The sequence below is a fragment of the Arcanobacterium bovis genome (genome assembly GCF_004331995.1).
GTDB classification, from domain to species: Bacteria; Actinomycetota; Actinomycetes; order Actinomycetales; family Actinomycetaceae; genus Arcanobacterium_A; species Arcanobacterium_A bovis.
This window is the reverse complement of sequence record NZ_SJDT01000005.1, coordinates 115,344-164,393: the sequence shown is the minus strand read 5'-3', so window position 1 is coordinate 164,393 and position 49,050 is coordinate 115,344. Positions and strand designations below refer to the sequence as shown.

44 protein-coding genes (1 of these 44 cut by a window edge) are annotated in these 49,050 nt (G+C 52.6%); 24 read left to right on the top strand and 20 right to left on the bottom strand.

From position 1 onward, the window contains the following. Nucleotides 1-126: 126 nt before the first annotated feature. From ykgO to rpmB, 5 genes are all read right to left on the bottom strand, one after another. Nucleotides 127-249, bottom strand: a complete 123-nt coding sequence (gene ykgO, locus EZJ44_RS07355; RefSeq protein WP_124054563.1) for a type B 50S ribosomal protein L36 — start codon at nt 247-249, stop codon at nt 127-129. Beyond that, nucleotides 249-500, bottom strand: a complete 252-nt coding sequence (locus tag EZJ44_RS07350; RefSeq protein WP_131281855.1) for a type B 50S ribosomal protein L31 — start codon at nt 498-500, stop codon at nt 249-251. The genes ykgO and EZJ44_RS07350 overlap by 1 nt, the downstream gene beginning before the upstream one ends. Nucleotides 501-647: 147 nt before the next feature. After that, complete coding sequence (gene rpsN / locus EZJ44_RS07345; RefSeq protein WP_131281852.1) at nt 648-953, bottom strand: 30S ribosomal protein S14; 306 nt, start codon at nt 951-953, stop codon at nt 648-650. Then, the gene (rpmG, locus tag EZJ44_RS07340) at nt 953-1,123 is read right to left on the bottom strand and encodes a 50S ribosomal protein L33 (protein ID WP_131281850.1); all 171 of its coding nucleotides are present in this window, start codon (nt 1,121-1,123) and stop codon (nt 953-955) included. Before rpmG ends, rpsN begins: the two co-directional genes overlap by 1 nt. After that, entirely contained in the window at nt 1,123-1,359 is a 237-nt protein-coding gene (rpmB, locus tag EZJ44_RS07335) for a 50S ribosomal protein L28 (protein ID WP_131281848.1), read from the bottom strand. The genes rpmG and rpmB overlap by 1 nt, the downstream gene beginning before the upstream one ends. 52 nt (nt 1,360-1,411) lie before the next feature. Here rpmB and EZJ44_RS07330 point away from each other — a divergent pair, with 52 nt between their 5' ends. The 3 genes from EZJ44_RS07330 (at nt 1,412) to EZJ44_RS07320 (ending at nt 4,916) form a co-directional block, all read left to right on the top strand. Next, the gene (locus EZJ44_RS07330) at nt 1,412-2,491 is read left to right on the top strand and encodes a CobW C-terminal domain-containing protein (RefSeq protein WP_131281846.1); all 1,080 of its coding nucleotides are present in this window, start codon (nt 1,412-1,414) and stop codon (nt 2,489-2,491) included. Nucleotides 2,492-2,670: 179 nt separating this feature from the next. Then, nucleotides 2,671-3,099, top strand: a complete 429-nt coding sequence (gene arsD / locus EZJ44_RS07325) for an arsenite efflux transporter metallochaperone ArsD (RefSeq protein ID WP_131281844.1) — start codon at nt 2,671-2,673, stop codon at nt 3,097-3,099. Then, entirely contained in the window at nt 3,087-4,916 is a 1,830-nt protein-coding gene (locus tag EZJ44_RS07320) for a TRC40/GET3/ArsA family transport-energizing ATPase (RefSeq protein WP_241658634.1), read from the top strand. The genes arsD and EZJ44_RS07320 overlap by 13 nt, the downstream gene beginning before the upstream one ends. On the opposite strand, the gene EZJ44_RS07315 is transcribed toward EZJ44_RS07320, so the two are convergent. The 3 genes from EZJ44_RS07315 to EZJ44_RS07305 form a co-directional block, all read right to left on the bottom strand. Beyond that, on the bottom strand, nt 4,888-6,864 hold the full coding sequence (locus EZJ44_RS07315) for an acyltransferase family protein (protein ID WP_131281842.1): 1,977 nt from the start codon (nt 6,862-6,864) through the stop codon (nt 4,888-4,890). The genes EZJ44_RS07320 and EZJ44_RS07315 overlap by 29 nt on opposite strands. Before the next feature lie 266 nt (nt 6,865-7,130). Continuing rightward, nucleotides 7,131-7,883 (bottom strand): type I 3-dehydroquinate dehydratase, encoded by a 753-nt coding sequence (gene aroD, locus EZJ44_RS07310; RefSeq protein ID WP_131281840.1) that lies wholly within the window; start codon nt 7,881-7,883, stop codon nt 7,131-7,133. Nucleotides 7,884-8,049: 166 nt separating this feature from the next. Continuing rightward, nucleotides 8,050-9,144, bottom strand: coding sequence for a histidinol-phosphate transaminase (locus tag EZJ44_RS07305; protein ID WP_131281838.1), 1,095 nt, complete (start codon nt 9,142-9,144; stop codon nt 8,050-8,052). Nucleotides 9,145-9,297: 153 nt separating this feature from the next. On the opposite strand from EZJ44_RS07305, the gene purB reads away from it, so the two are divergent. The 10 genes from purB (at nt 9,298) to EZJ44_RS07255 (ending at nt 24,750) form a co-directional block, all read left to right on the top strand. Next, nucleotides 9,298-10,719: an adenylosuccinate lyase gene (gene purB, locus EZJ44_RS07300; protein WP_131281836.1), complete on the top strand. Its 1,422-nt coding sequence runs from the start codon at nt 9,298-9,300 to the stop codon at nt 10,717-10,719. 57 nt (nt 10,720-10,776) lie between these two features. Further along, a complete protein-coding gene (locus EZJ44_RS07295; protein WP_241658633.1) occupies nt 10,777-11,487 on the top strand; it encodes a DedA family protein in 711 nt (236 codons plus the stop codon). Nucleotides 11,488-11,540: 53 nt separating this feature from the next. Next, nucleotides 11,541-11,771 (top strand): heavy-metal-associated domain-containing protein, encoded by a 231-nt coding sequence (locus EZJ44_RS07290; protein WP_131281834.1) that lies wholly within the window; start codon nt 11,541-11,543, stop codon nt 11,769-11,771. A gap of 15 nt (nt 11,772-11,786) precedes the next feature. Next, nucleotides 11,787-14,297: a heavy metal translocating P-type ATPase gene (locus tag EZJ44_RS07285; RefSeq protein ID WP_131281832.1), complete on the top strand. Its 2,511-nt coding sequence runs from the start codon at nt 11,787-11,789 to the stop codon at nt 14,295-14,297. Nucleotides 14,298-14,415: 118 nt separating this feature from the next. After that, the gene (locus tag EZJ44_RS07280; protein ID WP_131281830.1) at nt 14,416-17,145 is read left to right on the top strand and encodes a lysylphosphatidylglycerol synthase transmembrane domain-containing protein; all 2,730 of its coding nucleotides are present in this window, start codon (nt 14,416-14,418) and stop codon (nt 17,143-17,145) included. Nucleotides 17,146-17,361: 216 nt separating this feature from the next. Continuing rightward, a complete protein-coding gene (pgm, locus tag EZJ44_RS07275) occupies nt 17,362-19,041 on the top strand; it encodes a phosphoglucomutase (alpha-D-glucose-1,6-bisphosphate-dependent) (RefSeq protein ID WP_131281828.1) in 1,680 nt (559 codons plus the stop codon). Between the two features lie 316 nt (nt 19,042-19,357). After that, the gene (locus EZJ44_RS07270) at nt 19,358-21,499 is read left to right on the top strand and encodes a beta-glucosidase (RefSeq protein ID WP_131281826.1); all 2,142 of its coding nucleotides are present in this window, start codon (nt 19,358-19,360) and stop codon (nt 21,497-21,499) included. Nucleotides 21,500-21,629: 130 nt separating this feature from the next. After that, nucleotides 21,630-22,652, top strand: a complete 1,023-nt coding sequence (locus EZJ44_RS07265) for a LacI family DNA-binding transcriptional regulator (protein WP_131281824.1) — start codon at nt 21,630-21,632, stop codon at nt 22,650-22,652. A gap of 147 nt (nt 22,653-22,799) precedes the next feature. Next, nucleotides 22,800-23,555, top strand: a complete 756-nt coding sequence (locus tag EZJ44_RS07260; protein WP_131281822.1) for a GntR family transcriptional regulator — start codon at nt 22,800-22,802, stop codon at nt 23,553-23,555. An 85-nt stretch (nt 23,556-23,640) separates the two neighbouring features. Beyond that, nucleotides 23,641-24,750, top strand: coding sequence for an App1 family protein (locus EZJ44_RS07255; protein WP_131281820.1), 1,110 nt, complete (start codon nt 23,641-23,643; stop codon nt 24,748-24,750). A 111-nt stretch (nt 24,751-24,861) separates the two neighbouring features. On the opposite strand, the gene EZJ44_RS08835 is transcribed toward EZJ44_RS07255, so the two are convergent. The 5 genes from EZJ44_RS08835 to EZJ44_RS07230 all read right to left on the bottom strand — a co-directional run bounded on the left by EZJ44_RS08835 (nt 24,862) and on the right by EZJ44_RS07230 (nt 30,472). Then, nucleotides 24,862-25,176: a hypothetical protein gene (locus EZJ44_RS08835; RefSeq protein ID WP_206661875.1), complete on the bottom strand. Its 315-nt coding sequence runs from the start codon at nt 25,174-25,176 to the stop codon at nt 24,862-24,864. A gap of 55 nt (nt 25,177-25,231) precedes the next feature. Further along, nucleotides 25,232-26,266, bottom strand: coding sequence for an endonuclease/exonuclease/phosphatase family protein (locus EZJ44_RS07245; RefSeq protein WP_131281818.1), 1,035 nt, complete (start codon nt 26,264-26,266; stop codon nt 25,232-25,234). Nucleotides 26,267-26,387: 121 nt separating this feature from the next. After that, nucleotides 26,388-26,930, bottom strand: a complete 543-nt coding sequence (gene nrdG / locus EZJ44_RS07240) for an anaerobic ribonucleoside-triphosphate reductase activating protein (protein ID WP_131281816.1) — start codon at nt 26,928-26,930, stop codon at nt 26,388-26,390. Between the two features lie 33 nt (nt 26,931-26,963). Beyond that, nucleotides 26,964-29,123, bottom strand: a complete 2,160-nt coding sequence (gene nrdD, locus EZJ44_RS07235; RefSeq protein WP_131281814.1) for an anaerobic ribonucleoside-triphosphate reductase — start codon at nt 29,121-29,123, stop codon at nt 26,964-26,966. A gap of 206 nt (nt 29,124-29,329) precedes the next feature. Then, the gene (locus EZJ44_RS07230) at nt 29,330-30,472 is read right to left on the bottom strand and encodes a lipid II:glycine glycyltransferase FemX (RefSeq protein WP_131281812.1); all 1,143 of its coding nucleotides are present in this window, start codon (nt 30,470-30,472) and stop codon (nt 29,330-29,332) included. Nucleotides 30,473-30,653: 181 nt separating this feature from the next. On the opposite strand from EZJ44_RS07230, the gene EZJ44_RS07225 reads away from it, so the two are divergent. Further along, nucleotides 30,654-32,093: a cation:dicarboxylate symporter family transporter gene (locus EZJ44_RS07225; protein WP_131281810.1), complete on the top strand. Its 1,440-nt coding sequence runs from the start codon at nt 30,654-30,656 to the stop codon at nt 32,091-32,093. A 120-nt stretch (nt 32,094-32,213) separates the two neighbouring features. Beyond that, nucleotides 32,214-36,383, top strand: a complete 4,170-nt coding sequence (hrpA, locus tag EZJ44_RS07220; protein WP_241658632.1) for an ATP-dependent RNA helicase HrpA — start codon at nt 32,214-32,216, stop codon at nt 36,381-36,383. Nucleotides 36,384-36,416: 33 nt separating this feature from the next. On the opposite strand, the gene EZJ44_RS07215 is transcribed toward hrpA, so the two are convergent. The 4 genes from EZJ44_RS07215 to EZJ44_RS07200 all read right to left on the bottom strand — a co-directional run bounded on the left by EZJ44_RS07215 (nt 36,417) and on the right by EZJ44_RS07200 (nt 39,426). Further along, complete coding sequence (locus EZJ44_RS07215) at nt 36,417-36,638, bottom strand: hypothetical protein (protein ID WP_131281806.1); 222 nt, start codon at nt 36,636-36,638, stop codon at nt 36,417-36,419. A gap of 421 nt (nt 36,639-37,059) precedes the next feature. Further along, nucleotides 37,060-37,941, bottom strand: a complete 882-nt coding sequence (locus tag EZJ44_RS07210) for a hypothetical protein (protein ID WP_131281804.1) — start codon at nt 37,939-37,941, stop codon at nt 37,060-37,062. Continuing rightward, nucleotides 37,938-38,384 carry a hypothetical protein gene (locus EZJ44_RS07205; protein WP_131281802.1) on the bottom strand — a complete coding sequence of 149 codons (447 nt, stop codon included), beginning with the start codon at nt 38,382-38,384 and terminating at the stop codon, nt 37,938-37,940. The genes EZJ44_RS07210 and EZJ44_RS07205 overlap by 4 nt, the downstream gene beginning before the upstream one ends. A 424-nt stretch (nt 38,385-38,808) precedes the next feature. Continuing rightward, a complete protein-coding gene (locus EZJ44_RS07200) occupies nt 38,809-39,426 on the bottom strand; it encodes a hypothetical protein (RefSeq protein ID WP_131281800.1) in 618 nt (205 codons plus the stop codon). A gap of 344 nt (nt 39,427-39,770) precedes the next feature. Here EZJ44_RS07200 and EZJ44_RS07195 point away from each other — a divergent pair, with 344 nt between their 5' ends. The 5 genes from EZJ44_RS07195 to EZJ44_RS07175 all read left to right on the top strand — a co-directional run bounded on the left by EZJ44_RS07195 (nt 39,771) and on the right by EZJ44_RS07175 (nt 41,983). Next, a complete protein-coding gene (locus EZJ44_RS07195) occupies nt 39,771-40,247 on the top strand; it encodes a hypothetical protein (RefSeq protein WP_131281798.1) in 477 nt (158 codons plus the stop codon). Nucleotides 40,248-40,264: 17 nt separating this feature from the next. Then, on the top strand, nt 40,265-40,462 hold the full coding sequence (locus tag EZJ44_RS07190; RefSeq protein WP_131281796.1) for a hypothetical protein: 198 nt from the start codon (nt 40,265-40,267) through the stop codon (nt 40,460-40,462). A 465-nt stretch (nt 40,463-40,927) separates the two neighbouring features. After that, the gene (locus tag EZJ44_RS09020; protein WP_131281792.1) at nt 40,928-41,176 is read left to right on the top strand and encodes a DUF2087 domain-containing protein; all 249 of its coding nucleotides are present in this window, start codon (nt 40,928-40,930) and stop codon (nt 41,174-41,176) included. 152 nt (nt 41,177-41,328) lie between these two features. Next, nucleotides 41,329-41,673, top strand: coding sequence for a type II toxin-antitoxin system RelE/ParE family toxin (locus EZJ44_RS07180; RefSeq protein WP_131281788.1), 345 nt, complete (start codon nt 41,329-41,331; stop codon nt 41,671-41,673). Nucleotides 41,674-41,677: 4 nt separating this feature from the next. After that, on the top strand, nt 41,678-41,983 hold the full coding sequence (locus EZJ44_RS07175; RefSeq protein WP_131281786.1) for a helix-turn-helix domain-containing protein: 306 nt from the start codon (nt 41,678-41,680) through the stop codon (nt 41,981-41,983). A 22-nt stretch (nt 41,984-42,005) separates the two neighbouring features. On the opposite strand, the gene EZJ44_RS07170 is transcribed toward EZJ44_RS07175, so the two are convergent. Beyond that, a complete protein-coding gene (locus EZJ44_RS07170) occupies nt 42,006-43,241 on the bottom strand; it encodes an NAD(P)-binding domain-containing protein (protein WP_131281784.1) in 1,236 nt (411 codons plus the stop codon). Between the two features lie 96 nt (nt 43,242-43,337). Between EZJ44_RS07170 and EZJ44_RS07165 the strand changes: the two genes are divergently transcribed. The 4 genes from EZJ44_RS07165 to EZJ44_RS07150 are packed head-to-tail and all read left to right on the top strand — an operon-like array spanning nt 43,338 to nt 47,068. Continuing rightward, complete coding sequence (locus EZJ44_RS07165) at nt 43,338-43,826, top strand: SprT-like domain-containing protein (protein WP_131281782.1); 489 nt, start codon at nt 43,338-43,340, stop codon at nt 43,824-43,826. Further along, on the top strand, nt 43,801-44,835 hold the full coding sequence (locus EZJ44_RS07160) for a carbohydrate ABC transporter permease (protein ID WP_241658631.1): 1,035 nt from the start codon (nt 43,801-43,803) through the stop codon (nt 44,833-44,835). The genes EZJ44_RS07165 and EZJ44_RS07160 overlap by 26 nt, the downstream gene beginning before the upstream one ends. Further along, on the top strand, nt 44,832-45,698 hold the full coding sequence (locus tag EZJ44_RS07155; RefSeq protein WP_131281780.1) for a carbohydrate ABC transporter permease: 867 nt from the start codon (nt 44,832-44,834) through the stop codon (nt 45,696-45,698). The genes EZJ44_RS07160 and EZJ44_RS07155 overlap by 4 nt, the downstream gene beginning before the upstream one ends. Nucleotides 45,699-45,742: 44 nt before the next feature. Further along, nucleotides 45,743-47,068 carry an ABC transporter substrate-binding protein gene (locus tag EZJ44_RS07150; protein ID WP_241658630.1) on the top strand — a complete coding sequence of 442 codons (1,326 nt, stop codon included), beginning with the start codon at nt 45,743-45,745 and terminating at the stop codon, nt 47,066-47,068. Between the two features lie 152 nt (nt 47,069-47,220). On the opposite strand, the gene EZJ44_RS07145 is transcribed toward EZJ44_RS07150, so the two are convergent. Together EZJ44_RS07145 and EZJ44_RS07140 are read right to left on the bottom strand one after the other, a co-directional pair. Continuing rightward, nucleotides 47,221-48,489, bottom strand: a complete 1,269-nt coding sequence (locus EZJ44_RS07145; RefSeq protein WP_131281774.1) for a hypothetical protein — start codon at nt 48,487-48,489, stop codon at nt 47,221-47,223. Between the two features lie 276 nt (nt 48,490-48,765). Further along, nucleotides 48,766-49,050, bottom strand: partial view of a low molecular weight protein-tyrosine-phosphatase gene (locus EZJ44_RS07140; protein WP_131281771.1) — the 3' portion only. The gene runs 330 nt beyond the window's last position; 285 of the gene's 615 nt are visible here — the last part of the coding sequence; its start codon lies off the right edge, out of view — the gene reads right to left on this strand; it ends in the stop codon at nt 48,766-48,768.

Below are 49,050 nucleotides of genomic sequence, written 5' to 3'. Positions count from 1 at the left end.
CACCAGCAATTTGATTAAATCTAGTCAACGCGGCTCAGTGATACTTAAAATCATGCCGAACCAAGCTGTTTCCAAAGCCCAGCCAGGCCACCTAGTCGCTCTGCTCAGCCCTGGTAGCCCTCCTGCTCAGCCCTGACGGCCTTTCATACGTGGATTTTGCTTGTTAATCACGTAAATGCGGCCACGGCGACGAACAACCTGTGCGCCTGGCTGATTGACCAGCGACTTTAACGATGCACGTACTTTCATCAGCTGCCTTTCTTCCCGTAACGGCGCTGGAACTTCTCAACACGTCCAGCGGTGTCAACAATGCGGCCCTTGCCCGTCCAGAATGGGTGGGATTCCGAAGAAACTTCCACGTCAATCACCGGATAGGTGTTGCCATCTTCCCACTCGATCGTACGGTCAGAGGTCGCCGTTGAGCGGGTCAAAAACGCGAAATCTGCACTGCGATCACGGAAAACTACCGGATGGTAATCCGGATGAATATTAGGTTTCATAATTTTTTCTTTCTACACCGACAATTATTATCAACACAAGCTGTGTATTGCTTGCACAAGTTGTCTATCACCAGTACAAGCTGTCAGCCATCAGCCCGAACTGCCTATCACCAACACAAGCCGTTTTGACGACGTCGATGTGTTACCTCACCACGACGACTTGCGAATTCCTGGAAGCTCTCCACGCGAAGCCATCTCACGGAAACGCACGCGCGAGATTCCCGCCTTACGGAGGTAACCACGTGGACGCCCGTCCACCACATCGCGATTGCGCACGCGGGTAGGCGAAGCATCACGCGGCAGGCGGTGCAGCGCAGCCATAGCAGCTTCGCGCTCTTCTTCGCTCAGGTGCGGATTCACACTTGCTACTTTGAGCTGCGCACGCTTTTCGGCGTAACGCTCTACCATCGCGATACGGCGCTTATTCTTCTCAATCTTTGAGCGTTTAGCCATTAGCGCGACTCCTTGAATTCAACGTGCTTACGAACCATTGGATCGTATTTGCGAAGCACCATGCGCTCTGGATTGTTGCGGCGGTTCTTGCGCGTCACGTAGGTGTATCCGGTGCCTGCGGTGGACACCAGCTTGATAATTGGTCGAATGTCTTTTGCTTTGGCAGCCATCAGAACTTCTCTCCTCGAGCGATCATTTCCGCCACTACCGATTCAATGCCACGCTTGTCGATGGTCTTGATGCCGGTTGTCGATACGGTGAGCTTGATTGTGCGTCCCAAGGATGGCACGAAGTACCGCTTTGTTTGCAGGTTCGGGTCCCAGCGACGTCGGGTTTTACGGTGGGAATGTGATACAGCATTCCCGAAGGAAGGCTTCTTCCCAGTAACTTGGCAATATGTAGTCATACATGGCACTATATAGAACGACTCTCATTACTTGCAATTTGGAGTGACCAAAATGACTCAGCATTCTCTCGGAATTATTTCGACGCTCGACGAAAGCATCCGCGACCTTACCGCGCTCATTTTCTCGGCCGACGGCGCTTCCATTTTCACCAGCGCTTTCACCGACGACGCCACCATCCGTTTCGCAAGTCTCTCACCTTTCGAGGATAGTGAGGTTCACGAGTTTCCGATCGACGGCGATTGCGCAACTTGCGCACTACGCTCGGCTATCATCGAATTTACGCTGCGCCGCACGACATCAAGCTCCGAAACTTTACTCCTACTCCCACCAGGAGTAGAACTCATCCATCTTGTTCCTGGTCTAAGCGCCGAACTTGAATTAATCCCTGAAATACCTATCAAACTCATGGGCGTCACTCATATCATCGATTCGGCCACCGCCACCGACGACCTGCTCGGACACCGCGAACTACACGAAGTAAATGCCAACCTTTTTGAAGGCGACGAGCGCTGCCTTGCCGAAGTACACATGATGAACCTGGGCTACGCCGATATTATCCTCACTGTTGGCCCTGATAATGGGCTCGGACAAGAATTGATCGAGCACCTGCGCCCACACGATGTGCTCCTCCTCAATGGCATCGACAAGCCACTTCTTGACGAAATCCGCAAAATTGAGCACGATCCCGCCGACGGCGTCGATCGCATTCACCCAGCCACTACCCAAGCATGGGGCGGCCCCGATTCACACGGAACGTGGACGCTTGATCTCTATTCCGAAAACCCTTTCCATCCTGAGCGCCTGCGCGATATGGTGGCCGACCTCGCCGGCGAGAATGTTTGCGCACGCGGCTGTTTTTGGCTCCCCTCGCGTCCCGACCGTATCTGTTCGTGGGAAGCTATCGGCGGCGTCGTGAGTGTAGGCGACGCCGGAAAATGGTCTGAGCTGTACGTTACTGAGGACTCTGCGCCACTATCGCCACGCTGCCACCTGATCGTCACCGGCGTCGGAAACCCTGACGTGTGCGAAAAGATCGAAAAAGCTTTCCACGCGATTCTCATCGACAATCACGACGACGCTTACGCCTGGGTAGGTGCCGACGACGGATTGGGTGCTTGGTTCGGGGAGTAAACGCCCGTTCGGGACTAAGCTCCACCAAAACCCGCGGAGCATATCCGACGTCAATCCTGTATTCTGTGTACTACCTGCGCTCATTTGTGAGCAGCGTTCACAACGCGGGAGCTCTAACGCGCTTGCGTCTACAAAGCGCAGCTGCTACTAGCAGTAACCAGATATTTTAAGGAGACGACGTGGCCGTTATTCGTATCTATGAACCCGCTTTGTGCTGCAATACCGGCGTATGCGGCACCGATATCGACGAAGCTCTCGTAACCTTCACAGCAGATGTGAAAGCACTCGAAGCAAAAGGCGTGGATATTGCCCGAGCCAATCTCGCCACTGATCCGATGAAATTTGGTGAAGATCCTGCAGTCATTGCTTTCATGCAATCAGTTGGATCTGAAGGTCTGCCGCTCACATTGGTAGATGGCGTAACTGTCGCTACCGGACGTTATCCAAGCCGCGCAGAGTTGTGTGAATGGGCAGGGTGTGCAGACTCGGCGGCCAATTCCGAATCACCGTGCTGTGCTGATACGCCCTCGGCACAGGCACTGCCACTCATACAGCCCACTTCCAAAGCCGGCGATACGTGCTGTGGAGGAGAATCTTGCTGCTCCTAAACAAACCTCCACGCCACCTTTTCTTCACGGGAAAAGGTGGCGTTGGTAAGACTTCTATTGCCTGCGCAACCGCTGTTCACTTGGCAGATTCTGGCAAACGTGTGCTGCTCGTATCCACCGATCCTGCGAGCAATATCGGACACGCCTTAGAGACACAAATCGGTTCAACCCCTACTCCCATTCGCAGTGTGGCGAATCTTGACGCAATCGACATCAACCCACAAGTCGCTGCGCAAGCATATCGCGAGCGCATTTTGGCTCCAGTGCGCTCATTCCTCCCGCAGCGCGAAATTGATGCGATTACTGAACAGCTTTCTGGCTCTTGTACCACCGAAATTGCTTCATTTAACGAGTTCACTTCCTTGCTTGCGGGCGACGAAAGCACCGAGCAATACGATCACATTATTTTTGATACCGCCCCTACCGGACACACAATCCGCCTGCTCCAACTCCCAGGCGATTGGAGTAATTACCTTGATGTTGGAAAAGGTGATACATCATGCCTCGGTCCTATGAGCGGATTAGACAAGCATCGGTCAACATACCGGCAGGCACTGCAAGCTCTCAAAGACCCTCAACAGACCCGCATCGTGCTGGTAGCGCGTGCTCAACAGCCAACTATTGATGAAGTAGAACGCACATTCCATGAGCTCAAAGCACTCGACATTGAGCCAAGTAATCTGATAATCAACGCTGTACTTCCAGATCCAAGCTGCGATCCCGAATCACAAAACGATCCCCTGTACCGCGATATATTCCGCTCTGAACAGGGCGTTCTCAATTCCTTGCCCGACGTCTTAAACAAGCTGGACATGGATGTGCTTCCTCTCCAAGAACAGAATATGATCGGCGTCGATATGCTCCGCGAGCTGCTTGCACACGGGACTGCACCACATTGTGTGCCGCAAGAGGCCGTAACAACTCTGCATGACGCCGCAACGTCACCTGAGGACGCAGCAATATCGCGTGACGACGGAACAACACCGCCGTCGAACCTTTCGCGATCAACCCTGTCGCAATCACCTCAGCTTCAAGAATCACTAAGCACACTGATTGACGAGCTCGAGCCTAACCAACATGGCCTCGTGATTACGATGGGCAAAGGTGGGGTTGGCAAAACCACTCTGGCGAGTGCAATAGCGCTGGCTCTGGCACAGCGTGGGCACGAAGTGCTTCTCTCAACCACCGATCCGGCAGCTCATATTGACGCCGCGGTGAGCTCTGACCTGCCAAATCTCAGCGTTCGCGCCATTGACCCACATGAAGCCACCGAGCGGTATCGCCGCGATGTTCTTGAAACTAAGGGTGCACACCTCGACGCCGCCGGCAAAGCAGCGCTCGAAGAAGATCTCCGTAGCCCTTGTACCGAAGAAATTGCCGTTTTCAACGAGTTTTCCGACGTCGTCAAACTTGCCGAAACACAGTTCGTGGTGCTCGATACTGCTCCTACCGGCCACACCTTGCTTCTCGTGGATGCCACCGGCTCCTATCATCGTGAGATAACGCGCCAAGCAGGAAAAACTACAGACTCGGAAGCCACAGCCCTCACGCGCCTTCAAAACCCTGACCTCACGAGGGTCATTATCGTCACGCTTCCCGAGCGCACACCTATCTTAGAAGCGCAGCAACTCGTGGAAGATTTGGCGCGGGCACAGATTTATCCGTGGGCGTGGGCAGTGAACAATTCGCTATCGGCAGCCAATCCACGCTCGCCGTTACTCATGCAACGAGCCGAGGCAGAAACGCAGGCTATCGCAAGCGTTCAGGCGCAGTCCGAGCGTTGCGTAGTTATTTCTTCGCTTCAACCGACGGCGTAAGCTTCGATCCCTCGTTGAGAGCCTTCTCAACCTCAGCCACGAACAGCGGATTTCCATCCGGATTTGGGTGAGTGCGATCGCGGTAGACGGCGTCTGGGTTCTGTTCCACAATCGTGTACCAGTCAGCTATCGTCACTTGCTGAGGGTAACGCTCTTTAGCGCGAGCAATTGCCGCATTCGACTCTGGAATCCAGGTAGTACGGGCAGTCCCATGCCCCGTAATCAGCACAAGCACGCGATCCGGGCCAATTTCTTGCAACCAGCGATCAATGTCTGAATCGCGGATAGTACCGTTGTTAGCCACACCAATCACTACATAGTGGCGCAGCGTATTATCTGCCAGATGTTGCTGAATTAGCGGAGAAATTGAATGTTGGGAACGGTTTTTCTCTCCGTCTACAACGATACCGGGCCACTTATTCGCCATCACTGGATCCACCATGGCAATCACAGAGTCACCGAGCACCGTGATATGCTCGCCTGTCACAATTGCTTCGGCTTTAGTGACGGCGTCTTTATCCGGTTGAGCTGCTGCGCCACCTTGTTGACCGCCATTTTGTACCCCGCCTTGTTGAGCACCCTGCCCGTTTGCGCCATTCCCATTCTGCTGCGAGGCTTGTTCACTCTTCTGGAACCCCGCTTCGACTTCCGATTCCACAGGCGCTGCTACCAAGGCGTATACAAAGAGGGAGGAACACAACACCGCTGCAAAAAGCCGCATTGCTGCAAACCATTTCTTCGTCAGCACTGAGGAATCACCGTCGTTTGACTGGCGCATCGTCGAAACTTGAGTGCATAATACACCAAACCACTGCCGCAACGTGGCATTGATTCCGTTGTAGCGCATCGGATTTTCCACATACTTAAAGCTCAGAGCTGCAGCAGTGATCGAAACTCCGCCGATAATGAGCGTGGTAAGCGCCGGGTGCACATCTGGAAATACCGTCTGCCAGATAACCACCACTGGCCAATGCCAAAGGTAAATACCGTACGAGCGCTCCCCAATCCATGTAAAAGGTCGTAAATCAAGAAAAGCACGCAAACGATACGCAACCGACCCCGCTTGCTGGTACCGCGCCGTCATCCCCAAGGAAATCAACGCAGTACACACCGCAACTATGAGCATCACCCATGGGTAAGTGATTGAGATATGCTCGTCTGCAAAAACGAAACAGGCAAATACTCCTACGAGACCCAAAACGCTGAGTATGCCCATAATTTGTGCAGGTACGTGTGGGCGTTGCTCATCGGACGGCTCAAGCACAGAGCCAGCCATAATCGCAATTGCTGCACCGATCATCAAGCCAAAGGCGTGCGAATCGGTACCCATGTATGCGCGCGTTACATCTGCGCCACCAGCCACTAAATACGCCATCAAGCCAAGCGAAGCAGCAGCTAGAATCAGCGGCGAGGCAATCCGCAACGAACGATTGAGCCACCACAAACCCATCATAATAACGGGCCACAGGATATAAAATTGCTGCTCAACAGCAAGAGTCCACATATTCGTGAGAAGATTCGGAGAGCCTTGTTCAAAGTACTCCGAACCGGTAGCAATCGACACCCAGTTGTACGTGAACGTGAAAGCGCCCAGCACTTGACTGCGTAGCTTCACAAGAATGTCAGTGTTGATAAGCGCCGCAATCGGAACAGTGACGAAAACTGCAGTGAATACAGCAGGGAAAAGTCGACGCCAACGCCGCATCCAAAATCGAGCAATCCGGATCGTTCCGTAATTTTCGAGGTCTTTTACGAGGAGAGAAGTAATAAGAAAACCAGAAAGAACGAAGAACACGTCCACGCCAAGAAAACCACCAGGCAAAATTGTTGCCCACGTATGGTAGACCAATACTGCGATACACGCTATTGCTCGCAGCCCGTCAAGGCCACCTAAACGAAAAGTTGGCGACGGTGAGATCGCGCTATTTTCAGGCTTCTGGATTTGCATGCTGCTCTTGTTTCCTCCCACCTTCTCAGTCTAAAACACTGAAATATTCTCTCATCATTCTCTAAACGGATTGAGGAGCAACCTGCCTCATACCTGAGCATGATTACCTAGGTATTCTCTACACCTCTATCACTGCCTTGCACAGAGATTGCAATCGAATTGTTATTTATACCCAATACGCGTGTCGCTTTCACTATTTACCCGCTGGCTAGAAACGGCAATCCAGCAGGCACGAATCGTCAATTGCCGCAGATCTACCCTCGGCACTATTGACTATCTGCCAGCGCCGCCCGCAGTTCTGCGATGCTCGGCTGGCCCGGTGCTGATCCTTCACCAACCGTTGCAAAGGTGGCGATTGAGCCGTACTTCCACCCTTCGAGCCGCGAGCGCTTGCCCAACTCCCCCATCGACAGAGCGATAATCGGGCGGTCGTGCTCCCGCGACACCTTGCGTGCGGTGCACAGGAGGGCGTCGACATCGTCTTCACTGTTGGGAGTGACGGCGAGTTTCGGCACGGCACCGGGAAGCTCCAGCATCTCGTCGAATACCAGATACATGACGTCGGGATGAGGAGTTTCGTTCCAGTCATGGTGCGAGAGCACCACCGTGTAGCCCAGCTCTTGGGCGCGCTCACACAGCGCAGGCGTTCCTTCAAATCGGAATTCCAGATCAATTCCAATTCGCTCCGCCGGAACTTGCAGGTAATTCAAGGTATCGAGCATCTCGGCGAGCAAAATCCGGTAGCGCCCATCAGAAAGCTTGACTTGGCCACCTTGCTCCATCGTGCGAATCGTGAGTAACAAAGGCACGGTAGTGCAGGCAAGAATCGGTTCAACAATCTCTCTGCCGAGCGAGGTAAAGGACAGATTGTGGTGTGCACCGATCATAAAATCGATCCGCCACTCAATCACATCCGCGCCAGCAGCTTGCGCCTCTTCCGCCTGCTCAATGAGCATTTGCGTGGTGGTTCCAGTCAAAGGCACAATGACCGACGGCTTCTTCGATTCGTCAAATATCATTGCACCCACCTGTTTTCAGACCTTCTTCTCGTTTTCTTGGGGCGATTTCACAAACATCTCGATATATGTTCAGAAGTTGCCAAAATCGCACCAAATATCTCGCTACCGCACGCTCCATCTTAACAACCACCATCGATAGTGTCTGCGTATTTCAGCTCTCGGGAAATCAAATCCGCCGAAATGCACTATAAGCCCGAATTAACCGCAATGAACCTTCCGGCTCAGCGATCGTCACGCGACTCCCCTCACCTCGGAAAGTGCGCACAGTGATCCCTTCGTCCTCGCATAACGCAGTAAATCTTTGCGAAGCCCCATCAATTTCGTCACGCAAATTGAACCATACGAAATTTCCTTGCGGACTTCCGCCGCGCCAGCCCAACGCACACAAAGCGTTGACGACGTTCGCGCGCTCTTGTTTCGTAATCTCAACCCGGCGTCGCACCTCGGTAACTGAATCCAGTGCAGCTACCGCAGCTACCTGCGCCAAGGTATTTGTCCCAAATGGAGTGAGGCATTTGAGCAGGATTTGGCTGATATGCGGCTGAGCCAAAGCGTAACCGCAGCGCAAACCTGCCAAACCGTACGCCTTTGAAAAAGTGCGCAAAGAAATCACATTCGCACACTCTTTTACCAGCTCAACACCACGCACGGCGTCGTCCATCTCCACATATTCCACGTAGGCTTCGTCGAGCAAAACGGGTATGTGTGGCGGAACCTGGAGGAGGAAATCGCGCAGTTCCGTGTGGTTAAGAGCCGACGACGTTGGGTTATTTGGCGTACAGACGATAATGGCACGGGTGCGAGCGTTTATTTCTCCAAGCATCGCTACTAGGTCTGGATTGCCGTCGGCACGCAAGGGCACTTTAACTGCCTGCGCGCCCGCCATACTCACCGCGATGGGATAGGCTTCAAAGGATCGCCACGGCAGAACTACCTGCGAATTTGGCGTGCATATCGCGCTGAGGATCTTTTCAATGAGCGCCACTGAACCGTTGGAGATCGTCACATACGATTCGTCGAGCTGATGGAACTGGGCGATCTTGCTGGTAAGGAGACTGTTAGCCATATCGGGATAGCGATTTACATCTCCGAGATGAGCTTGAATCGCTGCTTGCACAGCCGGCAAGGTAGGAAAAGGCGATTCGTTGGAGGCAAGCTTAATAACGCCCGACTCACATGCTCTTTTTCCTGCTACATAAGCAGGAAGATCATAAATTTCGGGACGAAAAAACGACTCAAACGGACTCGCAGCAAATTCCATAATCTAATAATGCCCACTTTGCACGAATTGTGAAAGAGGTGCGACAAAACTCAGCTGTTCACTTTTGATCAGTTTTGCTCACTTTTTGAGATAGTAGCGTCCACCACTCGCAATGCCGCCGGCTCAGTCCAGACATCATGGAACAATAGAAATATGGAAGATTTTGCTCAGATAGAACCACCCATTGCTCTCGGACCACTCGACGGACGCTACCGCGCATCAGTAGCTCCACTCACCAACCACCTTTCCGAAGCGGCGCTCAACCGCGCACGTGTGCACGTGGAAATTGAATGGCTGATTTTCCTCACTAACAATGGTGTGCTTCCCGGTGCGCCGCGGCTCTCTGAGCAGGAAATCGAATACTTGCGGGCAATCGTGGCCAAGTTTGGCGCCGCCGACATCACCGAACTCAAAGAGATCGAAAACGAAACAAAACACGACGTCAAGGCAGTGGAATACTATCTCAAACGGCGTCTTGACCAGGCGGCGGACACCCTTGGCGAAACTTCGCTAGGCGACCTACACGAAATCGTGCATATTTTCTGCACATCGGAGGACATCAACAACCTCGCCTACGCAGTCACAGTGCGCGACGCTGTCCACCAGGTTTGGCTGCCGCAGGCACAGAAGTTCGTGGCTCAGCTTTCTGAACTCGCTCACGGCCAAGCAGATCAGCCCATGCTTTCACGCACGCACGGCCAGACTGCCACGCCAAGCACCTTGGGTAAAGAGGTTGCTGTGCTTGCGTTCCGCCTGCGCCGCCAGCTAAAACGGATCGAAAATGCCGAGTTTCTCGGCAAGATCAACGGCGCTACCGGCACCTTTGGCGCTCACCTTGCCGCGATTCCCGACGCCGATTGGCCGGCGTTGTCTGAAGCTTTCGTTACCGGTTTGGGCCTAACGTGGAATCCGCTCACCACCCAGATTGAGTCGCACGATTGGATGGCGGAGCTATTTGCGGACGTTGCACGTTTCAACCGGATTGCACACAATCTTGCCACTGATTTTTGGACCTACATTTCCCTCGGCTATTTCAAGCAAAATCTCGCTGCTCAGGGCTCAACAGGCTCCTCAACGATGCCACACAAAGTGAATCCAATTCGCTTTGAAAATGCCGAAGCCAATATGGAAATCTCGTGTGCTCTGTTCGATTCCCTCTCTGCCACTTTGGTAACTTCGCGCATGCAACGCGACCTCACCGATTCCACCACGCAACGCAATATCGGTGTAGCTTTCGGTCACTCCCTGCTGGCGCTCGACAATCTCCAACGCGGAGTTGCAGGTCTCGACGTCGATCCCGAACGTCTCGAGAGCGATCTGAACAACTCGTGGGAAGTGCTCGGCGAGCCAATTCAGCAGGCTATGCGCGCAGCTGCAATCGCCGGCGCAACCGGAATGGGAAATCCTTACGAAAGGCTTAAGGAACTGACGCGTGGGCGTCAAGTTACTGAGCAAGACATGCGCGAATTTATTCGAGAGCTGGGCATGCCTGCCGATGTGGAGGAACGTTTACTCAAACTCACACCGAGTAGCTACACCGGACTCGCATCACAACTGGTAAATTTTTTGAAATAAGGCTGGGTCGCATGGCGCAGCCACGCCCAATTCTTTCCTGAGCACTTAAGGCGCGCTATGTTTTCTCCTTTCCTCAACATGTTGGTGCAGGTCAATCCAATTCTTGCCCAGTCGAGTACGTCCACCCAAGATCTTTCAGGTGTGGCGGCATGGACTGTATCGATCATGGAATCACTTGGTGGTATCGGAATCGCCCTGCTCATTGCCGCTGAAAACCTCTTTCCGCCGATTCCCTCGGAAGTAATTTTGCCGCTCGCTGGATTTACAGCCTCGCAAGGCACTCAATTCGGCATCGTAGCGGCAATTATTTGGGCAACCTTGGGATCTGTGGTGGGCGCAGTTTTGCTCTATGGCGCTGCTCGCTGGATCGGGCGCGAGCGCACCCGTGCAATTATGGCCAAGCTCCCGCTTTTCGACACGTCGGATATCGATAAGACTGAGGCATTCTTCAACAAGCACAACCGATCAACGGTGTTTTTTGGGCGAATGCTCCCAATTTTCCGTTCTTTGATTTCCTTGCCAGCGGGCGTAGTCAAAATGAATATGCCACTCTTTTTGCTGTTCACAACAGTGGGCTCGGCAATTTGGAACACTGCATTGATCTATGCCGGATATGCGCTTGGCGAAAATTGGAGTCTGGTTGAGGACTACATCGGGATTCTCACTAAGATCGTTGCTGCAATCGTAGTTCTTGCGATCGTCGTGTGGATCGTGCTCAAAATTCGCCGCAACAAGAGCGAAACGCACGGTACTGGCGTCGAACGCTAGCTACTGGGCCTGCTTGAACTACCAGGCCTGCTTATCAATCGAAAGGGAATACCATGCCATCCAATATTGAACTTAAAGTTTCTGGAATGACGTGCGGACACTGCGCTCAACACGTTACAGACGAACTCACCGAACTCAGCGGAGTGTCTAATGTGATGGTTGAGCTCGAGGCTCAGGGCATTTCCACCGTAATTGTGATTACCGATTCCGATATTTCAGATGCCGATCTGCGCGAGGCAGTGAGTGAGGCCGGCAACTACACGGTGGAAGAAATTATCCGCTAGAAACCGCCACAAATCATGCAAGCGGGCAGCGATTCCCCTTTTTCTCGGCATGACGCACCAGATCATGACGCTGCAGCTAGTCGCGTCGTGGCAGCTGATCATAGCACTGAGGCCGATCACGACCAGCCTTACGCCGAAGTCGATCTCTCCGTAGCCGGCATGACCTGCGCTTCGTGCGTGGCGCGAGTCGAAAAGAAGCTCAACAAACTCGCAGGTGTGAACGCCGTCGTCAATCTCGCTACCGAGAGAGCGCGGGTGAGCATCGCCGAAAGTGCGCGCGACGTGACCGACGACGATCTCGTTGCCGTGGTGCAAAAAGCGGGATATTCAGCGCACGTACTGCAAAGAACTGTATTCGACGCCCCGGGTGAACAACATTCAACTCATGCGCAAAACATGGCCGCCTACGAGGAGGCCACGCAGCGCGCTAACGCCAATCGCATTGCGGATTTACGACGCCGTTTTGGCACGTCTTCCCTGCTCACAGTTCCGATTGTGGCGCTGTCGATGTTTCCCAGTTTGCAGTTTCTTGGCTGGCAGTGGGTGGTATTTGCGCTGAGCTTGCCGGTAGCGTGCTGGGGTGGCTATCCGTTCCATCGAGCGGCACTGCGGGCTGCCCGGCATGGTTCGTCCACGATGGATACGCTGGTGTCGTTAGGTGTGCTCGCCTCGATGCTGTGGTCTATCTGGGCGCTTGTTTTTGGTGGAGCTGGCACGTTGGGCTACACCATGCACATGAGCGGTATCCACGGACTCATGCATGCCAAGCAGCCACATCTTTATTTCGAGTCGGCGGCAATGATTGTGAGCTTCCTTCTGCTCGGGCGCTGGCTCGAGGCACGCTCTCGTCGCACTGCCCGCGACGCCCTCCACTCGCTCCTTGAGCTGGGTGCCAAGCGCGTTCATATCCTTCGTCGCGCCTCGGGAGAGACGGTAGACTCCGTGCGTGACGTGGAAGAACTGCAGGTAGGCGATTGCTTCCTCGTGAAACCAGGCGAGAAAATCGCCACCGATGGCGTGGTGGTAGAGGGCCACTCAGGTATTGAGGCTTCGCTTCTCACCGGCGAATCGGTGCCGGTTGAGGTTTGTGAGGGCGACGCCGTCACCGGAGCTACGCTCAACACCTCAGGTTCGCTCGTTGTGCGTGCCACCCGCGTAGGTGCAGAAACTACATTGCAGCAAATGGGCAGGCTGCTCACGGAAGCACAAACCGGCAAAGCCCAGATTCAAAATCTTGCGGACCGCATCTCAGCCGTTTTTGTTCCGGGCGTGCTGATAATCGCTCTGATAACGCTACTTGTGCGAATTTTTGTATTTGGCAATCCGCTCGGCATGGCGCTGGCCTGTGCAATTACTGTGCTCGTTGTGGCTTGCCCGTGTGCACTCGGTTTAGCCACTCCAACCGCGCTTTTAGTGGGATCAGGCGCCGCTTCGCAACGTGGAATTTTGATCCGTGGCGCAGAAATTTTGGAAACGGCACACGCAGTGGACGCGATGGTGCTTGATAAAACTGGTACGCTCACCACCGGCGTCATGACGGTCACGAGCGTGCAAGCATGCACTGACACATTCGATGAACGCGATGTGTTGACCCTTGCTCAAGCTTTAGAAAAATATTCTGAGCACCCGTTGGCGCAAGCAATCGTGCGCTATCAGTTGCCCGACGCCGCACCCACACCATCACACCCGACCGTATCGCTGCAGGCAAGCACATTCCGCGCCCATGCAGGTGGTGGGGTGAGCGCTGATGTAACGTTAAAACCTCAAGAAGATTCTGCCTCCTCAACCATTGCACATCTTGTCACCGCATCCGGCACGCATACCGTAACCAGCGCTGATACACACACTCTTCGAGCTGGAAGCATTGCATGGCTCAACGAACAGGAAGTTGATACCCACGCAGTAGCCGAAAAAGTGGAATCCGCTAACGAACGCGGCGAAACGAGCATTGTGCTCGCCCTAGATTCGCAGGCTATCGGCGTCATCAATATCCGCGATGTGCTGCGTCCAGAAGCACAGGAGGCGATTAAAGACCTGCTCAACCTCGGTATTACTCCGTTAATCGCAAGCGGAGATTCTATGCAAGTCGTGGAGTCAATCGCCGCTGAGCTCAATATTTCCGGTCAAGGAAACGTCTCACCGCAAGACAAACTTCGCATCGTCAAGGACATCCAAGCGCAAGGGAAACGTGTTGCTATGGTTGGCGATGGAGTGAATGACGCCGCTGCTCTTGCGGCTGCCGATCTTTCCATCGCACTAGGCTCAGGAGCCGATGTGGCACAGGCGGCGTCGAGTATTACGATCATGCATGGCGACATTCGTGCAGTTCCCGCAGCTATTCGCGTATCCCAACGCACGCTCGCCATCATCAAGCAAAATCTTGCTTGGGCATTTGGCTACAACTTGATTGCGATTCCAGCAGCCATTGCCGGAATTATTTTGCCTGGTCTTGCGGCTGCGGCGATGGCGTCGTCTTCCGTGATCGTGGTGCTCAACTCGCTACGGCTGCGCTCCGCCGCGCGATAATCAAACCGCACGATAATCAAACTGCCCTCGGCGTACCTCATCGCTCGCAACGCAACGGATCAACAAAACAAGCCCTGCGATACAGATATTTTGCCGCTATCCAAGTAAAATAAGCTGAGTGAACGACGAATTAAGTACGCAAACCCCACTCGGACCGCGCCGAACTGTGGTCTTAGTAGACGCTCCTCAGCAGTGGGTACGCCATCCGGCAGACCTCGTTGGAGCAATATTTGCGCTTCTCTTCACCGTTTTTTCTGGATTTCTCGCGGTCTACGCCCAAACAACCACGCTCGCTGTCACATCGGACGTGCGCACTGCAACGTCGGACGTTATCCAAACCGTGCTGCTCGTGCCTATTAACGTACTCGAGGGCCTCGTTTCTTTCGTTCTACCAGCCTTTCTTTTCGGCTTTACCTTATTACGACGCCGGTGGCGCACGATTGGCACTGCCCTTCTGGCGGCGCTGATTGCGGTAGGAATCGCGCAAATTATCTCGATGGTTGCCGAACGCTGGTGGCCGCAATCTGTATTTACCAGCCAATACGTTGAAGCCCTCACGATTCAGTCGTTTATTTCCCTGTTGCCGTACGTGTCGGTGATTTGCGCTTTTCTCACCGTGATGGGCTCAAGCAATCGTTCACAAATCGTACGAATTGGCTGGTGGCTGCTCGGTGCGGTGCTGGTATTCTCGGTGCTGCAAGGCCAACAGACTATAACGGGCGCACTCATTACTGTTTCGCTTGGAATGTCTGCCGGCATGTTCACTCGTTGGATGATCGGTTCCGAACCTGATCGTGCCACGGGAAAATCACTGGTAGATCTGGCGCGACGAGCACAAATTGACCTCGTTGAACTCGTGCGTGTTGATGAGCTTCCCAAAGATGAAGAAATCAAAGCCTGGAACGTGATCACCACCGCCCCCATCGGATACTCTGACCTGCAAGGACTCGCACAGCTACGCAAGTTCCTCACGAGCATCGTCTCAAGCGAAACTGCGGAGGCCGCGAATGAACCAAACGCGATTCACACCGGAACACTCAGCAATTCAGCAGCTCAATCCACACACACAGCTGAGATAGATGCGCAGCATATCGTATCCGCCGCCGAAACCCTCCAAGCAGCCGATAGTATCTCGGACGCCCCTCATATCGATGCCCACTCGCTACGTGAATCTGCGTGTAAGAACTACACTTACGCATCATCGAACGAAGTGTCACGCAACTACATCGCCACTGATATTCGGGGCGAAAAGTTTCATGTGCTTGTGCTCGACGAAGACCAAAAAATCCTCGGCCTGCTCGAAGATATATGGGAAAGATTGCGGCTAAAGCTGGCATTCCGGCGTCGTCCACAAACTCTGGCTGAAGCCGCCGAACAAATGACGCTCATGATCCTGAGCACCGAACGCGCTGGAATCGCCCCGGAGCGTTTTTGGTCTACCAGCGGAAATGAATCGTCAATTTTGGTGGTGAACCGCGCGATTTCCGATCCGGCACTTTCGCAGGAAACGGCTGAAACTGTTACCGACGCTCATCTTGATGCATTTTGGGCTGACCTCTTACACGCCCACCAGCAGGGGTTATGCCACGGAAGTATCGAATCTAACCACGTCACGGTTACCGGTCAAGGCCTACAGCTGCGCGCATGGCAATCTGGTTCAATCAACGCGCCCGATACCGCACGGCGAATCGATCTCGCCCAAACGGTATCGATGTTTGCGAGTGTTTTTGGAGTCCAACGGGCTGTTGCTTCACTAAAACGCTCAATTCCACTCGATCAGATTGTGGCCCTCGCTCCATTTTTGCAACGCACAATCATGCCAAGCCAAACCCGCGAAGCTTTCAAAGGGAACAAAAAGTATCAGGAGCTACGCGATGCGCTCCAGCTCGAAGTTCCGGAAACAAGTTCAGCAGAACCAGTGGCTTTGCGTCGCTTCTCGATCAAGACGATCGTGACGGTAACAATCGGCGTGGTGGCAGTTTACCTGCTGCTCGGATCGATGAATTTCGAGGACGTTTCCGCAGCTATTCAAGAAGCCTCTGTGGTATGGATGGTTTCTTCGTTTATTGCTGGTCTCGTTACCTACATTGGCGCTGGTATCACGCTCAAAGCCTACACGCCCGAGCGTTTGCCATTGCGTGATTCGATTCTCGTACAGGTTGCCGCATCGGTTGTCACTTTGGTGGCACCCGCCGGAATTGGTCCTGCGGCGCTGAACTTGCGTTTCTTACAAAAGCGCGGAGTGGCGACGACGGCGGCACTGGCTACCGTTTCCTTGGTACAGCTAGCGCAGTTGGTCACCACATTGCTGCTGCTCTTCGTGCTCACGCTAGTGTCCGGCCAAATCACCTCATTCTCGGCACCTTCTGCACCCACACTCACTGTGATCGGTATTGTGCTAGTTGTGATCGGAACTCTCCTGTTAATTCCGAAGCTACGCGCATGGATTTGGGCGAAGATCAAACCTTCCTTAGAGCAAGTGTGGCCGCGCATGGTCTGGCTCGGCACCCACCCCCAACGCATCTTGCTTGGGTTGGTTGGCTCAGTAATTATGAGCGCCGCATTCGTCTTGTGCTTCGGTTTTGCCCTCAAATCCTTCGGATACGAACTACCGATCGTCACCTTGGCGGTTACCTATCTGGTTGCTAACTCAGTGGGTTCGGCAGTTCCCTCCCCTGGTGGTATCGGACCAGTTGAAGCTGCGTTGACCGGCGGATTGGCGATTGCTGGAATTCCTTATTCGGTGGCTTTCTCCACTGCTGTGCTTTACCGACTCTTCACATTCTGGGGACGTGTGCCACTCGGCTGGGTGGCATTGCGCATCGCTGATCGGAAAAATATTATCTGAGCACGCGGCACCGCAACCGAACCGGCATAGGTGCCCCACCGGCGTCGGCCGCCTATCGCGCAGCGCAACCACATCCGCTCCGCAATAGCCTCAGCATTCGCAACCACACCGGCGTCAACGCCCACTAAAACCTCTCTACACAGCCAAAACACCTTAATTTCACGCACATACTGCTCAAATCTTTCGCGTGGTGGCTTTCAATGAGACAATAAGACTATGAACGAACGCGCTGGCAAACCTGCTCAATCAGAAGATCTTATTGACGTTGATGCACTCGTTAGTGCATATTACGACCGCGAACCTGATGTCGATAATCCTAATCAGGCCGTTGTATTTGGAACCTCGGGACATCGTGGAAGCGCTTTCGACAGTGCTTTCAACGAAGCACATATTGTGGCTACCACTCAAGCAATCGTTGAATATCGCCGTAGCCAGGGAATTGACGGCCCACTCTATATCGGGCGCGACACCCACGCACTTTCTGAGCCTGCCGAACGCACGGCTCTCGAAGTCCTAGCAGCTAACGGCGTTGAAGTGCGCATCGATGCGCGTCACTCGTGGACGCCTACGCCGGCCGTGTCGCTAGCAATTCTCACAGCCAATGGCGCAGGCGAAAGTGAAGGCGTGCGCACATACGGCCCTGGGCTGGCCGATGGAATCGTGATTACGCCGTCGCACAACCCACCTCGGGACGGCGGATTCAAGTACAACCCTCCACACGGTGGGCCAGCAGACTCCGATGCCACCAGCGTTATTGCAGCTCGCGCCAATGAAATTCTTCGTGAGGGCTGGAAGAACGTTAAGCGCATTCCGTTTGAGCAGGCAGTAGCGGCGGAGACGACGCGCGGCCACGATTACCTCTCGTCGTACGTTGAAGACCTTGCGTCCGTCGTCGATTTTGATGTTATTCGCGACGCCGGTGTGCGCATTGGCGCTGACCCGATGGGTGGCGCTTCCGCACAGTACTGGGGAGCAATCGCCGAGCGGTACGGAATTGACCTCACCGTCGTCAATCCTGACGTGGATCCTACCTGGCGTTTCATGACGCTGGACTGGGACGGAAAGATCCGTATGGACTGCTCCTCGCCTTACGCGATGGCATCGTTGCTGGCGCGGATGGAAAAAGATGCCAACGGAAATACGCCGTTTGATATTGCGACCGGCAATGATGCCGACGCAGATCGGCACGGTATCGTTACCCCAGATGCTGGGCTGATGAATCCGAACCATTACCTCGCCGTCGCAATCCAATACTTATTTACCCATCGTGAGCAGTGGAATACCGACGCCGTGGGCAAGACGCTTGTTTCGTCGTCGCTAATCGACCGAGTGGTAGCTGGGATGGGCAAGAAGCTCGTGGAAGTGCCGGTTGGATTCAAGTGGTTTGTACCAGGGCTCATTTCGGGCACTACCGGTTTTGGCGGCGAAGAGTCGGCAGGTGCGTCGTTCTTGCGGAAGAATGGCACTGTATGGACCACCGATAAAGATGGCCTGGTCATGGACTTACTAGCAGCTGAAATTCTCGCGGTGACGGGTAAGACCCCTTCGGTATTGCACCGCGAACTCACCGAGAAGTACGGCGAGTCGGCCTATGCGCGTATTGATGCTGCGGCCACGAAAGAAGAGAAAGCCAAGCTTGGCGCGCTCTCTCCAGATGATGTGACTGCTACGGAGCTTGCTGGCGAGCCGATCACTGCGCGGCTGGTGCGGGCGCCTGGCAATGATGCACCACTGGGCGGATTGAAAGTGACCACTGAAAATGCTTGGTTTGCTGCACGTCCATCCGGAACTGAGGATGTTTACAAGATCTACGCTGAGTCTTTCAAAGGCGCTGAGCATCTGGCGCAGGTTCAAGAAGAGGCCAAGAAAGTGGTGAGCGCTGCGCTGGGTGGGTGAGCTTGGTGTCGAGCGACAGTTCCATGCGAGACAGGTGAAAACCATGCCCGACGGCATTGTGCTTAGCGGAATCGCGCCCTAACTTAGGCGATTCTTGAGTTATCGCGCTATATATGTGCGATAACCAAACCAGCGCTTAAGTTAGGGCAGCGTTTTTCACGCGCGGCACAACCCCGCCGCACAGCCAGCCCCACAACCCCGCAAAATACGAGGCGTGGCAACTTTTGGCAATTAACTACACAAGCAGGGAATTCTGCCTAGATTAGAAAAATAAGGCAGAAATCCTCCCCTGCAAGGATGCACAAAAGGAGTTCACATGACCCGTCCTTGGGAAAATACCTCACTCGAACCGGCTGAGCGCGCACGCCTCTTGGTGTCTGAAATGACGCTCGAGCAGAAGGTTGATCAGCTTGGTGGCGCGATGCAAACCATCAACCCGTACAAGCTGGATATTGACGATCCAGAAATCAACCAGCTGCGTATTTGGCGTCACGCTGATCCAGTTGAAGAACTCGGGATTCCGCGCTTCAATATCACGAATGGACCGGTTGGCGTAGGAATGGGCGACGGCACACCGTCACCACCTGCAACAGCGCTCCCTGCTACACTCGGATTAGCAGCAACCTTCGATCCTGAACTCGCCTACCGATATGGCGAACTCGCCGGCACTGAAACACGTGCGCTTGGCCAACACTTGCTCGAAGGCCCTGGCATGTGCCTTGCCCGAATCATCACCGGCGGGCGCAATTTCGAATACTTCTCCGAAGATCCATATCTCTCAGGTGTTATGGGCGTGAATGTCACTCGGGGTATCCAAGACCAGGGAATTATCGCCGAAGCCAAACACTTCGCGCTCAACGATGAAGAAGAGCAGCGCTTCCGCTACGACGTGCAGTGCGATGAGAACGTGATGCGCGAGCTCTACCTGCTTCCCTTTGAAATGACCGTAAAAGACGGCGAAGTGGGCTGCCTCATGGGCTCCTACCAGCGTCTCAATGGCACATACGGATGCGAAAACTACTGGCTGCTCACCAAAGTTCTGCGCGAGGACTGGGGATTCACTGGGTACGTGCAGTCTGATTTTTGGGCGGTCCGTTCCACTGCGCAGTCGCTCAATGCGGGCTTGGATCACGAAATGCCAGATCACAACTGGATGAACATGGAAAATATCCAGCATGCACTCGATCAATGCATTTTGGAAGAAAAGACGATCGATCGCGCCCTCATTCGCCGTTACACCCAGATGTTCAAGTTTGGGCAGTTTGACAACGTGCACGAGATGACACCAATTGACGCCGAAGCAGGCGGAGCGTTTGCCCGTGAAGCCGCAGCTCGCGTGATTGTTTTGTTGAAGAACGACGCCGTTGCAGAACTTGGGAACGAGCCTTTGCTTCCGCTCGACCCAGCTAGCGCCGGAAATATTCTCATTGTTGGAATTGACGATTTTGCGAATAATATTGCCAACTGCGGCGGCGGTTCCTCTCAGGTGATCCCGCTTTACGAAGTACCACCACGCGAAGGCATGATTGACGTGCTCGAAGAACTCGGTGCAGCAAATAAGGTGGAAGTATTCACCGTTGCCGACGATATGAGCAACCTCGACGAAGCGCGTGATGCCGTTGCAGCCGCTGACACCGTTGTGGTGATGGCAGGTCTGATCACCACCGAAGGAAAAGACCAAAAAGACGCAAATCTTCCCAAGCGCCAAAATGAGATGCTCGATGCGCTTCTCGGAATTAATCCGCGCACTGTTCTCGTGCTCAAAGACGGCGATCCGATCATGATGCCATGGCGCGATAAAGTGAGCTCCATCCTCGAGTGCTTCAATCAGGGTGAAGAGGACGGACACGCAGTAGCCGACGTGCTCTTTGGCTCGGTGAACCCGTCTGCCAAACTTCCGATTAGCTATCCAGCCTCTGAAAACGATACCTGCGTGGCAGGAGATCCTTCGCGCTATCCAGGCGTTGATGAAGGCGCTGGTTACCCAGTCATGCGCTACTCCGAAGGTCTCAATATGGGCTACCGCTGGCATCAATCCCAGCACATCAAGCCAATGTTTGAGTTTGGATTCGGTCTGTCTTACACCACGTTCGACATCTCGCATCTCGACGTCACCACCGACGACGTTCGCACCGGAGCCGCAGCTAGTGGCAAGGTTAGCGTCACGGTGAACGTTACGAATACGGGACGACGCGCGGGCGCCGAAGTCGTACAGGTTTACCTCGGTATTCCAGTGGCAGGGCAACCGCCAAAGCGACTCGTTGGATTCCAGCGCGTTTATTTACCTGCTGGTCAAACGCAACGGGTGACGATCACGCTCGATCTTGGCGCGTCGTCGCACCCATTCGGCGTCTGGGATCGTAACGCAGACGACTTCGTGACTGTGCCAGGCGAATACTCGATTTATGTAGGCAATTCGTCCGAAAATACGCCATTAGTCACCACGATTGACCTGTAAGCACGTAAAGTAGATTTCACAGGGGCTCAATCCCAGGGTGTGCGGGACGCCAACAGCTTAGGCGTCCCGCACACCCAGAATTTTCAGGCGCTCACAAAACTCAGGAATTCTCAGGAGGGCGGTGCGAAATATGTCGAAACCTAAGCGAGTAACGATCTACGATGTTGCCCGAGAAGCTAAGGTTTCTCCATCAACAGTTTCGCGCGCTTTTTCCAATCCGGGGCGCGTGAGCGCCGATACTTCCGCCCATATCTTTGACGTGGCGCGCAAGCTCGGCTTCCATACGGTGGGAGCTTCCTACTCTGACCAGCGCGAAGAGAATCGAACGCTCGCATTCGTGCTCGCCGATCTCTCTAACCCTGTGTATGCCTCAATGCTTGCGGGCTTTCAGTCCACAGCCACGAAGAATAATTACTCGGTGATTATCCTCAATTCCCAAGAAAATGAGGCGCTCGAACGTAGATCAGTGATGCATATTCTCGACACAGTAGACGGAATTGCACTTGCCGCTTCACGGCTATCACCTGCATCAATCTTGAAAATTGAAAAGACGCGCCCTCTCGTTCTGCTGCACCGATACTCTGAGGGCCACACTTGCGTGGTACCCGATACTTCCCACGGCATCGGGCAAATCTGCGAGCACTTGGCGAGCCTCGGCCACCGAAAATTGACCTACCTAAGCGGTCCCGAACTTTCGTGGGCAAATGCCATGCGTTGGCGAGCAGCTCAGGCAAAGACAGTGGAAGCCGGCATCACACTGATCCGCACCCAAAACTACACTCCAGATTTCGACGGCGGACAACGCGCAGCTGACGAGTGGTTCACAAACCCAACCTCCGCCGTCTTAGCATATAACGACCTTATGGCCTGCGGTTTCATGAAAGCTGCCGCCAATAAGGGCTTTAATATTCCGCGCGACGTATCCGTGATAGGAATTGACAATTCAATCACCTGCACGATTGCCGAGCCGGAACTGTCATCGCTCTCCTCGGGAAGCTACGAGATTGGTGAACAAGCTGCTCTTTCGTTAATTTGGCAAGCTGATAACCGTTCGCGGCGAGATCGGCGCGTGATCACAGTACCAACAGATTTCGTTCAGCGCCAAAGCACCGGACCGCGAGCGCAAGTTCCACTCGAATCGCGTATGCTGTAACACCTTAAATCACGTATGCTGTAAGAAACTGACCTGAGAAAGCACGGTCTAGCGAAGCTCGAGCAAATATTCGCTGCGTGAGCTTCACCTAAACGCGAGACGAAAACCGCCACACACAATTCATCATAAACAAGACGGAGCACAGACATGGCACAGGCGTGGAAACCTCCTATTTCGCTTGATCGTAGCCTTGACGTGCCCCTCCATGAGCAAATTTCTTATCCAATCCAGCAGGCAATCATCGCCGGTGAGCTCGCTCCGGGTACTTTGATCGAAAATGAGCTTTCCCTTGCCGCACGGCTACGAGTGTCTCGTCCTACCGCCCGCCATGCCTTACAAACTCTCGTTGATCAGGGTCTTTTATTACGACGCCGGGGCTTCGGTACCGTTGTGGCACCTAAACCTCGACACAGACTCCAGGAGCCGTCGTCGTTATTCAACGACATTCGACGTGCAGGTAGCGTTTCCGATACGCAAATCTTGCGCTACCAAAAATGGCAGGCTGATGAAACAATCGCGCGACGCTTGGAATGCCCGATTGGATCCGATGTACTTGAGCTCGAACGTTTACGGTTGAAAGACGGCGTACCCGTAGCGATTCTCTACAACTGGCTTCCGTTCCAGTTCGCGCCAAGTCCAGATCAACTGCTTACCGTGGGTCTGTATCAACATTTACAGCAGCTTGGAATCACTATCGCGTCCACACGGCAAAGTGTTGGCGCGCAACGCCCCAAACGCGCGGTTGCGCGGCTCTTGGGTATCACCACTCGCGATCCGATCCTTACGATTGAGCGCACTGCTTTCGACGCCGAAGGGAAGATTGTGGAGTGGGGGTACCACTCTTATCGGGGCGACCGTTACCAATATGAGTCCACTGTATTTTCCGAGCTACCAGCATCATAAACCACCGTCCACGTCGCTACTGCGCTCAGCGCATAAAATCTCTGCCAAATACCGCAGCGTTATTCCCACGACGTAGGATATTGATATGGCTATCGCAGATATTGCCCGATCAATCGAAGAAAATATTAACCGACGCGGAATAGTTAAGTGGCGCCAGCGCGGCTGGCTACCACAGATCATTCCATTCACTGGTTATGGCTCTACCACGGCAGTGAAAATTTTGGCGCGCGCCCTGATGGCAGAGCCGAACGAACGTCAGCCTCTCTTTGATTTACGCAATCTGCAGATGTCCTCACTACGAAGCCCTGCGATAAATACTGTTCGGGATATTGCCGAGCTGGCCATCGAAGCAGGTGCCGAAGCACAGCGGGGCTGGCGGCAATTTTTTACCACACAGGTTGGGTTTTTGCCGGTCACGGTTACCGTTGGAGAGAAGCGCATCGAAACCCGAACAGACCGAAATGGTTACGTAGATCTGCTTGTGGAGAATCACGGACTCACTCCCGGCTGGCACGAAGTGGAACTTATCCCTGCTGCTGGCGAGCCGGTAAAAGCGCCAGTAATGATTGTTTCCCCAACAGCAACTAAAGGCCTTGTATCAGACATCGACGATACCATTATGGTCACTTGGCTTCCACGAGCTGCTTTAGCTGCTTGGAACTCTTTTGTGGTCCACACAAATTCGCGGAAAACTGTAGCTGGAATGTCGAATTTCTACCGAAATATTTTGAGCGGACATCCCGACGCTCCGGTATTTTATCTCTCGACGGGCGCGTGGAATACGTTCTCTACGCTGGAAATCTTCCTTAGCACGTTCCGTTTTCCGGTTGGCCCTCTCCTCATGACCGACTGGGGACCAACGCCTACTGGTCTTTTCCGTTCTGGTCAGGAACATAAAAAGACGCAACTGCGAAATCTCCTCATTATGTTCCCCAATATCACATGGACTCTAGTGGGCGACGACGGCCAGCACGATCCGCTTATCTACGACGAGTTAGCCCGCGAGCATCCGTCACGAGTTGATGTGATTGCATTGCGCGAGCTCAATCCAGTTGAGCAAGTTCTTTCGCACGGAACTCCCGATCCGGCGGAGAGTGTGCGTGAAGATTCGGATATTGAGCGTCATGGCGTGCCCGTTATACGCGGAAAAGACGGCCATGAGCTGCTCGGAAAGTTCCGAAATCTCCACTCATGACCGTCTTATGCACAGTTGACTTGGTTGAACTAGCAGTTCAGTAGCATAGCTGAACGAGTCGTTCAGCCACGAAACTGAGTTAGCTGTTCATTTCCACAGCTAGACACGCAATTACTTGATCGGTTCAACCTTGATCTCTGGTTGCTCGTTCGAATCAGACGAACGATCCTTTAGCTCCGCAGCCTTTTCCTTCACCATTTCGGAGGCAAACTGAACTGCTCCCTTTGCCTTCTGGGCTGCTGCGTCTGAGGCTTGCTGAAAAGTCTGTGAGGCGGTTTCTTTTGCCTTTTCACGGCCAGACTGTACGCTCGCCGAATTCCAGACCTTGGATGCCTGCGTCTTAATTTGCTCGTATCGCTCGCGTCCCGCACGTGCACCGAGCACATATCCAATGCCAGCTACTGTCAAGGTTCTCAAAAATCCCATAATCACTCCTTCAACGGGTTTCTTCAATCCTACGTAAACTTGGAAAATAACTCATTTACTGTTGCCCTAAGCGAACAAGAATGCCGCGGTGATCAGAGTTTCCTATGCGCACCGTCGTCGCCTTTTGCCCTCGGTAGGTAGCGCCGTCGTGAAGGACGCGATCAATCGGGGCGCTCAACAACGCCGGCATATTCGCTGGCCAGGTACCCAAACCCGCAGATCCTGCTTCCGCGACGGCGTCGGCACAATTGGCGCCTAGTGCGTTCTGGTGATCCACTGTTGAGTTGAAATCTCCTGCCAGTATGTAATTTTTCTGCGATTCACAAAGTCCATACACGGCCGAAATCTCCCGTTTCCACAGGTCTATGTTGCGATGCGTCGGAGCGATTGGATGTGCGGCGATCATTTTCGGTCCATTTCCCGACGCCGGTTCAGCACTGACGATTGAGAGTTCCGGTACATTCTGCATCGGTAGCGAAACCTTTTTGTACTTTCCCAGCGACTCCGAGATAAGGAGGATAGTAGAACTAAATTCTGGGTTCCACTTCGGTGTTTCCGTAGTGAATATCTGGAATTTCATTCCGTGTTTTTGCAGTTCAGCAAGTAGTTCTTGGCCACGTTTGGTGGAGGTTTCTGGAAGCGAAACCACGTCTACCCCGTTATTGACGATCACATCGGCCAACTGATCGGTGTTTGTAGCCCCACCCAAAGTGTTATATGAAAGCACTGTGAGCGAGCCATCGCCATGCTGCGCGCCCGAGATGCCTTGATCTTTGGGCAGGTGGCCCGGATTGTTAATGCCGCGGTCGTACACCACGCCGGCGTGAATAAGACCCGCAATAATCAAAACCACTGCCGAAATTCGCGTGAGCCAAAATCTGCGAAGGAACCCCCGCAAAATAGCGCTGATCAGCAGCAATAAGACGCCGAGACCCACAAACACTATCGCCAGCACGCCTCGCATTGCCAAGAGCTGCGCGAACGGTTCGGTCAAGGCGAGATCTGGAAGAAACGGAACAAAATCTGGTTTTACTGTAATCGCTGCAAACAGCGCGCATAGAAGCGAAGCAATTCCCAAAATGATGCCCATATACTTCCTAATTCCTCCGAGGCTCAATATTCATACAGCTCTTGACCGCAGTTTGGATCCTACCGATTTTCGCTGGGAGTTTCCTTATGCTAGCTGAACGCTTCCTGAGCGTACTAGAGAATTACTTGGCGCGCAGGTGAATTATGCGCTGATTTTTCGATCCGCGAAATGCCAGATCGTGATGATACAAAGACTCAATGAAAGGTCCATCAACGAGCACATCGCATAAATCGAGCAGTTCGCGCTTGTCGGGAGTATCGGTTAAGAGCTGTTCGTGAGTGTATCCCGACCACACCCAAATGGTCTTGTCCGCACCGAAAGTATCGCGCACACGCTTCGCCAGCGGGATAAGTATGGGCGTGTTGAGAAAAGGCTCGCCGCCGAGTAGCGAGAGTCCTGCCACATAAGGCTGAGCTAAATCGGTAAGAATTTTCTCTTCGAGTTCTTGAGTGTAGGGAGTGCCGTATTTGAAGCTCTGAGCTGCACGGTTGTAACAGCCAGGACAGCGAAATGGGCAACCTGATACGTAAAGCGAGCAGCGCACGCCTTCGCCGTCCACAAAATTAAACGGCTTGTAATCCGCTACGTATCCCTGTGACAGTGCAGCCCCGCTCCATTCACAGGGGCTGGGCTGCACAATTCCGTGTTTGTCCTTTTCAGGCAATTCTCACCTCGATGGTGCCGCGCTGTTTGAGCATCACTGCAATGGTCCGTCCATGTGCTTAACTCGAGAAGAAATCTCCACATGGCGACCGTGCACCATCGGGCGCTTTTGAGGGTTGCCCAAATATCCACAGGTACGCTTCACAACATCGCAGGTGGCAGGGTCTTCATTGCCACAATCAGGGCACTTGAAGCCCTCAGCCGTGGGGTTAAATTCTCCTTGGAAACCACAGTTATAGCAGTGATCAATCGGGGTGTTTGTACCCAAATATGCCACTTTATCGTATGCGTAGTCCCACACTGCCTCGAGCGCTGCCACATTGTGCGTGAGCTTCGGATACTCACAGTAATGGATGAATCCACCCTTGGTGTACTGTGCATAGTCCTTTTCGAAGTCGATCTTTTCAAAAGGCGTGATCTTCTTGCGCACGTCGTAATGGAAGGAATTCGTGTAGTAGTCTTTGTCGGTAATATCGGCAATCTTGCCAAATTTCGCCTGGTCAAGGCGGCAGAACCGATCAGTTAGCGACTCCGACGGCGTCGAATAAACAGAGAACCAGTACGGATACTCAAGCTTCCACTCAGTTGCGTAATCATTGAGCCGGCGCACAATATCGAGCGTAAATTCCTTTGCCTGCGGATTTGACTCCCAGTCTGGACCATAGAAGCAGGTAGCAGCCTCATACAGGCCAATATATCCGATCGACACGGTAGCGCGATGATTCTGGAAGAACTCGGAAACGCTCGTTTCGGCGTCGTCCACCCGCTTCCCGAACGCTCCGTACTTGTACAGAATTGGCGCGTTAGCAGGGGTAGCATCTTCGCAACGGTTGATACGGAAGAGTAGCGCCTGCTTGACCACTTCCATTCGTTCGTCGAAGATTCGCCAGAAGCGCTCCTGCTCGCCGTGGGCTTCAATCGCAATGCGCGGGATATTAAGGGTGACGACGCCGAGGTTGTTACGGCCTGCGTTCACCGCCTCGCCAGTTTCTGGATCAACCCACTTTGGTAGGAAAGACCGGCAGCCCATCGGAGCTTTGTAATCGCCTTCGAGCTCGGTGATTTTGTCGTACGAGAGCACGTCGGGATACATACGTTTCGTGGAGCATTCCAGCGCGAGCTGTTTGATGTCGTAATTAGGATCGGTTGCGTCAAGATTCACGCCGCGGCGCAAGCCAAATACCAACTTGGGGAAGATCGCAGTGTGGCGGTCGCGGCCAATTCCTTTGATGCGCACTTGCAAGATTGCTCGTTGGATCTCGCGCTCAAATTCGCTGGTACCAAGGCCGAAGCCGAGAGTGACGAACGGCGTTTGCCCATTTGACGAATAGAGCGTGTTGATTTCGTATTCGAGCGACTGCATAGCATCGTAGATATCTTTGCGGGTTTTCGTCCATGCGTAGTCTTGGCGCAGGTCAGGAGCCACCCACTGCTCGGCGTCTTGCATATGCTTGGCGAAGTTCATTTCGGCATAGGGTGCGAGCACTTCATCGGTACGATCAACCGACGCGCCTCCATACTGCGAGGACGCAACGTTGGCAATGATCTGGGCGATTTGTGCAGTGGCAGTGTTAATTGAGCGTGGCGATTCGACTCGCGCATTTCCGATCTGGAAACCGTCTTTGAGCATGCCTTCAATGTCGATCAGGCAGCAATTGGTCATTGGCTGGAAAGGGTTGTAGTCGAGGTCGTGGAAATGAATTTCGCCTTTGATGTGGGCGTTTGCCACGGCGCGCGGAAGCATTGAGCGTAAGGCATACGCCTTGGCAACAGAGCCTGCGGTGAGATCGCGCTGTGTATTAAAGACGGTGGAGTCCTTATTGGCGTTTTCGTTAACCACAGTTTTGTCGCGCTTGAGAAGTTTCCCAACCGAGTGTGTAACGTCCATGTTTTCTTCACGCGCAATGTCGCGATCATGGCGATATTCGATGTAAGCACGCGCTACGTCTGGATACTTGGACGACATCAGGAAGTTTTCAATCGCCGTCTGGATCGTGGCGATGTCCAGTTCGCCCTCAGGAAGTGCAGCGATGACGCCGCGAACCGCCTGCATAACGAAAGGATGGTCGTCGATTCCCTGGTTGTTCAATGCAAGGTAGACGGCGCGGTAAATCTTCGATGGATCAAAGCGTACTTTTCGCCCATCTCGCTTCACAACCATCGTGCCGGCAGAGGTAATTGAATCAACCAACATCTTGTGCTTCCTTTCATTATCGACCACTAGATGTTGAGTTTAGAACTCGCGAGGTGCGCATATCTAGTTCCAACACACCTGTTTTATTTGCTGCGAATTTTTCCAAATTTCCCATTGCTGGAGAAATGAAATGGAGTAGTTCAAAGGTCCCAAATCGGGCGTGATGTAAGAGTCATTTTTGCGGCAAATTTTGCGGCGCAGTGAGGTCATTCTTTGAAAGATCGTGCCCACTTGGCGAGGCGCAAACACCGATAAAACACCTGCCGAAGCGGGATATCGGCGTCGGGCGCCACTGAAGCTACAACCTGACTAAACTTCGTCTTGAACAGATTGAGCCCGAGAAGAGATTCATTAAACGAGCTACCAATTCCCATCAGGTCATAATCAGCTACGCCACGCTTTGGAAGCTCACAAAGTTCGTAGAAAACGAGCAGATCACTCACGAAATCTCGCATTGCTGAAGTGCGCATCGCAGCATAATAACGGGTGGCGCGAGCGTTCTGAATCGTCACAATCGACCATGCCACCAATTGTCCATCAATGCGCGCCGCATACACACGGCAATGCTCAGGCCCAAGGAATGTCAACATACGCTCGAAATCGCCTTGTGGTGCCGGCACGAAGCCGTCACGTTGCGCCGTATCTTCCATGACCGAATAATATTCGGCGAACGACGCCGTGGCCTGCTCTGTTTCGTCCGCACAGACTGCCGGCGACTCCCGTAGCGCCTTGTTCACATCGCGCCGTCCACGCCGTTTCATACGGGAGAGAACGTCGTCTTTAGTGCCGCGAAGATCGATAATCACCGTTGCATCATAAGGTCGGGTAGAAAGCACCGGATAACACAACGACGCACACTCCGCAGAAAAGTAGTGCTGCACTGCAAGACGCATAAACACCGCTTTGGGATGGGCTTTCTGCACAAAAGCGCTGATAGCGCCAAGTATTTCACGCTCTTGAGCGGGATTAACAGGGCTATATGGCGAGGAAGCTGCGGGACTGAGCGACGTTGAGGAATTAGGAGACGTTGGAGGATTGAGAGAAGGAGTGTCATCAGCGGAACTTTGCGCAGACCCAGCCTCCACACACGCAGCACCCACATAAATCGGGCCGTGAACTGCTCGTAGATAGCGATAGCCGTGGGTTTCATACTCAATGAAACTCACCAATGCGCAGGTAGACTTTGCGGCGTCAGAGTTCTTGACCACTAGGTACTTCCACGGGGTTCGCCCTGGCACATCACTTTGGAACGTCGCCCAGATTTCGGTTTGCTCAAGGGGGAGTTCGACGCCGTTTTCTTTGGCTTCTCGCTCAAAAGTAGCGAAATCTACATCCTGCACTGTAAACATTATCGACCCTCTCTACATACCAGTATTTCACGCAAGATTCCTCGGGTGATTGATCTTATTCGCAAACACGTCCGAAATCACCCACAAAATTCCAAAAGTCATTGAATAGGACTTTGGACTCAGATAGACTCACAGTCCTGAGGATGTTTATCGCACACTACATCAACCAACGGAGGTTATGATGGCAATTCATGAAAACGATCCCGTAATCGTTGAGCCGAAAAAGCCACGGCGCGACCGCACACACTGGCTCTACATCATGGTGATAGTGGCAGTTATCGCAGGTATTGCGCTTGGTCTAACTGCTCCAAGCTTTGCAACAAGCCTCGCATGGCTGGGCACGTCGTTCGTAGGTCTCATCAAAATGATGATCTCGCCAGTAATTTTCTGCACGATTGTGCTGGGAATCGGCTCAGTACGCTCGGCGGCGTCGGTCGGAAAAACCGGGTTGTTGGCGCTCGTTTACTTCCTCGTGATGTCCACCTTCGCCCTAGCTATCGGTCTGATAGTTGGCAACTTCATTCACCCAGGAGACGGCCTCAAGATCGAGCCAGGCGCCGGAGCCGAATTCGCACAGAAAGCGGAAGGTGCAGGCGGCACTATCGGCTTCATCCAAAGCATCATTCCAAATACGATCTTTAGCTCGCTCACTTCTGGCTCGGTGCTACAAACACTGTTTATATCCCTTTTGGTGGGCTTTGCGGTACAACGCCTCGGCAAGCAGGGCGAGCCAATTTTACGTGCCATCGGCCTCCTCCAAAAACTTGTTTTCCGAATCCTTATCATGATTCTTTGGATCGCCCCAATCGGCGCATTTGGTGCAATAGCTGCGGTGGTAGGCAAAACTGGAGCTAAAGCTATCGCACAGCTCGGTCTGGTTATGGTGGCGTTCTATATCACCTGCTTCTTGTTTATCGTGGTGATTTTGGGAGCGATCCTCTATGCCACAACGAGGATCAACGTATTCCTCCTGATGAAGTACCTCGCGCGTGAATACCTGCTAATCGTGGCAACATCGTCGTCTGAATCTGCGCTCCCGAACCTGATGGCGAAAATGGAGCACGCGGGCGTGGCGAAACCTACCGTCGGCATCGTGGTGCCGACGGGCTATTCTTTTAACCTCGACGGAACCGCGATCTATTTGACGATGTCGGCGGTGTTTATTTCACACGCGATGGGCAAGCCGATGTCGATGAGCGAGCAAATCGGCATGCTCGTGTTTATGATTATTGCCTCGAAAGGTGCGGCCGGAGTGACCGGCGCTGGACTAGCCACGCTAGCAGGCGGTTTGCAAGCATACCGCCCCGATATGCTCGACGGCGTTGGTGTGATTGTGGGAATCGACCGATTTATGTCTGAAGCGCGTGCGCTCACCAACTTCTCAGGAAATGCCATCGCAACCTTTGTGATTGGGCAATGGACGAACGCGCTCGACCTTGAGCGCGCGCAGGCAGTGCTGCACGGCGAGCACCCGTTCGATTATTCGGCAATTGGCGTGGATGAACACGATACTGAGTACAACCTCAAGCGTCCACCGAAACCGATCAACCCAGCGGATCGCCTGCTTCCGACGCCGCAGCCTGTGCTTCCAGAGGAGGTCAAGAACCACGCGGCGTACTAGGTGCTGGCACACTAGGGTGTGGGTGCACTACACACCCTCAGCGCCCACACCCAACGCAACATCCACCCCTTGTATATTCCGTAAATTTCCCGACGCCACAGAACATGGCAGAATTACCCCGTGAAAGAAAAAGCCGTTCCCACTATCACATACCCCGCTGAACTCCCTGTATCTGCGCGCAAAGACGATATCGCCGAAGCGATCCGCAACAATCAGTTAGTAATCATCTCGGGCGAAACTGGTTCGGGAAAAACCACCCAGCTTCCGAAAATCTGCTTGGAAATTGGGCGCGGAATCAAGGGAATGATCGGGCATACTCAACCACGACGCATCGCAGCGCGCTCAGTGGCTGAGCGTATTTGCTCTGAGTTGGGCGTGAAACTGGGCGGGGCAATCGGTTTCCAAGTGCGCTTCACTGAGGAAGTTTCCGATTCCACTCTGGTGAAGTTGATGACCGACGGCATTTTACTTGCAGAAGTCCAATCTGATCCTGAGCTGCGCAAATACGATACGATCATTATCGACGAGGCCCATGAGCGCTCGCTCAATATTGATTTCTTACTCGGCTACCTCGCGCAGCTACTGCCAAAACGCCCTGATCTCAAGCTCATTATTACGTCGGCGACCATCGATTCGCAGCGCTTTGCCGAGCATTTTGGCACGTATATGTACGGCGGCGGGGCTGGAAAAGTAGCGCCGATCATCGAGGTTTCAGGGCGAACCTATCCAGTTGAAATCCGTTACCGGCCGCTCGATGGCGACGCCGAGTTGGGTGCGCACGAAGATCACTCACGTCACGAGCGGCAAGACGCCGAGCCATACGCCGATGCACCAGCCGATCCGCGCGATCAGATCACCGGGATTATCGACGCCGCCACCGAACTTTTCGCCGAAGGCCCTGGCGATATTCTGGTGTTTCTCTCCGGTGAGGGCGAGATTCACGAAACACAGAAAGCATTCCGTGATGATCTGGGCGTGCGCTATATCGAACCTGGTGGGAGTTCCAATATTCCAGGAGCGGTGGAAGTACTCCCACTATTTGCGCGGCTTTCAGCCGGCGAGCAACATCGTATTTTTGCACCTCACCGGCATCGGCGAATCATTCTCGCCACCAATATTGCCGAAACGTCCATCACGGTGCCAGGGATTCGGTACGTGATCGACCCAGGCACAGCCCGCATCTCGCGCTTTTCCAATAAAACCAAAGTGCAACGCCTCCCGATTGAGGCGATTTCGCAAGCCTCAGCCAATCAGCGCGCCGGGCGATGCGGGCGTGTGGCAGACGGTATCGCCATTCGCCTTTACTCTGAGGACGATTTTGCAAGCCGCGAGCAATTTACCGAGCCAGAAATTCAACGCACTTCTTTAGCTGCGGTAATCCTACAAATGACCTCATTGGGCTTGGGTGCCGTGGAAGACTTCCCATTTATTGATCCACCCGATATGCGCGCCATTCGAGCCGGATTACAGTTACTCGAAGAAATCGGTGCGGTTGAATTAGGTATCGGCGCCCGCAAGCCACGGCTCACAAAAATTGGCCGCCAACTCGCACGTCTGCCTATCGATCCTCGCCTAGGAAGAATTTTGCTTGCCGGAGCCGATAACGGCTGCGCTGCAGAAATATTGGTGTTGGTAGCTGCGATGTCTGTGCAGGACGTGCGCGAAAGACCTGCGGAATTTCAGGCGCAAGCAGACCAACTCCACGCACGCTTTACCGATCCACGCTCAGACTTCCTCGCCTATCTCAATCTGTGGCGGTATCTGCGCACCCAGCAACGCGATCTTTCTGGATCCGCATTCCGCCGCATGTGCCGCAGCGAATACCTCAACTGGCTACGCTTCCGCGAGTGGCAAGATGTAGTAACGCAGCTTCGGCAACTTGCCAAGCCGCTCGGTCTAACTCTCAAACAGATCACCATACCCACAGTTCGGCAGATCGAAGAAGCCGTTCAAGCAGGCGCGGACGTTGCTCAAAATCGCAACGTGACCGAGGCGGTGAAAGCTGTGGCGGCGTCGTCGGACGCTCCCGCTGCGGACGCAATCCACCGGGCGCTACTGGTCGGACTCCTCTCCAACCTGGGAAATTGGGACGAACGCAAGCGCGACTACGCCGGCGCGCGCGGCACTCATTTCGTAATCTGGCCAGGATCAGGCTTGCACCGACGCACTCCAGCGTGGGTTATGGCCTCTGAGCTGGTAGAAACCTCGCGGCTCTTCGCCCGCACGGTGGGCCAGATTGATCCAGCGTGGATCGAGCGCGCCGCGAAACACCTGGTCAAGACGCAATATTCCGAGCCGTTCTGGGCAAACCGCCAGGGTGCGGCGATGGTACACGAGAAAGTTACGCTTTATGGCATGACCATCGTGGCGGATCGGCAGAGTCTGCTGGCGAAGGTGGGAACGCCTGAAGCGCGCGAGCTCGCCCGCGAGATGTTTATCCGGCATGGTCTGGTGGAGAATCAGTGGCGCACTCACCACGCTTTCGCCAAGCACAATAAACAGGCTCTTGAGCAGGCACGCGAGGTAGAAGCGCGCACTCGTCAGCACGGTTTAGTGGCCGACGACGACGCCCAATTCACTTTCTTTGATGAACGGTTACCGGATTCCATCGTTTCGGGCCGGCATTTCGACTCGTGGTGGAAGAAAGCACAGCATAAACGCCCTGATCTGCTGAATTTCACGCAAGAGTTCTTACTTGGCAAAACGAGTGTGGATGATGCCGATTTCCCCGAGGAATGGGTACAAGGCGACGTAACACTCCCGATTACTTATAGCTTTAGCCCAGGTAGCCACACCGATGGCCTGCGGATTGACGTGCCAGTTACTCTCCTACCGCAATTGGAGGATGCGGGCTTTGACTGGCTCGTGCCGGGCATGATTGAGGAGCTCACGGTCGCAACGATTCGCGCGCTACCAAAGCGGATCCGCCGTAATCTGGTGCCTGCGCCCGATGTGGCGAGCAAGATCGTGGCGCTGTTACCGCCTTGGGATTCTGTTGCGCACGGGCAGGTGGGTGCGCCAAGTTTCGCGCAGGCGTTCACACAGGCTGTGCGCACGTTGCGTGGTTTCGATATCGACGACGACGCTTGGGCTGAGGTGGAGTTGCCGCCTCACCTTGTGATCACGTTCTGTGTGCGCTCTGAGCGCGGCGCCGTGCTTGACGAGGGCACGTCACTCGTGGCTTTACAGCGGTCCTTAGCACCACAAACACGCTCCGCGGTGGAATCAGTGGTCAAGGGAGCGGTGGCTCGCGCTCTCGACGAAGCGCGAGACGCTATTTTGGCTGATCAGGAGGCAAGTGCGCGCAAGGATCAACGCCAGCGGGAAGTGGAATCCCGCAAGGCGCAGATCGCTGCCGAGGCGAAGTCCCGCGCCGGAATCCTCAGCGATTCGGTGGACGATATCCACGATTGGGCTCAAATAAAAGAGGGCGAATTGCCTGCGGTTATCGAAACAGAGGGCCCGCATGGCATGGTAGTGCGTGGCTATCCGGCGTTCGTCGTTGCGGGCGGTGCCGTGCAGTTGCGCGTGTTGGCTGAACCTGCCGAACAGGTACGCGAGCACCGCAACGGCGTCGTCTACCTGGTGTATCGGCAGACGGCGCTTCCCGAGGGACGCATTACCTCACGTTGGACTGGGTTAGAGTCGCTCACGCTTGCGGCGTCGCCATATAAAAATACTGCGGCGCTCGTTGCAGATTTGCAGCTCACAGCTGCGCGGAACGTTGCGCAGAAGTGGGCGAAACAAGAAAAAACTCCGCTGGGCAGGGTGCGACGCGCGGCAGAGTTTGAGCAGCTGCGTGCTTATGTGCGCGACCGTATTGAAGACGAGACGTATCGGCTGGCGCAGATTGTGGTGCGGGTATTGCAGGCCTGGGGAGATGTTGAGGCTTTGATTCGGGAGAATACGTCGGTGGCGCTGATCAATACGGTGCATGACGTGCGTGAACAGATTACCGCACTCATTTTTGATGGCTTCATTTTTGCCACTCCCGAGGAGTATTTGCCTGATTTGCCGCGTTTCTTGAAGGCCGCGGGCTTGCGTATCACGAAAGCGGCTAATAATCCGGCGGCTGACGATGCGCTCGCATGGCAGGTGGCGGATATTGAAGAGCTGGTAAACCGCGAGCGCGAAGAGTTTAAGCAGGTGGAGTACGACGCCGCGCGCGCAGCCGTATTGGTGCAAGCACGATGGCTGGTGGAAGAATTGCGGGTTTCGCTATTTGCTCAGCAGCTAGGCACGCGCGTGAAAGTCTCACCTCAGAGGATTAAAAAGCTACTCGGGAGGTAGTGGTTTTCCAGCCGATTGACGCGTTATCCTTTTTTACTTTGTTGGTTTCTCAGGACCTCTGGGGCTATCTGAGTCCTTCGCGTACGCATAGGTAGACACTGCGGTAAAAACCACAGCCGCTAACAGCGCAAATAACCAAGTTTTTCCATCCCTGAAATTAAGCCATTGATCTCGTGCATACGAAATGATCAACCACATAATGGCAAATTCAAAGATGAAAACTCCGGCGGAATAAATCGTTACTAAATTTTTCATTGTGCCACCTTAATACCCATATTTTGTGTTTAAGAAAAAGCGCAACTGACTGCAGCCACGGCGAGTGCTGAGGCTACGAGAACAGGTCCACCCAGAGCTTTTCCAAAACTTGTAACAAAAGCTGGTCCCAAAGCTCTCACAATAGTGGATGCTACTAAGCCCCAGTTCCATGCGGCAATCGCTGTTGTATTCTCAACAGCCTTATCGATGAAAGCTATTCTTTATACGCAACACATTTAGACTACTATTCACCATGCAAGTTTGGAAGAGTTTTATCCGATTTACCTGCGGAAATATACTTTAATATTCGACTATTGAATCGTATATTGTTCTCTACACAGAAAATATTCAGGAGTAGTTAGCAGATCGCTGCAAAGCTTGAGAAAGTCAAGGTCGTTCAATTTCAGTCACCACGATTTACTTACTTAACTTGAATAGGAACAAGCATTTCTACCACTTGGTCACGGGTCCACTTGGTTGTATTCGTCATCGTCAATGTTTGACGACGGCGCTTTAGTTCTCCTTCACAAACGATATACAAATCGTCCTCACCAGCGGGAACTGCAAGATAGCTTTTCCCGGCAACCGCTCCGCTGTAAATCTCACCATTAAACAGCGCGTCTACAACGATTTTTGCAGCATCCACGAACATCAAGGTTCGCCATGCTTCGTCAGCTTCGAAAAGCGGATAGGCATCCGTATCCTCGTTAACCCAAAGTCCAACACTCTTGTCGCCTTCTTGAACGTGAACCATAAGTTCATAACCGACAATCGAATCATTCCTGATGGATAGCCACCAATTATCTTGGGAGAACCGAACTACATCATCGACAAAACGGCAGTTACAGTCCGTCTCGCTCATGCGTGAAATCAAAGCCCGCATTTCACTGCGCACATATCGCTCTACTTGTTGTTGAGAAACTAGTAGACCACTGACATCGCGCTTATCGTTAAGAATACTTAAAGCGGTGTCGTCCGACGCAAAAATTAGATTAATAATTTCAACAGGTCCGCGAACTCCTTCCCTGAGTGAGCGAAGAAAATATGGTTCTCTCTCCAGGTAAGAAATTAAACGCTCATCAGTGGTGATAGTTCCTAAGTAACCGCGTATTTTTCGAGGAGAAACCCAGTTTGGTTGCGCAGGATCCAGCACCCTCACTTGCCTTTGCAGCACGCGAGAACCATAAGGAACGAGGCGAGCGTCGTCGGAATAGCTTGCGAGATAAAAATAGGTATTCTTCCAGGTCTTTTGGATCAGTACGACGTCGTATTCCACACCTGTCGATATGAGCTGAACTTTCATTCTTTACCGTCCTGAGCATAGGTGTCTAAGGCAATGTCGTCGCAGGTGAAGGAAAACTCTTTACTTCCAATAACAAGCTTTACATCGCAGGGAAAAGCACACGAAACCAAGTCGGAATTTTCAATGGTGGAAGTAGCATCCAACCCAGAAATTTCGAGCGCATTGAGCAAAAACATTGAATCAGAGGGAGAAGTTTGACGATCAAGGGGATCTGATTTCACCGCTGAACTGTGGTGCAGAGTATTTTTCGATTGGTAATTCTGCTGGTAATGCTGCACACCCGAAAAGGTAAGCGTAAAAACAAGGAACTGTTCTCCGTCAAGCGCATGGGCAGGAAAAGGCTTCGTAAAAACAACTACGAGTGATTTACCATGATGCAAAACGCGCAGCACCGTACATGTTTTGCTGTGAAGCTCTTTTAGCCATTCATCGGTGAGATTCATTTCTACACACCGTTCCCTTCACTTCATCGCTTCAGAAAGAATTTCCTTAAAACTACATACTGAAGAACAATACGTTGAGCCCAAAATACAACTTTCTTTTCAGGCAAAAATACCTCAAGTCGTGCTACGAACTTTCCTTTATGTAGCCCAGACATCCCAATCAAGATAGCGCTTCATGGTTTCAAGATTGGAATTAACGGTGGCAGCAAAATAGCTCAACTGGACATGCGTGAAACTCCGCGACAGAACACACATATCACGGCTGAGGTAACGTCGTCGTCATGCAACTAAATCGACCCTAAGGCTTCTCGTAACTGGCGGGAGGGAGCGAGAACTTGCCGGAAATTCAACAAGGCTACACTTCGGCACGCCCATCGTCGAAATCGAAACAAGTCTAAAACACCAAATATAACCCCAGCGCAATCTAGAAACTCTTCGTCAGAACAATATCGCCATCAAAGCCTTGTTTTCTGAAGTAAGCCACGTCCGACGTCGCATTGGCAGGAAGCAAGAGCGTGCGCACACCCAAATCTGCAAAAAGCTTGTGGTTAGTGTAAATAAATTTGCCTGGAGTAAAATTTCGAAAACGCTCTGTTACATAGTCAACAACGACGTTAGCTTTCTCATCCTCACCAAGCCGTACCGCAAATAGTCCGATAATTTCCTCGTCATGCATTATCAAGAAAGATCGCGTTCCAATCAACGCATCTTTGGCGAACTGTGGGTAAGCAGCGGATATAGAGGCACCGTTGCGTGAGAGAAAACGTTGCACTATTGAATCATCATCATTCACCGCCACCACGGAATATCCGCGTTCTTCACTTTCGCCTTGTTGACTCAATCGCCATAACCAGTAAATGTTGATGAGCACGATCGCACCATTCATCGCCGCATACGGCCAGATCTCAAAGAACACGTTATAAATCGTTGCGATCAACGAGCCTGTGAGATTAAGAATGCGGAATCTACGCACGCTAGGCACCATCAAGCTTACGACGACGAGCACGGAACCAGTCCATCCAACTATTTCCCACCAAGACATGCGAAACCCACTTTCCATCACACAGTGCGAATATTTATCGCTATAGATTGCTTTATCCTACACGGCGGTGTCAGATTTTGTCGCGTATTTGGCTTCGCATGATCTGACCAGCTAATAAAGAGCTAATTCACCTGCATTAGATCGGAATTTAATAGAAACATCTTGCATTTTTAATGATGGCAGCAAAATAGCCCAACTGGGCGCACATGAATAGCTAATGAGAATATTTACGTTTCATTGACCACAACACAACAACCTTTTAGAATGTAACTGCGATCACAAAAGCATGTATGGATGTGAAAGGAATCCACCACGCCGATTCACTCTGAGGAAAGGCACACATCATGAAGAGAATAGTAGTCGCGTTAATTACCATAGCAACAGCATTGGGAGCCACTTTCGTTGGTTCACCACAAGCGTCGGCAACCCAAAACGATCACGCCGGATCAATCCAAATACCCATAGCAACAGGCATTGATCCATCGAACCCACATAATGACCAGATCACTCCAAAAGAAGAAGCTGGCCAGTATTACTACATGTGCACAAATATGGGACAACAATACCCGTGGAACCATCCTGCCGATCCTAATAAATGTCCTGGCTGGCTTGACGTGTATATCGGCGGTAAAAACGTTGCTCACGTAAACACTGGTATGGCAGGAAAGCCAGACGTTACCGCCTCGTGTGTAGCGGGTCTTGCATTCACTGTCATATCGCTTGTTGTACCAGGTGGAGTCTTTGTTGACGGTGGGCGCATCGCAGTAGGCATGACGCTGGGAAGCCTAGGTATAACATTATTAGGCTGCTCAGGATATTAGCGAGAGAAAGGAGAATCATGGATGATATAAAAGCCGCTCTTTTTCAAAGCTTTTCAATCATATTCTTATGGGCGCTCCCATTCTTCTTTGGGGGGATCCATACGCAAACGAAAATCATCATTACGTTAATTGCCGTGGCAACATTAATTTGGATTATCGGGTGCTATATCTACCTCCAACGCAAAAAACAAAACAAAACTACAAGTGAGCGTTAAAAGATAAACCTAACGCCCGAAAGTGGTCTGCTGACATGTAAGCTACATGTCAGCAGACCACTTTCTTTGATAGAGACGACATCTATCCACAGCGGAGAATTATTGACTATCCCCGAACCTATGGAATACAAAAACATTCATTTTACCGAAGCGCTTTAACTAGACCATGAAGTGTTTGTAAGTCTTGGGGTAACTGGCAGGCGAGAACGGGAACTCACCGGAAATTCAACCAAGCTTTCAAACGCTTAGGCTTCGCACCAAAGTCAACCAAAGTAACTAGCGCAACTTATAACGCTACTTAGAGGCTCCGTCGTCTTTCTGAAACCAGGTCTTGGTCGGAAACGCTTCGCAAAACGCTCTCGTATATTCAGGCACACCACCAGCGAGATTTTCGTAGAAAGACGGCATTTCTTGCAACTCAAAATACTTACTTTCAGCAAGAAAAACTACCTCGTCATAGCCCAAATGGTTTTGATAAATTACTTTCTTCCAGCTGGAACAGTCGTTGTTAGTCACCTCGAATATCTCGCACTACGCCTGTTTTCTCAAAGTGACAATCTGCAAGAGTCACAAGTTAACGAGCGGCTGAAAGTAGTGACCGACGACTTCGCCACCCTTAGGCGCTACCTTATCGATGCCGGACTTCTGGAAAGGCTCAACGATGGCACTTCCTATCGGCTCAGTCACTCAATCGCTGCTGCCCAAACTCTATAAATGTTTATAAAACTAGATTCGATAGGCGACAACAACCACACAAAACTGCTGAACAAGCGTGCCAATAATGCTGTCGCATTAGAACAAGCACTAGCCCTACAAAGCTTGTTCCCCCTCTTGATTTTAGAACTTACAAGTTCTAAAATATATTTATGTGGGATCTGGATGTCGAGCTCATCACTGAATGGATTATTTCGCTAGATAAAAAGTCGCAACAACAAGTCATTGCGGCGTTAGAACTTTTACAAGAACACGGCCCCACCTTAGGTCGTCCATTAGTTGATAGCGTGACGGCATCACGTCACAAAAATATGAAAGAGTTAAGACCAGGATCTTCAGGAAGAACAGAACTACGATTATTCGCATTTGATCCTAAGCGCAGGGCAATTATGTTGATTGGTGGGGACAAATCTAACCAATGGAACAGATGGTATAGAAAGAACATTCCTATTGCAGATAAGCTTTACGATCAATACCTAGAAAAACAAAAAGGATAACACCATGGCAATGACACTCGAACAATTCCTCGAAGTCCACCCAGTCGACCGAACCGAAGTCGATAAATACAAAGAACAAATGCTCACAGAAGTCCGCGCATATCGACTTCGTGAATTACGCGAGAGCCTAGGTATTACCCAACAACAGCTCGCACAACGAATCGGCGTATCTCAACGCCAAGTTTCCAAAATCGAACAGGGTGATATCGAAAACGCAAAGCTTAGCACAATTCGTGGATATCTCAACGCAATTGGCGGCACTTTATCACTCGAATTTGAGCGAGGAGATGCTCGAATCCGCATTGCTTGATAACTTCTGAGTTATCAAGCCCCTAGCTCCCACTCTCCGATAACTCCTGCGCAATCTCTCGCACAGCCACGCGCGCATCGCGACGCGCCCCAATAGTCGAAGCACTCGGACCGTATCCCAACAGGTGCACCCGCTCGTCGCGCACTGCCCGCGTGCCACGCATCTGCACGCCGCCACGCTCAGAACGTAACTTCAACGGCGCCAAATGTCGCAATTCCGCACGAAAACCAGTTGCCCAAATAATCGCGTCAACCTGCACAAACTTTTCGCCCCACCACGCACCGTGCTTATCGAGCCGATCGAACATCTCGCGCCTTTTCAGCACGCCGCGCGCACGCATGTCGCGCACCATGTCATTCTCCGGCAGCCCAGTCTCCGCAACCACCGGCAAAGGCATCAACCCAACCTCCACCCGTTCACGTACGCGCTGCTCAACCGCACGACCAGCCTCAATACTCAACGAGTTCATCGGTGAAAAATCGTCCTCACGCCAACGCGGCGGAGTGCGAGTAACCCAAATCGTCTTTTTCGCTTCCCGCGACACCTCATCTAGGTGCGTCAACGCCGAAATTCCACCACCAACAATCATCACCCGTTTACCCCAGAACCGATCTGCCCTTGGGTAATTCTGGGTGTGAAATTGCTGGCCACGAAACAGTTCCGCGCCTTCATAATGCGGTACGAAAGGCCGCGTCCACGTGCCCGTGCAGTTAATGACGCGCCGCGCATACCACGTGCCCGCCGTCGTCCTCACCCGTAGCAGCCCAGTTTCCGGCACGTCCTCCACGGCTACAACCCTCACCAGATGTAAAATCGGCAGGTCAAACTCGTGTTCATAGTCCGCAAAATATTGCGACACAAAGAGCGACGACGGCGCTGCCGGATCAATCTCTCCCACCGGCATACCAGGCAAATCGGCAATATGGTTGATAGTTGACATCGTCAAGCTGCGCCACCGGTGCCGCCACGCGCCGCCAGGTCCAACTTCACCGTCAAGTACCACAAAAGTACCTGCTCCTGGCCCATTTTTACCCGCAAGATTCTCCGAGTCACCTTGATCGCCGCACACATAAGCAGCTCCATTATCAGCATTTTCAGGGCGACGCCGGTCGCCCGCGTAGCCCACAAAGCCACGTCGCAACAGTTCATAGGCGGAGCATAGACCCGCTTGCCCACCACCAATCACTACCACGTCAGCGTAGTGTTCGTTTTTGTGTGCTGAGGGCGTAAAGTCGTGATAATTCGCGCTATCGTGCATATCTCAACGGTACATCACAACGAGCATTTGCCCACATTGAAGAACATGCTCGGTTGGCAACGGAAATTAGCGGGAAGTTACGTTTATTCTTAACTTATGGATCTGACGAGCGTAGAAACTCTGGCACGTGGCTTGATGCATCGCCACGGGCTAGGTTCTTGGGCGCTCGTTTTTGATCGTGCGAAACGGCGAGCTGGGATGGCGAATTTTACGAAAAAGCAGATTTCTCTTTCGTCAGCGCTAATGGAGCTTTATTCCGAGCAGGAAGTGCGGAGTGTTATCTTGCACGAGATCGCTCACGTGCTTGCCGGGCCTGATCATGGGCATGATGCACACTGGGCACGTATCTGCACTCAAATCGGCGGAGTGCCGCGAGCGCGTATTCGCAACGCTCCTGCTGTTCAACCGCTCTGGATTGGTGTATGTCCCCACGGGCACACGGTGGAACGTCACCGGCGCCCTCGCTCTGTGCAGTCATGTGCACGCTGCTCACGATCATTTTCACCTCATTTCGCTCTAGTATGGACGAATCAGCGAAACGGGGAGGTGCTACGCCCTCATGGCAAAATACTTCTCACGTACTAAACCGGCACATACGTCACCTGGTCAAGCTTCCACTTGGCACGTTCATTCACTTAATGGCACACCACAGGACGCCAGCGATTCGCCTGCTTCTGTTCCTGCTTCTGCTCAGAATCGCTCCCGCACAAGTGCAAGAAAAGCGGAAATCCGCACCGCTTATACAATGCTTCTGCCAAGTTTTATTGGCGTGGGATTATTTCTCATCGTGCCAGTATTTGCCGTGCTTGTGCTGTCTTTTACCGAATGGAACCTGATCTCGCCTCCACACTGGGTGGGTTTTGATAACTACATCTCCATCTCTAGTGACCCAGAATTTTGGCGTTCAATTTTTACGACGGCGGTGTTCTCAGTTCTCGCTATCCCCGGCGCGATAGTATGTGGCCTGCTCATTGCCCTTGGTTTGAATAGGAGACTTCCTGGATCGCGCTTTTTGCAATTGTGCTTCGTACTACCGTGGATTGCTGCGCCGCTTTCTCTTGGCATTGTGTGGTCGTGGCTTCTCGCCCCTCGCACCGGATTGATAAACAACGTTTTAGGCACTACAACTGCATGGATGAGCAATGAATCTACTGCTTTACCAGTAGTTGCGTTTGTGTACATTTGGCAAAATGTGGGCTATATTTCCCTGTTTTTCCTTGCTGCCCTGCAAGCGATCCCGGCGTCCATCTACGAAGCTGCCGTATTAGACGGCGCTGGTGCGGTGCGCCGACTTTTCTCCATCACGCTGCCCCTCATTCGCCCCACCACTTTCTTCGTGTTGGTGACGTCACTGATTGGCTCCTTCCAGGTTTATGACCTCGTGTTTGGCCTCACTGGTGGGAATCCCGGCTACCCTAGTGGTACTACCGACATTATAGCAGCGCGCATTTATTCCGCCGCTTTCACTTCGCCGAGCATAGGTGAAGCTTCTACCATGGCAGTGATCTTAACGATCGTGGTAGTAGCCATAACGGTCGCTCAGCAACGCTACTTCCGCAGCCGAATCACTTATGAAATGAGTGATGAGCGATGAAGGAAACCCGCAAGCCACAGCGTTTTTGGCACGCTCGTTTTTCGCACGCTCGTTTTTGGAGTTATCTCGCCACATATCTCCTGCTTATCGGGGGTGCTTTGCTCACGCTCATTCCGTTCGTCTTTTCGATTCTCACCTCGTTCAAGACTGAGAAGCAGCTCGTTCAAGACGGCGCCTTAGCACTTCCCGCGCCGGTCACTTTCGATAACTACACCAGCTTATTTACAGATCACGCCTTTATTGTTCCTTTGGCGATCACAATTCAAGTTGTTTTGGTGATGGTGATTGGGCAAATGACGTCGTCGATCCTCGCCGCATACGCCTTTGCGAGACTTCGTTTTCCTGGTCGTGATGCTATTTTCTGGGCTTATGTGTGTACGCTCATGATTCCGGCGGTGGTTACCATGATCCCGCTCTTTGGAGCTATGAGCACAGCAGGCTTGCGCAATACTTTTGCTGGTATCGTGGTGCCGTTTATGCTCGGATCGCCTTATGCGATTTTCTTATTACGTGAAAATTTCCGATCCGTACCCCAAGAACTCTTAGACGCAGCCACCCTAGACGGTGCCGGATTTTGGCGTCAGCTGTGGAGCATCGTCCTTCCTACGAATAAGCCAATCCTTGCAACATTGCTGCTCATTACCGTAGTTTCGCAGTGGAATAACTTTATGTGGCCCAATATTATCGCCCGCGACCCGCAGTGGCATGTACTTACCGTGGCCACGGCCGCTCTCCAAACTCAGTATTCTGCTAACTGGGCTATCGTGATGGCAGCTACCACACTATGTGTTCTTCCGTTACTCGTGCTGTTCCTGTTATTCAACAAGCAGATTATCCGCTCAATTGGTATCACCAGAGTATAAACTCATATATAAGACCATCCATTGTTAAAACCAAAGAGGTAATCGTGATCCGGTCACTCAAAAAATCCTTTACCATAGCAGCAATTGCCACGTTGGGCCTGGCTGCGTGTTCGCCTGCCACCGACGCTAAGTCCTCGAAAGACGACGCCGGTAAAACAACCGTTACATTCCGCCTGTGGGACGATTCCGCAGCTCCGGCTTATAAAAAGTCCTTTGCAGACTTTGAAAAGAAGAATCCCGATATCGCGGTGAAAGTTGATGTTGTGCCGTGGGATTCCTACTGGAAACAACTTCCACTCGACATTTCCTCAGGTCAAGCGGCAGACATCTACTGGGTAAATTCCTCGAACTTTGCACAGCTCGCCGATGCAGGCAATATTATGGACATCTCTGAAACCATCGGCGAGAAACATGACGCTTGGCAAGAATCGATCGTCGATCTCTACACACGGGGCGGCAAACTTTGGGGAATCCCTCAGCTGTGGGACTCTATCGCGCTGTTCTACAACAAAGACCTCGTGGCAAAAGCAGGCGTAGATCCGAGCAAACTCACTTGGGCACCGAACGCAAGCGGTAATGATACTCTCCTAGCTGCAGCTAAGAAGCTCACCGTTGATGCTCAAGGTCATAACGCTACCGCGCCGCAGTTCAATCCAGCAGCAACGAAAGTATTTGGCTTCAATGCACAGGCTGATTTACAAGGAATCTGGCTCGATTTCCTTGCCCAAAATGGCGGAAAGCTTCAAAATGACGACGATACCTTCGCTTTCGCATCGCCTGCAGGAGAAGCAGCGTTCCAGTACGTCGTCGACATGATTAACAAGCACCATGTGGCGCCGCCAGCAAGTGAAACCAATACAAAAGGCGATCTCACCCGCGACATGTTCGCACGTGGCGAGTTGGCGCTGTTCCAGTCTGGCCCTTACTCATTAAAGAAGATCTCAGAGTCTGCCAATATTAACTGGGGTGTTGCACCAATGGTTGCAGGTCCGCAAGGACGTGTGGGTGTAGTTCATGGTGTGGCTGCCGTAGGAAATGCCAAGACGAAGAATCCTGAAGCTACAAAGAAGGTACTCGCTTGGCTCGGAAGTGCTGATGGGCAACGCCCACTCGCAGAAGAAGGAGTTGCTTTCCCCGGCGCGAAAGATGCTCAGCAAGCATTTGTTGATTACTGGGCAAAAAAGAACGTGGATGTGTCCGTGTTTGTTGATACCGCCGCTGGTAAAACGACACCCGCTCCACGCGGCATGAAAGTCAATGCTGGCCTCGAAAAGGCAATGCCAAAGCTCATGGATCTATTCTTGGGTTCAGTGCCGGTTAAACAGGGCTTGGCCGATGCCCAAAATGCCGGAAACTCTGCAATGAAATAACATAGCTGGCAATAGCTGAACTGAGGCGGGGTGGCTGCCACATTGAACTTTCACCATGTGAAAGGAAGTGGCAGCCACCCCGCCTTTTCGCGTCACCAATATCGAATTCACATCATGTCGAAACCGATATCGCTCAGCTCAGAAATCCCTCATCAGAAAATGCCGTTATGTTTAGCGCCACCATCAGTGGTAGTAATTTCAGGAGACGTCATACGAATATCGTTGTATGTAGAGGTATCTCCCTCAATACGCTTGATCTGCGACACTTCAATGGTGTTAGTCAAACGGCCAAGCTTGGTATTGCCATCACCGAAGTTCAAGTTAGCAATCAGCTTCTCTTCCCCTGGCTCAATCGGGTTCGAGAGAGTCACGAGGAAGCTACGCGTCGAGGTCTTGCGATCAAAGCCGAGGTCTTCGGTGTAAGCACCGTTGAAGTATCCAGGAGTGATCAGGCGATCAACACCCTTTGGCCCCTCAGCCGTCTTAACCTTCACCAAGAACTGCACTGCCGGATATTCACCGTAGTACTGCTCAGTGCCCACGTTCTTCACGCGAAGTGCCACCAACCCAGCAAATCCTGGAACTTTGCCAGCAGCGGTGGTGAGCCGCACGGAAAGATCCTTGGCGAGCGGAGCTGCAGGAGCTTCTCCCTTAGGAGTGGTCACTTCTGGCTCGATAACCTGCTGGTATTCTGCCGACGTCGCCTGTACGCCAATGTTCGACGTCTCGCTCATCGATCCAGACGCCAGATCGTAGAGCTTGACTCGCACTTCATTCTTCACAGGCGCACTCGAAATCCAAGGCAGCGCATCAGACCACGTACCATTCGCCTTACAGAACTGCTGAGTTCCCGTCATGGTGATAGCGCGGAAACCATAGGTTGCTTCACCAGTGTGGTTCGCTGGCACCTTGTATGGTCCAATCTGCTGACCCACCTGCCACGACAGCGAATAGGAGATGTTGAAGCCAAGGTTTTGTGCCAGGCTGTAGGAAATTCCGAAGCTTCCCTTTCCACCTTTCCCAGACACATCTCCACCAATGTTCGCACCTGCTGTTTCAGTACGATCACCCTTGATGGTGATGCTGATGGATTGCGTCTTGGAAAGGTTCTGGGTGAGCGGGATGTCTGCTTGGGTTTGGTTGGTAGTTGAAATCGTACCGACTGGTAAGAAGTGGTCATTCACCTTGTAAACGATGGTGCGGTAATCTTCACCTGCGTTACAAACCGGCCGTGGATTCAAGATATTAGCCTTGAGATGATCCGACCCACGCAAGGTGTGAACCATCGGCAGTTGGCTATCAATGCGTGCAGTTTCCGGCGTGCTGTTAATGAACGTCGCTGAAAATGCTGGAATTGCTGTGATACCCGAGGCCAGCAAAGCAACGCTTGCCACCCCAGTAATCTTCTTCGCAATTTTCATGCTGTTCCTCCTGGAGAACTATCCAATAAAATAGTTGAGTAATAAACCATTTGGTCGAATTACTCAATTTGGGATATTAGTCCCAATACCAGAAGTACCACTTACTTATTTAAGAAATCAACATTCTCAACAATTTGCTTGCGATACGAGACATATCCGATCACATCATGAAATGTTCACAAAAAGTTTACTTGTTGTTTATTATATGCGGCCACCAGCTGTAAGTTTCTCGCACTATATCCACACATAACGCACGACGACACCGTCGTCGTCACCTCACTTACGCAAAGCGAGTTCCGCACTACCTCGCAACCATTCCACGACGCCGTCCGCACCCTGCTCAACGGTATCGAGCGTGGCGTAGAAACCATCTTTTCCGCCGTACCAAGGGTCGGCCACGTCAAGGCTGCCATCCGAAGAATAAAAATCACTGTAACGTGATCTCTTCCCACTTCCATTGACGCCGGAAACCTCAGAGCGATTCCCCAGCGCACCGGCGTCGGAAAACACACCTCCCTGAGCAAAAGAAACCGTGCCGTCGAACTCACGCCACAAATGGAT

What these genes read in the sequence shown, in the direction of transcription:
- EZJ44_RS07195 (WP_131281798.1), top strand. Translation starts at nt 39,771, where the DNA reads ATGAAGAGAATAGTAGTCGCGTTAATTACCATAGCAACAGCATTGGGA.
- EZJ44_RS07290 (WP_131281834.1), top strand. Translation starts at nt 11,541, where the DNA reads ATGCCATCCAATATTGAACTTAAAGTTTCTGGAATGACGTGCGGACAC.
- EZJ44_RS07305 (WP_131281838.1), bottom strand. Translation starts at nt 9,144, where the DNA reads ATGGAATTTGCTGCGAGTCCGTTTGAGTCGTTTTTTCGTCCCGAAATT.
- EZJ44_RS07255 (WP_131281820.1), top strand. Translation starts at nt 23,641, where the DNA reads ATGGCTATCGCAGATATTGCCCGATCAATCGAAGAAAATATTAACCGA.
- EZJ44_RS07315 (WP_131281842.1), bottom strand. Translation starts at nt 6,864, where the DNA reads ATGCAAATCCAGAAGCCTGAAAATAGCGCGATCTCACCGTCGCCAACT.
- EZJ44_RS07180 (WP_131281788.1), top strand. Translation starts at nt 41,329, where the DNA reads ATGTGGGATCTGGATGTCGAGCTCATCACTGAATGGATTATTTCGCTA.
- EZJ44_RS07190 (WP_131281796.1), top strand. Translation starts at nt 40,265, where the DNA reads ATGGATGATATAAAAGCCGCTCTTTTTCAAAGCTTTTCAATCATATTC.
- rpsN (WP_131281852.1), bottom strand. Translation starts at nt 953, where the DNA reads ATGGCTAAACGCTCAAAGATTGAGAAGAATAAGCGCCGTATCGCGATG.
- EZJ44_RS07145 (WP_131281774.1), bottom strand. Translation starts at nt 48,489, where the DNA reads ATGAAAATTGCGAAGAAGATTACTGGGGTGGCAAGCGTTGCTTTGCTG.
- nrdD (WP_131281814.1), bottom strand. Translation starts at nt 29,123, where the DNA reads ATGTTGGTTGATTCAATTACCTCTGCCGGCACGATGGTTGTGAAGCGA.
- EZJ44_RS07225 (WP_131281810.1), top strand. Translation starts at nt 30,654, where the DNA reads ATGGCAATTCATGAAAACGATCCCGTAATCGTTGAGCCGAAAAAGCCA.
- EZJ44_RS07175 (WP_131281786.1), top strand. Translation starts at nt 41,678, where the DNA reads ATGGCAATGACACTCGAACAATTCCTCGAAGTCCACCCAGTCGACCGA.
- EZJ44_RS07260 (WP_131281822.1), top strand. Translation starts at nt 22,800, where the DNA reads ATGGCACAGGCGTGGAAACCTCCTATTTCGCTTGATCGTAGCCTTGAC.
- EZJ44_RS07265 (WP_131281824.1), top strand. Translation starts at nt 21,630, where the DNA reads ATGTCGAAACCTAAGCGAGTAACGATCTACGATGTTGCCCGAGAAGCT.
- rpmG (WP_131281850.1), bottom strand. Translation starts at nt 1,123, where the DNA reads ATGGCTGCCAAAGCAAAAGACATTCGACCAATTATCAAGCTGGTGTCC.
- EZJ44_RS08835 (WP_206661875.1), bottom strand. Translation starts at nt 25,176, where the DNA reads ATGGGATTTTTGAGAACCTTGACAGTAGCTGGCATTGGATATGTGCTC.
- EZJ44_RS07170 (WP_131281784.1), bottom strand. Translation starts at nt 43,241, where the DNA reads ATGCACGATAGCGCGAATTATCACGACTTTACGCCCTCAGCACACAAA.
- EZJ44_RS07165 (WP_131281782.1), top strand. Translation starts at nt 43,338, where the DNA reads ATGGATCTGACGAGCGTAGAAACTCTGGCACGTGGCTTGATGCATCGC.
- pgm (WP_131281828.1), top strand. Translation starts at nt 17,362, where the DNA reads ATGAACGAACGCGCTGGCAAACCTGCTCAATCAGAAGATCTTATTGAC.
- purB (WP_131281836.1), top strand. Translation starts at nt 9,298, where the DNA reads ATGGAAGATTTTGCTCAGATAGAACCACCCATTGCTCTCGGACCACTC.
- EZJ44_RS07205 (WP_131281802.1), bottom strand. Translation starts at nt 38,384, where the DNA reads ATGAATCTCACCGATGAATGGCTAAAAGAGCTTCACAGCAAAACATGT.
- EZJ44_RS07230 (WP_131281812.1), bottom strand. Translation starts at nt 30,472, where the DNA reads ATGTTTACAGTGCAGGATGTAGATTTCGCTACTTTTGAGCGAGAAGCC.
- EZJ44_RS07215 (WP_131281806.1), bottom strand. Translation starts at nt 36,638, where the DNA reads ATGAAAAATTTAGTAACGATTTATTCCGCCGGAGTTTTCATCTTTGAA.
- EZJ44_RS07155 (WP_131281780.1), top strand. Translation starts at nt 44,832, where the DNA reads ATGAAGGAAACCCGCAAGCCACAGCGTTTTTGGCACGCTCGTTTTTCG.
- EZJ44_RS07295 (WP_241658633.1), top strand. Translation starts at nt 10,777, where the DNA reads ATGTTTTCTCCTTTCCTCAACATGTTGGTGCAGGTCAATCCAATTCTT.
- EZJ44_RS07270 (WP_131281826.1), top strand. Translation starts at nt 19,358, where the DNA reads ATGACCCGTCCTTGGGAAAATACCTCACTCGAACCGGCTGAGCGCGCA.
- EZJ44_RS07200 (WP_131281800.1), bottom strand. Translation starts at nt 39,426, where the DNA reads ATGTCTTGGTGGGAAATAGTTGGATGGACTGGTTCCGTGCTCGTCGTC.
- rpmB (WP_131281848.1), bottom strand. Translation starts at nt 1,359, where the DNA reads ATGACTACATATTGCCAAGTTACTGGGAAGAAGCCTTCCTTCGGGAAT.
- EZJ44_RS07350 (WP_131281855.1), bottom strand. Translation starts at nt 500, where the DNA reads ATGAAACCTAATATTCATCCGGATTACCATCCGGTAGTTTTCCGTGAT.
- EZJ44_RS07210 (WP_131281804.1), bottom strand. Translation starts at nt 37,941, where the DNA reads ATGAAAGTTCAGCTCATATCGACAGGTGTGGAATACGACGTCGTACTG.
- EZJ44_RS07330 (WP_131281846.1), top strand. Translation starts at nt 1,412, where the DNA reads ATGACTCAGCATTCTCTCGGAATTATTTCGACGCTCGACGAAAGCATC.
- EZJ44_RS09020 (WP_131281792.1), top strand. Translation starts at nt 40,928, where the DNA reads ATGGTTTTGATAAATTACTTTCTTCCAGCTGGAACAGTCGTTGTTAGT.
- EZJ44_RS07285 (WP_131281832.1), top strand. Translation starts at nt 11,787, where the DNA reads ATGCAAGCGGGCAGCGATTCCCCTTTTTCTCGGCATGACGCACCAGAT.
- ykgO (WP_124054563.1), bottom strand. Translation starts at nt 249, where the DNA reads ATGAAAGTACGTGCATCGTTAAAGTCGCTGGTCAATCAGCCAGGCGCA.
- EZJ44_RS07160 (WP_241658631.1), top strand. Translation starts at nt 43,801, where the DNA reads ATGGCAAAATACTTCTCACGTACTAAACCGGCACATACGTCACCTGGT.
- EZJ44_RS07245 (WP_131281818.1), bottom strand. Translation starts at nt 26,266, where the DNA reads ATGGGCATCATTTTGGGAATTGCTTCGCTTCTATGCGCGCTGTTTGCA.
- aroD (WP_131281840.1), bottom strand. Translation starts at nt 7,883, where the DNA reads ATGATATTTGACGAATCGAAGAAGCCGTCGGTCATTGTGCCTTTGACT.